This window comes from Alicyclobacillus mali NBRC 102425, assembly GCF_001570745.1.
Taxonomy (GTDB): Bacteria; Bacillota; Bacilli; order Alicyclobacillales; family Alicyclobacillaceae; genus Alicyclobacillus; species Alicyclobacillus mali.
Map to the genome: position 1 here is coordinate 113409 of NZ_BCSG01000001.1, position 57671 is coordinate 171079.

53 protein-coding genes and 1 riboswitch (2 of these 54 cut by a window edge) are annotated in these 57671 nt (G+C 63.3%); of the genes, 44 read left to right on the plus strand and 9 right to left on the minus strand.

Annotated elements, in window-relative coordinates:
* From AMA01_RS00590 to thrS, 7 genes are all read left to right on the plus strand, one after another.
* Window positions 1–7: the 3' portion of an MFS transporter gene (locus tag AMA01_RS00590; RefSeq protein WP_067845728.1), read on the plus strand. 1406 nt of this gene lie to the left of the window's left edge; 7 of the gene's 1413 nt are visible here — the last part of the coding sequence; its start codon lies off the left edge, out of view; it ends in the stop codon at window positions 5–7.
* A gap of 158 nt (window positions 8–165) precedes the next feature.
* Window positions 166–1485, plus strand: coding sequence for a xylose isomerase (gene xylA, locus AMA01_RS00595; RefSeq protein ID WP_067845731.1), 1320 nt, complete (start codon window positions 166–168; stop codon window positions 1483–1485).
* Window positions 1485–3020, plus strand: a complete 1536-nt coding sequence (gene xylB, locus AMA01_RS00600; RefSeq protein ID WP_230088327.1) for a xylulokinase — start codon at window positions 1485–1487, stop codon at window positions 3018–3020. Before xylA ends, xylB begins: the two co-directional genes overlap by 1 nt.
* A 192-nt stretch (window positions 3021–3212) precedes the next feature.
* Window positions 3213–4202, plus strand: a complete 990-nt coding sequence (locus tag AMA01_RS00605) for an aldose 1-epimerase (protein ID WP_067846098.1) — start codon at window positions 3213–3215, stop codon at window positions 4200–4202.
* Window positions 4203–4220: 18 nt separating this feature from the next.
* Window positions 4221–6038 (plus strand): M3 family metallopeptidase, encoded by a 1818-nt coding sequence (locus AMA01_RS00610; protein WP_067845737.1) that lies wholly within the window; start codon window positions 4221–4223, stop codon window positions 6036–6038.
* 83 nt (window positions 6039–6121) lie between these two features.
* Window positions 6122–7063 (plus strand): sporulation protein YtxC, encoded by a 942-nt coding sequence (gene ytxC / locus AMA01_RS00615; RefSeq protein ID WP_067846101.1) that lies wholly within the window; start codon window positions 6122–6124, stop codon window positions 7061–7063.
* Between the two features lie 354 nt (window positions 7064–7417).
* Window positions 7418–9382, plus strand: coding sequence for a threonine--tRNA ligase (thrS, locus tag AMA01_RS00620; protein ID WP_067845740.1), 1965 nt, complete (start codon window positions 7418–7420; stop codon window positions 9380–9382).
* Between the two features lie 21 nt (window positions 9383–9403).
* Here thrS and AMA01_RS00625 read toward each other — a convergent pair whose 3' ends face one another.
* Both AMA01_RS00625 and AMA01_RS00630 read right to left on the minus strand, forming a co-directional pair.
* Complete coding sequence (locus tag AMA01_RS00625) at window positions 9404–10231, minus strand: class I SAM-dependent methyltransferase (RefSeq protein WP_067845743.1); 828 nt, start codon at window positions 10229–10231, stop codon at window positions 9404–9406.
* Window positions 10232–10329: 98 nt separating this feature from the next.
* Window positions 10330–11559, minus strand: a complete 1230-nt coding sequence (locus tag AMA01_RS00630) for a YeeE/YedE family protein (protein ID WP_067845745.1) — start codon at window positions 11557–11559, stop codon at window positions 10330–10332.
* A gap of 313 nt (window positions 11560–11872) precedes the next feature.
* Here AMA01_RS00630 and infC point away from each other — a divergent pair, with 313 nt between their 5' ends.
* From infC to AMA01_RS00690, 13 genes are all read left to right on the plus strand, one after another.
* Window positions 11873–12394 (plus strand): translation initiation factor IF-3, encoded by a 522-nt coding sequence (gene infC / locus AMA01_RS00635; RefSeq protein ID WP_081442640.1) that lies wholly within the window; start codon window positions 11873–11875, stop codon window positions 12392–12394.
* Window positions 12395–12464: 70 nt separating this feature from the next.
* The gene (gene rpmI / locus AMA01_RS00640; protein WP_067845748.1) at window positions 12465–12668 is read left to right on the plus strand and encodes a 50S ribosomal protein L35; all 204 of its coding nucleotides are present in this window, start codon (window positions 12465–12467) and stop codon (window positions 12666–12668) included.
* Between the two features lie 77 nt (window positions 12669–12745).
* Entirely contained in the window at window positions 12746–13111 is a 366-nt protein-coding gene (gene rplT, locus AMA01_RS00645) for a 50S ribosomal protein L20 (RefSeq protein WP_008337696.1), read from the plus strand.
* 58 nt (window positions 13112–13169) lie between these two features.
* Window positions 13170–13958, plus strand: a complete 789-nt coding sequence (locus AMA01_RS00650; RefSeq protein WP_195868199.1) for a TrmH family RNA methyltransferase — start codon at window positions 13170–13172, stop codon at window positions 13956–13958.
* Between the two features lie 14 nt (window positions 13959–13972).
* The gene (locus AMA01_RS00655) at window positions 13973–14569 is read left to right on the plus strand and encodes a divergent PAP2 family protein (protein WP_067845754.1); all 597 of its coding nucleotides are present in this window, start codon (window positions 13973–13975) and stop codon (window positions 14567–14569) included.
* Window positions 14570–14774: 205 nt separating this feature from the next.
* A complete protein-coding gene (locus AMA01_RS14215) occupies window positions 14775–14882 on the plus strand; it encodes a spore coat associated protein CotJA (protein ID WP_307188444.1) in 108 nt (35 codons plus the stop codon).
* A 15-nt stretch (window positions 14883–14897) separates the two neighbouring features.
* Window positions 14898–15173 carry a spore coat protein CotJB gene (locus AMA01_RS00660; protein ID WP_067845757.1) on the plus strand — a complete coding sequence of 92 codons (276 nt, stop codon included), beginning with the start codon at window positions 14898–14900 and terminating at the stop codon, window positions 15171–15173.
* A 23-nt stretch (window positions 15174–15196) separates the two neighbouring features.
* Window positions 15197–15766: a manganese catalase family protein gene (locus tag AMA01_RS00665; RefSeq protein WP_067845760.1), complete on the plus strand. Its 570-nt coding sequence runs from the start codon at window positions 15197–15199 to the stop codon at window positions 15764–15766.
* A gap of 154 nt (window positions 15767–15920) precedes the next feature.
* On the plus strand, window positions 15921–17288 hold the full coding sequence (locus AMA01_RS00670; protein WP_067845763.1) for an APC family permease: 1368 nt from the start codon (window positions 15921–15923) through the stop codon (window positions 17286–17288).
* Window positions 17289–17306: 18 nt separating this feature from the next.
* Complete coding sequence (locus AMA01_RS00675; RefSeq protein WP_067845766.1) at window positions 17307–18194, plus strand: proline iminopeptidase-family hydrolase; 888 nt, start codon at window positions 17307–17309, stop codon at window positions 18192–18194.
* Between the two features lie 24 nt (window positions 18195–18218).
* Window positions 18219–18743: a GNAT family N-acetyltransferase gene (locus tag AMA01_RS00680; protein ID WP_230088325.1), complete on the plus strand. Its 525-nt coding sequence runs from the start codon at window positions 18219–18221 to the stop codon at window positions 18741–18743.
* A gap of 71 nt (window positions 18744–18814) precedes the next feature.
* Entirely contained in the window at window positions 18815–19786 is a 972-nt protein-coding gene (locus AMA01_RS00685; RefSeq protein WP_067845772.1) for a DMT family transporter, read from the plus strand.
* Between the two features lie 131 nt (window positions 19787–19917).
* Window positions 19918–20670, plus strand: coding sequence for a TrmH family RNA methyltransferase (locus AMA01_RS00690; protein ID WP_067846104.1), 753 nt, complete (start codon window positions 19918–19920; stop codon window positions 20668–20670).
* Between the two features lie 36 nt (window positions 20671–20706).
* On the opposite strand, the gene AMA01_RS00695 is transcribed toward AMA01_RS00690, so the two are convergent.
* The gene (locus tag AMA01_RS00695) at window positions 20707–21000 is read right to left on the minus strand and encodes a hypothetical protein (RefSeq protein ID WP_067845775.1); all 294 of its coding nucleotides are present in this window, start codon (window positions 20998–21000) and stop codon (window positions 20707–20709) included.
* Between the two features lie 175 nt (window positions 21001–21175).
* Here AMA01_RS00695 and AMA01_RS00700 point away from each other — a divergent pair, with 175 nt between their 5' ends.
* From AMA01_RS00700 to AMA01_RS00730, 7 genes are all read left to right on the plus strand, one after another.
* The gene (locus AMA01_RS00700; RefSeq protein WP_067845778.1) at window positions 21176–21748 is read left to right on the plus strand and encodes a CBO0543 family protein; all 573 of its coding nucleotides are present in this window, start codon (window positions 21176–21178) and stop codon (window positions 21746–21748) included.
* Window positions 21749–21840: 92 nt separating this feature from the next.
* Window positions 21841–22683: a sugar phosphate isomerase/epimerase family protein gene (locus tag AMA01_RS00705; protein WP_067845781.1), complete on the plus strand. Its 843-nt coding sequence runs from the start codon at window positions 21841–21843 to the stop codon at window positions 22681–22683.
* On the plus strand, window positions 22684–23409 hold the full coding sequence (locus AMA01_RS00710; RefSeq protein ID WP_067845784.1) for a sugar phosphate isomerase/epimerase family protein: 726 nt from the start codon (window positions 22684–22686) through the stop codon (window positions 23407–23409).
* Window positions 23410–23433: 24 nt separating this feature from the next.
* Window positions 23434–24402, plus strand: coding sequence for a sugar phosphate isomerase/epimerase family protein (locus AMA01_RS00715; RefSeq protein WP_067845787.1), 969 nt, complete (start codon window positions 23434–23436; stop codon window positions 24400–24402).
* 15 nt (window positions 24403–24417) lie between these two features.
* On the plus strand, window positions 24418–25461 hold the full coding sequence (locus tag AMA01_RS00720) for a Gfo/Idh/MocA family protein (RefSeq protein ID WP_067845791.1): 1044 nt from the start codon (window positions 24418–24420) through the stop codon (window positions 25459–25461).
* A gap of 22 nt (window positions 25462–25483) precedes the next feature.
* Window positions 25484–26647 carry a Gfo/Idh/MocA family protein gene (locus AMA01_RS00725; RefSeq protein WP_067845794.1) on the plus strand — a complete coding sequence of 388 codons (1164 nt, stop codon included), beginning with the start codon at window positions 25484–25486 and terminating at the stop codon, window positions 26645–26647.
* Window positions 26648–26702: 55 nt separating this feature from the next.
* Window positions 26703–26840, plus strand: a riboswitch (FMN riboswitch).
* Window positions 26841–27042: 202 nt separating this feature from the next.
* Entirely contained in the window at window positions 27043–28029 is a 987-nt protein-coding gene (locus AMA01_RS00730) for a DMT family transporter (RefSeq protein WP_067845797.1), read from the plus strand.
* 97 nt (window positions 28030–28126) lie between these two features.
* On the opposite strand, the gene AMA01_RS00735 is transcribed toward AMA01_RS00730, so the two are convergent.
* Entirely contained in the window at window positions 28127–28606 is a 480-nt protein-coding gene (locus tag AMA01_RS00735) for an anti-sigma factor (protein WP_230088323.1), read from the minus strand.
* A 140-nt stretch (window positions 28607–28746) separates the two neighbouring features.
* Between AMA01_RS00735 and AMA01_RS00740 the strand changes: the two genes are divergently transcribed.
* A complete protein-coding gene (locus AMA01_RS00740) occupies window positions 28747–29733 on the plus strand; it encodes a 2-hydroxyacid dehydrogenase (protein WP_067845803.1) in 987 nt (328 codons plus the stop codon).
* 2 nt (window positions 29734–29735) lie between these two features.
* Window positions 29736–30725 carry a type I phosphomannose isomerase catalytic subunit gene (locus AMA01_RS00745; protein ID WP_067845806.1) on the plus strand — a complete coding sequence of 330 codons (990 nt, stop codon included), beginning with the start codon at window positions 29736–29738 and terminating at the stop codon, window positions 30723–30725.
* Here AMA01_RS00745 and AMA01_RS00750 read toward each other — a convergent pair.
* From AMA01_RS00750 to AMA01_RS00765, 4 genes are read right to left on the minus strand one after another with little or no spacing between them, the layout of a single operon-like run.
* Window positions 30704–31891 carry a hypothetical protein gene (locus tag AMA01_RS00750; protein WP_067845809.1) on the minus strand — a complete coding sequence of 396 codons (1188 nt, stop codon included), beginning with the start codon at window positions 31889–31891 and terminating at the stop codon, window positions 30704–30706. The genes AMA01_RS00745 and AMA01_RS00750 overlap by 22 nt on opposite strands.
* Complete coding sequence (locus AMA01_RS00755) at window positions 31878–32948, minus strand: DUF58 domain-containing protein (RefSeq protein ID WP_231862766.1); 1071 nt, start codon at window positions 32946–32948, stop codon at window positions 31878–31880. The genes AMA01_RS00750 and AMA01_RS00755 overlap by 14 nt, the downstream gene beginning before the upstream one ends.
* Window positions 32948–33922, minus strand: a complete 975-nt coding sequence (locus AMA01_RS00760) for an AAA family ATPase (RefSeq protein ID WP_231862767.1) — start codon at window positions 33920–33922, stop codon at window positions 32948–32950. The genes AMA01_RS00755 and AMA01_RS00760 overlap by 1 nt, the downstream gene beginning before the upstream one ends.
* A gap of 53 nt (window positions 33923–33975) precedes the next feature.
* Window positions 33976–35157 (minus strand): hypothetical protein, encoded by a 1182-nt coding sequence (locus AMA01_RS00765; RefSeq protein WP_067845817.1) that lies wholly within the window; start codon window positions 35155–35157, stop codon window positions 33976–33978.
* A gap of 218 nt (window positions 35158–35375) precedes the next feature.
* On the opposite strand from AMA01_RS00765, the gene AMA01_RS00770 reads away from it, so the two are divergent.
* From AMA01_RS00770 to purK, 13 genes are all read left to right on the plus strand, one after another.
* A complete protein-coding gene (locus AMA01_RS00770) occupies window positions 35376–38201 on the plus strand; it encodes a 2-oxoglutarate dehydrogenase E1 component (RefSeq protein WP_067845820.1) in 2826 nt (941 codons plus the stop codon).
* A 32-nt stretch (window positions 38202–38233) separates the two neighbouring features.
* Window positions 38234–39490: a 2-oxoglutarate dehydrogenase complex dihydrolipoyllysine-residue succinyltransferase gene (gene odhB / locus AMA01_RS00775; RefSeq protein WP_067845823.1), complete on the plus strand. Its 1257-nt coding sequence runs from the start codon at window positions 38234–38236 to the stop codon at window positions 39488–39490.
* 244 nt (window positions 39491–39734) lie between these two features.
* A complete protein-coding gene (gene mqo, locus AMA01_RS00780; protein WP_067845827.1) occupies window positions 39735–41228 on the plus strand; it encodes a malate dehydrogenase (quinone) in 1494 nt (497 codons plus the stop codon).
* Window positions 41229–41359: 131 nt separating this feature from the next.
* On the plus strand, window positions 41360–42784 hold the full coding sequence (locus AMA01_RS00785) for an NAD-dependent malic enzyme (RefSeq protein ID WP_067845830.1): 1425 nt from the start codon (window positions 41360–41362) through the stop codon (window positions 42782–42784).
* 139 nt (window positions 42785–42923) lie between these two features.
* Window positions 42924–43991, plus strand: a complete 1068-nt coding sequence (locus AMA01_RS00790; RefSeq protein ID WP_231862759.1) for a helix-turn-helix domain-containing protein — start codon at window positions 42924–42926, stop codon at window positions 43989–43991.
* A gap of 86 nt (window positions 43992–44077) precedes the next feature.
* Window positions 44078–45232, plus strand: a complete 1155-nt coding sequence (locus tag AMA01_RS00795; protein ID WP_067845832.1) for an ABC transporter ATP-binding protein — start codon at window positions 44078–44080, stop codon at window positions 45230–45232.
* An 18-nt stretch (window positions 45233–45250) separates the two neighbouring features.
* Window positions 45251–45514, plus strand: a complete 264-nt coding sequence (locus tag AMA01_RS00800; RefSeq protein ID WP_067845835.1) for an HPr family phosphocarrier protein — start codon at window positions 45251–45253, stop codon at window positions 45512–45514.
* A 159-nt stretch (window positions 45515–45673) separates the two neighbouring features.
* Complete coding sequence (locus AMA01_RS00805) at window positions 45674–47440, plus strand: methyl-accepting chemotaxis protein (protein ID WP_067845838.1); 1767 nt, start codon at window positions 45674–45676, stop codon at window positions 47438–47440.
* A 121-nt stretch (window positions 47441–47561) separates the two neighbouring features.
* The gene (ppc, locus tag AMA01_RS00810; protein WP_067845841.1) at window positions 47562–50282 is read left to right on the plus strand and encodes a phosphoenolpyruvate carboxylase; all 2721 of its coding nucleotides are present in this window, start codon (window positions 47562–47564) and stop codon (window positions 50280–50282) included.
* Between the two features lie 86 nt (window positions 50283–50368).
* Window positions 50369–51328, plus strand: coding sequence for a 6-phosphofructokinase (pfkA, locus tag AMA01_RS00815; RefSeq protein WP_082743856.1), 960 nt, complete (start codon window positions 50369–50371; stop codon window positions 51326–51328).
* Window positions 51329–51382: 54 nt separating this feature from the next.
* A complete protein-coding gene (locus tag AMA01_RS00820; protein WP_067845844.1) occupies window positions 51383–52450 on the plus strand; it encodes a class I fructose-bisphosphate aldolase in 1068 nt (355 codons plus the stop codon).
* A gap of 25 nt (window positions 52451–52475) precedes the next feature.
* Complete coding sequence (purE, locus tag AMA01_RS00825) at window positions 52476–52982, plus strand: 5-(carboxyamino)imidazole ribonucleotide mutase (protein ID WP_067845846.1); 507 nt, start codon at window positions 52476–52478, stop codon at window positions 52980–52982.
* Entirely contained in the window at window positions 52960–54141 is a 1182-nt protein-coding gene (gene purK, locus AMA01_RS00830) for a 5-(carboxyamino)imidazole ribonucleotide synthase (protein WP_067845849.1), read from the plus strand. Before purE ends, purK begins: the two co-directional genes overlap by 23 nt.
* A gap of 44 nt (window positions 54142–54185) precedes the next feature.
* Here the strand turns inward: purK and AMA01_RS14170 are convergent, their stop codons facing one another.
* The gene (locus tag AMA01_RS14170) at window positions 54186–54320 is read right to left on the minus strand and encodes a hypothetical protein (RefSeq protein WP_268251795.1); all 135 of its coding nucleotides are present in this window, start codon (window positions 54318–54320) and stop codon (window positions 54186–54188) included.
* 167 nt (window positions 54321–54487) lie between these two features.
* Here AMA01_RS14170 and pheS point away from each other — a divergent pair, with 167 nt between their 5' ends.
* The gene (gene pheS, locus AMA01_RS00835) at window positions 54488–55561 is read left to right on the plus strand and encodes a phenylalanine--tRNA ligase subunit alpha (protein ID WP_067845852.1); all 1074 of its coding nucleotides are present in this window, start codon (window positions 54488–54490) and stop codon (window positions 55559–55561) included.
* A 25-nt stretch (window positions 55562–55586) separates the two neighbouring features.
* Window positions 55587–57671: the 5' portion of a phenylalanine--tRNA ligase subunit beta gene (gene pheT / locus AMA01_RS00840; RefSeq protein WP_067845855.1), read on the plus strand. 327 nt of this gene lie beyond the right edge of the window; 2085 of the gene's 2412 nt are visible here — the first part of the coding sequence; its start codon is at window positions 55587–55589; its stop codon lies off the right edge, out of view.

Consider the following 57671-nt stretch of genomic DNA (forward strand, 5'->3'; position numbering starts at 1 on the left):
GCATTGAGTGGAGTCGAAACATCACAGGCGCGGGCTTCCGCGCCTTTTTCTGTGTGCGGAGCTTTTCATGCAAGCGATGAGTGAAACCCCTTGCAAAGCGGCAAGCGGTTTGCTAGGATCAAAATAAGTTTGTTGGTCAAACAAATGTGAGCGAAGGTGATAGCTTTGACGACGTATTTTCCGGAAGTGACGCGGGTTGCATATGAAGGCAAGCGCTCTGACAATCCGCTGTCCTTCAAGCATTACAACCCCGATGAGCTGGTCTTGGGCAAGCCGATGAAGGAACATCTCCGCTTCTCGGTGGCCTACTGGCACACGTTCACGCTGTCCGGCGCGGATCCGTTCGGATTGCCGAACATGATTCGGCCATGGGACGGGGCGACGGGGATGGATCTGGCCAAGCGCCGCGTGGAGGCGGCGTTCGAGTTCATGACCAAGCTCGGCGTCGAGTACTTCTGTTTTCACGATCGCGACATCGCGCCAGAGGGCGACACGCTGCGCGAAACCAATCGCAATCTGGACGAGATCGTCGCGCTCATCAAGGAATACATGCAGTCGACGGGCATCAAGCTCCTGTGGAATACGCAGAACCTGTTCTCGAACCCGAGGTTTGCGCATGGCGCCGCGACGGCTCCGGACGCGGAGGTATTCGCGTACGCTGCCGCGCAGGTGAAGAAGAGCCTGGAAATTGCGAAGGAGCTCGGGGCAGAAAACTACGTGTTCTGGGGCGGCCGCGAGGGCTACGAGACGCTCCTCAATACGGATCTCAAGCTTGAGCTCGACAACTACGCGCGCCTCTTGCGGATGGCGGTGGACTACGCGGACGAGATCGGCTTCACCGGGCAATTCCTGATTGAGCCGAAGCCGAAGGAGCCCACGAAGCACCAGTATGATTTCGACGTTCAGTCTGGACTCGCGTTCCTCTATCATTACGGGCTCAAGGACCGCTTCAAGTTCAACATCGAGGCGAATCACGCCACGCTCGCGGGCCACACGTTCCAGCACGAGCTTCGCTTCGCCCGGATCCACGGCCTGCTTGGATCCGTCGACGCGAACCAGGGCGATCCGCTGCTCGGCTGGGACACGGACGAGTTTCCGACCAACCTGTACGAGACGACGCTCGCGATGTATGAGGTTCTCCTGAACGGCGGACTGGCGCCGGGCGGCCTCAACTTCGACGCCAAGGTTCGCCGCGCGTCGATGACGCCCATCGACCTGTTCTATGGCCACATCGCCGGAATGGACAGCTTCGCGCGCGGGCTCAAGGTGGCGGCTAAGCTGCTTCAAGACCGCGTGTTCGAGCGGGAAATTGAGGAGCGATACGAGAGCTATCGGGCCGGCATCGGGAAAGACATTGTGGAAGGGCGCGCGACTTTGCAAACCCTTGAGTCTTACGTGCTGGATAAGCGCGTGACGGCGACGCGATCCGGCCGCCAGGAGGTCCTTTTGGCGAAATTGAATCAGTATCTGCTGGAAACGGAATGATGGCGATGGCGACAGACCGCAAGGCGATCCTTGGCATCGACGTCGGAACGTCCGGCGTGAAGGTGGTCGTGATCGACCGCGAGGGCCGTACGCTCAGTCAGGCCACCGTCGGCTACGAGGTGTCACAGCCGCACCCGCTCTGGGCGGAGCAGAACCCGGAAGATTGGTGGGAGGCGACGTGCGCGGCCATCCAGCTCGCGCTCGCGCGAAGCGACCGGCGCGGCGAGGACATCGCGGGCGTCGGCCTCACGGGCCAGATGCACAGCCTGGTGCTTCTGGATGAGGCGGGGCAGGTCATCCGGCCGGCGATTCTCTGGTCGGACCAGCGCACGGAGGAGGAGTGCGAGGAGATTCATCAGACCGTCGGATTCGAGCAGACCATCGAGTGGGTGGCGAATCCGGCGCTCACGAACTTCACGGCGACGAAGCTCCTGTGGGTTCGAAAGCGCGAGCCAGAGCACTACGCGCGCATTCGCCATGTGCTTCTCCCGAAGGACTACATCCGGTACCGGCTCACGGGCGAATTTGCGTCGGACGTGTCGGACGCGTCTGGAACGCTGTGGTTTGACGTCAAGCGGCGCGGATGGTCCGACGAGATGCTGGCGGCGCTCGAAGTGCCGCGGGCCTGGCTGCCCGAGGTGTATGAATCGCCCGAGGTTTCGGGGCGCGTGAGCGAGTGGGCCTCGGGGCGGACGGGACTCCGCCCAGGTACGCCCGTCGCAGCAGGCGGCGGCGATCAAGCCGCGGGCGCGGTCGGCAACGGCATTGTCCGCAAGGGCGTTGTGTCGAGCACCATCGGCACGTCGGGCGTGGTGTTCGCACACGCGGACGAGATCGTCCGCGATGAGAAGGGGCGGTTGCACACGTTTTGCCACGCCGTACCCGGCAAGTGGCACGTGATGGCCGTGACGCAGTCTGCCGGGGGCTCGCTCCAGTGGTTCCGCAACCAGTTTGCGGACGCGGAACGCGCGGTGGCGGCGCAGACGGGGAGAGACGTGTATGATCTCCTGAGTGATGAGGCCCGGCGTATTCCCGCCGGCAGCGAGGGGCTCGTGTTTCTCCCGTACCTGATGGGCGAGCGCACGCCGCACCTCGATCCCCAGGCGAAAGGCGTCTTTTTCGGGATCACGCCGCGCCACACGCGCGCGCACTTCGTCCGCGCCATCATGGAGGGCGTGGCCTTCAGCCTGCTTGACGGGCTCTCGCTCATGCAGGATCTTCGGCTCCCGGTCGAAGAAATCCGGGTCTCCGGCGGGGGCGCCAAGAGCGAGGTTTGGCGCGAGGTTCAGGCGGGCGTGTTCGGACGTCCCGTCGCCGTGATCGAGGCGAACGAGGGGCCCGCCTTTGGCGCGGCCATCCTGGCGAGCGTCGCCGCGGGCTTTTTCGCCGACGTGGTGACCGCGGTGGACGCGTGGGTGCGCGTCGAGTCCACCACGCCCCCGGTCGTCGAGGACGAGGCCGCTTACCAGCGCGCATATCGGCTGTACCGCGCGTTGTACCCGGCCGTACGGTCCCTGTACCGGGCCGAATGCTGACGCAGGTCAGTTCGGAGCAGAATACGGTTTGGCGATCACGCCCATGGCGCCCCGGCGGTCCGGGTCCGCGTGGGCGTCGTCTTTGTTCTCGCGGGCGCGCACGAGCAGGCAAGATGGCACGCGGAGAAGAAGGATATCGGGACTTGAAAGCGTATAGCTACGAAAGGAACATCACGAGAAAGGGTGGCGAACATGCCCGCAGTCGAGACGACGTACGGCGGTGAGCGCGCGATCCGCCTGACGCACGGCCCGTATGAGGCCTATCTGTTGCCCGGATGGGGCAATCTGGTGGCGCTGCGCGACACGGCGCGCGGCTTTCGGTTTCTGCGCGAGCCGGAGGCGGAGATGGACGAGTTTCGCAAGGCGCCTGGCCGATATGGCATTCCTGTGCTGTACCCGCCGAACCGCTACCGGGACGGGGAATTCACCATCGCGGGCAGGTCGTATCACCTCCCGGTGAATGAGGAGGCCACGCACAACCACCTGCACGGCTTCTTCATGCGGATCGAGTGGCCCGTCGTCGACATGGGCGAAGACGAAGGCGGCGCGTACGTCGAGATGGCCCACGAGGTGGGAGAAGGTCATCCGGTGTACGCGCACTGGCCGCACACGTTCCGGTTTGCCATCCGCTACGAGCTGTCGGACGCGGGTCTCGTCCAGCGCGTCCACATTGACAACCGCGGCGGCGAACCGATGCCGGTGATGCTTGGCTTTCACACCGCGGTCAATGTGCCGTTCTCCGAAGCGTCGTCCGCCGACGCCTGCTCCATTCAGCTGACCATCGGCGAGCGCTGGGAACTCGACGAGCGCAAGCTGCCGACGGGGCGGTTTCAGCCTCTGAACGGGAACGAGCAGAAGATGCCCACAGGTGGAGCGGATCCGTTCTACGAGCCGATGGACAACCACTACACCGCGCGCCCGCGAGACGGGCACAACCGCATGGTCCTGACGGACGCGCGTCTCGGGCTCGAGTTCGTGTACGACGTGGATTTGCAGTATCGCCACTGGATGGTGTGGAACAACAACCGCAGCGGCACGTTTTTCTGCCCAGAGCCGCAGACGAGCATGGTCAATGCGCCAAACATGGATCTGCCCCAGGACGTGACGGGGCTCATCGTCCTCGCGCCGGGGGAATCGTTCTCGGCGCAAAGCCGCATGTACGTGGAAGAGGTCAGCCAGTGAAGGGAGCGAGAAGCGATTATGGCGCTGAGATCGCGAAGTGAAGTTCCGGATCATGAGACGTGGGATTTGACGCCCCTTTTCGCTAGCCTTGAGGCGTGGGAATCGGCGGTCCGGCGCGTGCGCCAGTTGGCGGATGAGCTTGTCGAGATGGCCTCGAAGTCATTCGGTGGCCCGGCGGACGTGGCTCGCGCGTTGGCGCTGCACGACGACATGCTGCGCATCGGCACCGACGTGGAGCGGTACGCCATGAGCAAGTTTGCGGAAGACGCCACCGACCAAGGGGCGCAGCGGCTGATGTCGATGGCGCAGCTCGCGCTGGATCGCGCCGGAGAAGCGGCAGAATCACTGGTGGCGGCGCTCTGCCGAGTCCCGGAGGACCAGCTCGCCGCCTGGCGGGTGGAAGAAACTCTGCGTCCGTACGCGCCGTATTTTGGCGAGATCGACCGCGAGCGCAGGCATCGGCTCGCTGACGAAGCGGAGAAGGTGCTTGCCGCCAACTCTTCCGCTTTTTCGCTACCTTCCGGCGTTTACGAAGCGGCGACGGGCGCGGATATGCGGTTTGAGCCGGTCCTGGACAGCGACGGGCGCGAAGTGGGCGTGACGCCATCCGCGCTTCTCATGCACATCGAGACGTCGCACGACACGGTGCTCCGCCACCGCGCATACGACAGCGTGGTGAATGGGCTGCGGCCGTATCAGCATACGCTCGCGCGCTCGCTTGGGGCGAAGATCCAAAACGACGTGGTGGCGGCGCGATTGCGCGGCTTCTCGAGCGTGTTCGAGATGTTGCAGAGCACGCGGCTCGGCGGCACGATGGCGGCCAATCAGGTGCCTCCGGAGCACTACTTCATGGTCCAGGACGTCATGATGCAGGAACTCGCGCCGCACATGCGCCGCCTGGCACAGCTGCGCCAAAAGGCGATGGGGCTGACGAAAGTCAGGTTGTGCGACACGAAGGCTCCGTTCGTGCGCCTGACGGACGCAGCACTCACGTTTGACGACGCGCGCAACCTAATCTTGGAGGCGGCTCGCCCGCTTGGGGACACATACGGCGACATCCTGCGGCGCGCGTTTGAGGAACGGTGGATTTACTGGGCGCGCAACCGCGGCAACTGGAACGGCGCGTTTTGCGGAGAGGCGAGCGCCCATCCGTACGTGTTTTCGCCGTTTGAAGGCGGCATGTACGGCGTCTTCGTCATGGCGCACGAGCTCGGCCACGCGGTTCACCTCCACCTGGCGTGTCAGAATGAGCGCCCCTCCAACCTGTCGTTCTCGAACCTGTTCATCGAGACGCCGTCCACGCTCATGGAGCACATGGTGGCCAACGCGCTCATCCAGCGTGCGGAGGACGACGCCGCCCGCGCCAAGGTGCGCATGATGCAGATGTTCACGTTCCACCACGACTTCGTCACGCACCAGACGGAGGCCGAGATTCTGCGGCGGCTCTACACCATCGCGGATCGAGGCGAGCCCCTGTCGACCGACGTCTTTCGCCGCGTGTCGCGCGAGGTGCTGACCGACTTCTGGAAGGACGCGGTCGATCTCGACGAGGGCGCGGATCTCTACTGGATGCGCCAGCCGCACTATTACATGGGTTTGTATCCGTACACCTACGCTGTGGGGCTTGCGGCGTCCACGCTCCTCGCCGATCAAATCCTCGCGGGGGATGGCGAGGTCCTCGCGCGCTGGATCGAGGTGTTGCGTGTCGGAGGCGGCAAGACGCCGCTTGAGCTGTTTGCGCACGTCGGCCTCGACATGGGCGATCCGTCGCCGTACCGGGAGGCCATTCGCAAGGTTGGCGAGATCGTCGACGAGTTGGAGCGCGCGTTCGCCTGAGCGGAATGCACCGGGCGTATAGGGCCCCCGACCCGAAGGAACAATGGATGTAAATGGAATCCATGTTCCTGGGGGCGGGAGCGTTGCTCATCTTCGAGTTGACAGCCGATATGGACGGCCTGGGGCTTGCGGGGCGTCTGACCGAATGCGGTGCGGCGAGCTATGCGGTGTCGGGCGATTGCCCGAGAGTCGTGTGCGAGTGTGGGACCGCGCTTCATGCGCGTGTCGCGCAGATCGTGTCGGGCGTCATGACCCGCGAGTGGCTTCAGGCGCGCGTGGTGCAGCGCGTGTGCCGCACGGAGCCGCTTTGGGCGGCTGAGGAAGTTCAGTTTCACGCGCTCGTCGAGATTTCTGAGGCGCGGCTCAAAAGCCGCCTGATTGCGGGCCATACATTGGAAGAATGGCAGGCTTCTCTCGCTCGCGCGCTGATGAGCCACTTCGGGCGGTCCGCCGCCATCGTGCTCGATCCCTTCGTGCGCTTCCGCCTGCATCGGGTGGTAGTGGATCTGGCGCATCGCGTGCGGGATCGCTTGGTGGCCTCGGCGCTCGAGGACGAGTACGAGGAGTCCCTGGCCATGCTGAGGTACATGTTGGACGAACATCCGCTCTGCGAAGCCGAACTGCACGTCTACGTCACGCCGGACGGCGTCTGGATCACCGATGCCGAAGGCGGGATGATCTCGGACGAGCAAATTGAACTTGTGGCGATGCAGGATGACGATGTGACGAGCGAAGATCTCGCCATGACTCTTCTCATCACCAGGTCGCCGTGGCGGATTGTCGTGCACGATGCCTATCCGGATGCGCCATGGCCGAGCTTCTCCGAGACGGTGACCCGCGTATTCGGCGATCGCGCCGTTTTGTGTTCCGGTTGTCCCACGTGTCGCCCAAATCGGTCACGCACCGGGTGTCGTGAACGGTTGGCCTTCGACCATCGGTCGTCGCGCGCGGTGCGGCGACGCCTTGCGCCAGAAGTGGAACGGACTTCGGACGCTCCGGTGGACAGCGAACTGGGAAAAGGCTGAAAGTTGGCCCGCTTGACAGCGTGCCGAACCGTTGTGTAGTTTCTTAAGAGGAAGGCGCGCCGGCGTCGGCGGGCCGTCAAATGGATCGAAGAACAGGCGATGCGGGAAGACGCGCTTTTGCGATTACATCGCGCCCAGAGAGAGGATGCCGTGGCTGAAAGCACCTCCGCGATGGCGCAAGAGACACCACTTCCCAAGCCGTTCGCGGGTCACAACGCGAACCGTGTCCGCCGCGTTAAGGCGTTGAGCCCGCGCTTTGTCGCTGATGGAGCGCGGGGAAGATGGGTGGAACCACGAGGCGAGCGCCGTCGTCCCATTGGGGCGGTGGCGTTTTTTGTATGCCCATGAACCACGATGTGGAGGGGATCTTCCGTGTCACAAGCGATCACCGTGCGGTTGAAAGACGGATCCGAGCGGCAGGTGCCGGCCGGATCGACCTATGCGGAACTCGCGCAGTCCATCAGTCCGCGGCTCGGCAAGGAGGCCGTCGTCGCCCGCGTCAACGGGGCGCTCGTCGATCTCAGCCGTGAAGTGGAGGATGGCGCGCAGGTCGAGTTACTCACCCTGCAGGATCCGGAGGGGCTGTACGTCATGCGCCACACGTGTGCACACGTCATGGCGCAGGCCGTGCAACGGCTGTTTCCGGGCACCAAGTGCGCCATCGGGCCCGTCATCGAAAACGGGTTCTACTACGACTTTGCCGATCACGACTTCCATCCTGACGATCTCCCACGCATCGAGGAAGAGATGAAGCGGATTGTCGCCGAGGATCTGCCTATCCATCGGGAGGTCGTCTCGCGCGAGGAGGCACTTCGGTTGTTCCGCGATCGCGGCGATCGGTTCAAGGTCGAGATCATCGAAGATCTCCCAGAGGATGTGACGCTCACGCTGTACCGACAGGGCGAGTTCGTCGATCTCTGCCGCGGACCACATCTGCCGTCGACCGGCCGCATCAAGGTGTTCCAACTGCAGAACTTCGCGGGCGCGTACTGGCGCGGCGATTCGAAGCGCGAAATGCTCACGCGCGTCTACGGCGTCGCCTTTGCGAAGAAGTCCGATCTCGACGAGTACAACCGCCTTCAGCAGGAGGCCCGCGAGCGGGATCACCGGCGCCTGGGCAAGGAACTCGATATCTTCACGCTGTCGCCCGAGGTGGGCCAGGGCCTGCCGCTCTGGCTGCCGAACGGGGCCAAGGTTCGCCGCATTATCGAGCGCTACATCGTCGATCTCGAGGAGTCTCTCGGCTATCAGCATGTGTACACGCCCCATCTGGCGAATGTCGAGCTGTACAAGATCTCCGGGCACTGGGAGCACTACAAGGACGACATGTACCCGCCGATGAAAATTGACAACGAGGAACTGGTCCTGCGGCCGATGAACTGCCCCCACCACATGATGGTGTACAAGCATCGCCTGCACAGCTACCGCGAGCTGCCGATTCGCATCGCGGAACTCGGCACCATGCACCGGTACGAGATGTCCGGGGCGCTCGCCGGGCTGCAGCGCGTGCGAGCCATGACCCTGAACGACGCGCACATCTTCTGCCGCCCGGATCAGATCGAGCAAGAGTTCACCGGCGTCGTCCGCCTGATCCAGCGCGTCTACAAGGACTTCGGGATCGACGACTACTATCATCGGCTGAGCTACCGCGACCCGAAGAACACGGAGAAGTACGTGCAGAACGACGAGATGTGGGAGCTCGCGCAGAGCACGCTGCGCAAGGTCATGCTCGATCTCGGCCTGGAGTTCGTCGAAGCGGAGGGCGAAGCGGCGTTCTACGGGCCGAAGCTCGACGTGCAGGTGCGCACGGCGCTCGGCAAGGACGAGACCTTGTCCACGATTCAGCTCGACTTCCACCTCCCGAACAGGTTTAACCTCGAGTACGTTGCGGAGGACGGCGAACGGCATCGGCCAGTCGTGATTCACCGGGGCGTCGTCGGCACGATGGAGCGGTTCGTGGCGTTTCTCATCGAGCAGTACAAGGGCGCATTTCCGACGTGGCTCGCGCCGACCCAGGTGGTGGTGGCTTCCGTCGCCGATGAATTCGCGGGCTACGCCGAGGAAGTCGCGGCCAAACTGCGCGAGCTAGGAATCCGCGCCGAAGCGGACGTGAGCGACAATAAAATCGGCTACAAAATCCGCCAGGCGCAGACGCACAAAATCCCGTACACCCTCGTCGTCGGCGCGCGCGAGCGCGAGGAGGGATCGGTCTCCGTCCGCAAGTACCAGGCGGGCGATCTCGGCGCGATGCCCCTCGATCAGTTCGCGCGTCAGATCCAGGACGAGATCGCGCGGAAGGCGAAACTTGTGGAGGCGTGAGTGGATCAGGCTCGGCCGCCGTCACGTCGAGGCGGCGGCCTTTACCCCGAGGCGCAGGCGGTAGGAGAACCAGACGGGCTTCTCGCCATCCCTGAAGGCGGCGCGGACGCGCGTTTCAAATACCAACATCTCCTGCTCGATGTCCGGCAGGCGGCGCCGCAGCGCGGTTTGCACCTGCCCCTGGCTGAGCGCGATGCCGATGAACGCGTCTGCGCCAAGGTGCGTTTCCACGTGGAAGACCACTTCTTTGGCGAATGAAAAGAGCCCTGAGGCGCGGATTTGGTCGAGGTGTTGCTCCTTCGGCCACTTGCGCGCCTGATCTTGTTTCGGCACGTGCCGCTCGATGGACGCCTCCGCGCACCGCAAAAGTGCGTCGTAGGCCACGTCGGTTTCTAGGCAGCAGGAGGGCGGCCAGTCGCAATCGTACACGGCGAATACGCCGCCTGGGCGAAGTACGCGTGCCACTTCGCAGAGCGTCGGCTGGGGATCCATCCAGTGAAACGACTGGGAGCAAGTGACGAGATCGGCGGATGTGTCGGAACAGGGAATGGCGGTGGATACACCCGGGAGGAAGACGACGTTGTCGGCGCCAAGGTCCTTCGCGCGGCGCTCGGCCTGTGCGCGCATGTCGTCGTTCGGCTCGACGCCGATCACGCGCCGGGCTTCGTGCCGCCAAGGGAAGGTTGAAAGGCCTGTGCCGCTGCCGAGATCGATCACAGTGTCCGGCTTGTGGCCGAGATAGGCGATGAGCAGCGCGCGCACCGTTTCCGGCGCTTCGGGCCGGTAGGTATCATAGAGGCTGGCGAAACCCGAAAACCGCTCGATGTTGTTGCGCACCACGTCGTTCACAGGCATCCCCCTCACTATCGCGTTGCTGTCATTCTACAACAAAAAGGGCGCCCCGCAGACCTCAAGGCCCAGGGCGCCGGACTTGCGAGGAGCGCGTGTCAACGATTCTGCAGGCGGCACACGGGTCGCAGACGCACCCCGAGGAGGCTGCCGAGCAGCGCGCCGAGGAACCACTCCCAACCGTGCAGGCTGAACGAAGCGACACCGGAGAAATAGGCGCCGATGTTGCAGCCAAAGGCGATGCGCGCGCCGTAGCCCATTAGGATGCCTCCGGCCAGCACGCCGACGATCATCTGCCAAGGCATGGGGCGCAGGTACCGCCTGGGCAGCGCACCCGCGAGGCTTGCGGCGAGGAGTGCCCCGAGCATAATGGCGATGTCATCCGTGGTCTCCAAGTTCTGAAGCACGCTGTGATGCAGGGCGGCTGCGTTCTGCGGCGTCTGCCAGTACGGCAGCGACTGCACAGGATAACCCACGAGGGCGCTCAGCTTCGCGGCCCACAGCGCGAACGCCGAGGTGATGCCCCAAGGTTTGCCGGAGAGCGCCAGCACGGCGAAGTTGCCCACGGCGAGGACGACGCCGCCTGCCACCCACGACCAAGGTCCTCTCACCACCCGGCTCACATTCCACGCTTGACGGGCGAAGAGCGGCTCCACGTTGCCGTTGCGCCGTCTCTCAAGCCAAAGTGCGATGACAAAGATGAACGCCATGATGGCGAAGTTCACGGCGAGCCCGCCGACAGGACCGAAGGAGTGAATGAGCGAAACTTTACCCATGCTCGGCGTGCTCATCCACCATGCATAGTGGATGGAGCCGACGAACGATCCGACGACAAATCCGACGAGCGTGAGGATGCCGCGCGCATCGCCACCGCCGGTGTGATACAGGGTGCCGGAGGCGCACCCGTCGCCAAGCTGCATGCCGATGCCAAATAGGAACGAGCCCACGAGGACCGACAGGCCCACCGGGTAGACGCTCACCTTGATGGCGTGATCGAAGGCATGGCCTCGTACCAGGAGGGGGAGGAACAAAACGTTTGCGAGCGCAAACATGATCATCTGCGCGCGCAATCCCACGGTTCTTCCGCTCACGATGACGTGGCGAAACGAGGTCGTGAATCCGAAGTGGGCGTGATAGAGCGCGACGCCGAGCACGCCCGTCACGAGAAACAAAATCGCGTGGGTCGGCGAAACGGAATTCCATAGATAGAGGAAGCCAAGCACGAAGACAATCAGTGCGGCCGCCGTCCACGCTCGTTGCGCCTGCTCGGGTTGGCGTGCGCGCGTGCGCGCTTCGAGATCGAGGATGCGGACCTCGGAACTGGCCATGGAATCACCTCCAGGGAATGACGAGATCGAGAAGTCATTTTAATATAAAACATATCGGAATACAACGCTTTTGGCGCATAGCCCTCGGCGCTTGACATTTTCCCGCCGTGTCGCTACCATGAAAACGTTCCGTAGCACACCAAAGCAGAAGCCTGCCGCTTCTCACCTGGTCGGCGCAAGCTGACGGGTCCCGAATCCAGCGTGGTTGCCGGATGGTCAAACCTAGGCTGGGCGAAGGCGAATCGAGCGCAGGCGTTGCCTGCGCTTTTTTGCGTATTGGTGTGGTGGGGCAGATCGGTGGAGGTGACACCCCATAAGCAAAGAAGGGTATCAGGTCAACGAGGGCATTCGCGCGAGAGAAGTGCGCGTCGTGGACGCGGACAATCAGCAGCTGGGCATCATGCCCCTGCGCGAAGCGCTGCGTTTGGCCGAGGAGCGCAATCTCGATTTGGTCAACGTTGCGCCCAACGCGAAGCCGCCAGTGTGCCGGATTATGGACTACGGCAAGTTCAAGTACGAGCAGAGCAAGCGCGAACGAGAGTCGCGCAAGCACCAAAAGGTGGTTCTGCTCAAGGAAGTTCGGATGACGCCCAATATCGATGAACATGATCTCAACGTCAAGCTCAAGAACGTCCTGAAATTCCTGAGCGAAGGTTCCAAGGTGAAGGTCTCCGTGCGCTTTCGCGGGCGAGAGATCACCCACCAGAACATCGGCCAGGAATTGCTTGAACGGCTGGCGAAGTCTGCGGAGGAGCACGCGATTGTCGAACGGGCGCCGAAGCTCGAAGGTCGCCACATGGTGATGATTCTGGCGCCGAAGCAGCCGAGTGCGTGAACCTCGTGACCTGGTGCGGTTGACCTGGGGTCAACGGCGGCTCGGGATTTCGAAGACAGGAGGATACACGATGGCCAAGACGAAAATGAAGACGCACAGCGGTCTGAAGAAGCGGGTCAAGCGCACGGGTACCGGCCTTCTGAAGCGCTCCAAAGCGTTTGGCTACCACAAGGCGGAGCACAAGTCGCCTGCGCGCAAGCGCCGCCTGCGCGGAACAACGCTTGTGTCGGGCAGCGACATGAAGCGGATCAAGCAACTCGTCTCGTACAAGTGATGCAGTGGTTTTTCGCGCCGCCGGGCTGAGTGGTGCGAGGCCAATGACTGGAACACCATTCGAGGAGGCTGTTGGAGATGGCTCGCGTCAAGGGTGGCGTGGTGACACGCCGTCGTCATAAAAAGATCTTGAAGTTGGCAAGGGGCTACTTCGGCTCGAAGCACACGCTGTATCGCACGGCGAAGCAGCAGGTCATGAAGTCGCTGATGTACGCGTATCGGGATCGCAAGCAGCGCAAACGCGACTTTCGCCGGTTGTGGATTCAGCGCATCAACGCTGCGGTTCGGCCTCACGGCCTGTCTTACAGCCGCTTCATGCATGGTTTGAAGCTGGCGGGCGTCGAAGTGAACCGCAAGATGCTCGCGGACCTCGCCGTGACAGACAAGGAGGCGTTCTCGCAACTCGTCACCGTTGCTCGCGAACGCCTGAACGCCAACGCGTGACAAGCACACCCGGTCGCATGACCGGGCTTTTTTGTCGATCTCGTCCTCGGAGGTTGTCATGGTGTACATCGAATCTGCCCACAATGACCGCGTCCGGGCATGGGCGCGGCTCAAGACGCGTCGAGGCCGTGATCGGATGAGCCTGTTCCTCGTGGAGGGCGAGCGCTTGGTGGGCGAATTGCTGAACAGCGAGCTTCGCCTCGAGGCGCTCCTTTGGAACGTCGCATCGGACGAGCCTCCCGCAGAACTGTGGCAGCATCCGAAAGCGGATGGTCATCGCTTTGAACTGTCACCCGAGGCGTTTGCGGCCGTGGCCGACACGGAGACACCCCAGGGCCTGATGGCGGTCGCAGGTATTCCGCAGGAGGTGGCGCAGTACGGCCATCGCATCCTCGTGCTGGATGCTGTTCAGGATCCGGGGAATGTGGGCACGCTTGTGCGAAGCGCCGAGGCTTTTGGTTTCAGTGAAATCGTGTTTGGCACAGGCACGGCGGATCCGTATGCCCCGAAGGTCGTTCGAGCGTCCATGGGCGGGCTGTTTCGCATCCGCGCCATTTCGGGAGATGCGGTGGACTATCTCAGCGCCTGGCGGGATCGTCATCCTGAAGGGCTCGTGGTGTCGACGGCGGCAGATGCGCGGGAGCGCTGTGATGAGGCGCCCATGGCCGGTGACGTTGCCGTCATCATCGGCAATGAAGCGCGCGGCGTGAGCGACGGTGTCCGCCATTTGGCGCAGCGGTGCGTCTCCATCCCGATGGCTGGTAGGGCCGAAAGCTTGAACGCCGCGATGGCTGGGACCATCCTTCTGTACGAGGCCTATCGGCAAGCTTCCAACCGCGCGATCTGAGGAGGGCTGTCGCGTTGCTGCACATCTGGTCAAGTTTGTGGGCGGCACCGCTTCTCGCAATGGTGATCGCTCAAGGGCTGAAGCCGATATTCGTCATGATCCAGCTCAAGTCTTGGGACTGGCGCCAGATCAAGAACTCCGGTGGCATGCCGAGCTCGCACACGGCTGCGGTGGTGGCGTTGGCCGTGCAGCTGTGGCTGCATCTGGGTGGCTCTGATCCGGTCGTCGCCATCGGTCTGTTCCTCGCTGCCGTGGTGATGTACGACGCAGCGGGTGTCCGCTGGCAGACGGGGCGACAGGCCGCGGTTCTGAACCGGCTGTTGCACGATCTCCGCGGTCAGCACCTGTTGATGCAGCCCGGTGAACATGCCGCGTCTTCCGAAAGGACGGATCGATTGCAGGGAGATACGCAGTCCGCGCCGGTGTTGGCCGGGCGCTCGGTCACCTCACACGAGGGCGGAACGCGCTCTGTGGAGCCGCTTCGGGTTGCCAAAGGGCCGTGGTGGCTGGTCGATTGGCCGGTGCTGAACGAGCAGGTGGGCCACAAGCCGAACGAGATCGCGGGTGGTGCCATTGTCGGGATGCTGGTGGCGTTCGCGCTGAATCACTGATACGCTCGCGTGCTTCCCGAAATTTCCCGTTTGTCCAAACGTCTGAAACCAAGTGGTGGCGCATATAGATGCTCTCGAATCGTGCTGAAGGAGGGATGGGCCGACGGTGGAAGGAACTTCACACGAGTGGCGCCCGTATGAGAATTCTCGAAGTCCGTTTGATCCATGTCCCGCTCGGGTGAAATGGTACGACGTTCCACCCGAAGTGACACATCCGGTTCAGAAGAGCGCGCGCCGGCAGTTTGCACCGCAGGAAGCACTTCGGAAGGGCACGCTGTGGCCGGAATACGACAGTCCATATCCACCGGCGTGAGGAGGACGTGATGGCGTGAGCGAGACCACAGAGTCTCTTCCCAAGGCTTACTATCAGTATCTTCAGGAGCTTCAGGCAATCGACTTCGTGCTGGTCGACTTGACACTGTATCTGGACACGCACCCGGACGACGAGCAGGCGCTCGCCCAATTCAAGCAGTTTCAGAAGCGGAAGCACAACCTCATGACCCAGTTCGAGTCCGCGTTCGGTCCTCTGCATCAGTACGGCTTGAGCCCTGCTACGGGGTCGTCTTGGGCTTGGTCTGAGACGCCTTGGCCGTGGCAGGTCTAGCTTGAAGTAGGGGGTAGGCGGCCATCTGGATCTATGAGAAAAAGCTTCAATATCCTGTGCGAGTGAGTAAGTGCGACCCCAGGCTTGCCAAGATGCTCATCGAGCAGTACGGAGGAGCCGACGGGGAGCTGTCCGCCGCACTCAGGTATCTGAACCAGCGGTACTCGATCCCAGACAAGGTGATTGGCCTGTTGACGGACATCGGCACTGAGGAATTTGCGCATCTCGAAATGATAGCGACGATGGTTTACAAGTTGACGAAGGATGCGACGCCGGAACAACTTCGCGACGCGGGGCTTGGCGATCACTACGTGAATCACGGCTACTCGCTGTTCTACCATGACGCGGCAGGAAATCCCTGGACGGCGGCGTACATTGCGTCGAAAGGCGATCCCATCGCCGATCTCTACGAGGATATTGCGGCAGAGGAAAAGGCGCGAGCCACTTATCAATGGATCATCGACAATACGGACGATCCGGACATCAGGGACAGCCTTCGGTTTTTGCGCGAGCGGGAGGTGATTCACTCGCTTCGTTTTCGCGAGGCGGTTGAGATTCTCAAGGACTACCAGGGAAGCAAAAAGGTTTTCTGAAGCGCAGCTTGACCCGATGCCACGACGCTCATGCGATTGTCCCCTTCTCCTCGGCCCTCGGCCCTTGGCTGGGGGCGCTTTGTTGTTTCATTGACGTTTCTCTCCGAATTTCGGGATAATAGCCTCGCTGACGTTATGGAGAGGAGCGTGGCACATGGATGTATCAGTGCATCGGGACCCGTCGTCTCACGGGTATCGCCAGGAATTGAAGCGCACCTTGCGATTGCGAGACCTCATTGTGTACGGCATGATATTCATGGTCCCCATCGCGCCCATGGCCATTTACGGCTACGTGGCGCAACAGAGCTTCGGCATGGTTCCCCTCGTGTATATCATCGGCATTGTGGCCATGGTCTTCACGGCGCTAAGCTATAAGCAGATGAGCGCCAAATTTCCCATCGCGGGCTCCGTGTACGCCTATGTCCAGCGTGGTCTGAACCCGCACGTCGGGTTTGTCGCCGGATGGATGATCCTCGCGGACTATCTACTCGCACCATCCCTGCTCTACGCGTTCTCGGCGGGTTGGCTTCACGGGCTCGTACCGAGCGTCCCCACCTTCGTATGGCTTCTGTTCTTCGTCCTTTTCAACACTGTCGTCAACGTCCTGGGCATCACGCTGCAGGCGAGGACGAATTTCGTACTGCTCGCAATTGAACTCGTATGTCTGCTCATCTTTTTCATAGCTTCTGTGCGGTTTATCTTCGCGACCGGACACGGAGCGGCACACCTATCGCTCCAGCCGTTCTACCAATCGAATCACTTCAACCTCAAATTTGTCGAAAATGCCGCCTCCATCGCCGTGTTAAGCTTTCTCGGGTTTGACGCCATCAGCACCCTGGCCGAGGAGACGGAACAGCCGGAGAAGACGGTCGGGAACGCCACTATCGCGTCGCTTGTCATCATCGGCCTCCTGTTCGTCCTGCAGACGTACGTGGCGGCGCTCGTCCACCCCAACTACGCGGATCTGAATCCGAACATGGCATTCTTCCAAATCGCGAAAGAGGCGGGAGGCACGTTCCTCTACGTCGTCCTCCTGTTGGTGAACGCGGTGGCGTCAGGCATTGCAAATGCACTGGCCGCGCAGTCGGCGATCTCGCGGATTTTGTATTCGATGGGCCGCGACAATCTACTGCCATTCTCCAAGTTCTTTTCACACGTGAGCCCGAGATTCCAAACGCCTGTCAACGCGACGCTTCTGGTTGCTCTGGTTTCGCTCGTCGTCGCGGGTCTCGTTCCGCAGGAGACCATCACGACGCTGGTCAACTTCGGCGCTTTGACGGCTTTTTTGCTGTTGAACGCAACCGTGTTCGTGTACTTTTACATTCGCCAGCGGGCTTTTCGGCACGTGTTCAAGTATTTGTTCTTTCCTCTCTGCGGCTTCGCCGTGATCGGATACGTGTGGCTCGGATTTGACCGGACCACGTTCATCTTCGGATTGAGCTGGATGGCGCTAGGGATCCTGATTGGAGCCGTGAAGTCGAAAGGGTATCGCGAAGTTCCGCCCGTTTTGAAGGACATGTGATGAAGCGGAGGAGAAATCATGGAAGCGCAGACGCGGATCATCACGTTATCCACGGGGCACCACGTGTGGACGCGCAGAGTCGGGACGAGCCCCATTCGCATGCTTCTGTTACACGGTGGGCCCGGCGCGAGCCACGAATACTTCGAGGTGTTCGAACCACATCTCACCAAGGCCGGGATCGAGTTGTACTTCTACGACCAACTGGGCTCGTACTTTTCCGATCAGCCTGACGATCCGTCCCTGTGGACGCTCGACCGCTTCCGCGCTGAAGTGGAAGAAGTGCGGCGTGCGCTCGGTTTGGAGGACTTCTACCTGTTGGGACAGTCTTGGGGTGGGATGCTGGCACTCGAATACGCGCTTGCCCATCCACATGTGCTCAAGGGGCTCATAGTTTCGAACATGACGGCGAGCATTCCTTCGTATGTCCGGCACATCCAGTGGTTGCGCCGACAACTCCCCAAGGAGATTCAGGAACAGCTGGAGGCACATGAGGAACAAGGAGACTACGAATCCGAGGCTTACCAAGAGCTGCTTATCGAACATCTATACAAAAAGCACCTGTGCCGCCTGGACCCGTGGCCGGATGCCGTGGTGCGGACGTTCGCGCACATGAACCAGCAGGTGTACAACACCATGCAAGGACCGAATGAATTTGTGGTAACCGGCAACTTCAAGGACTGGGACCGCTGGGCCCATCTCGGACAGGTACGCGTGCCCACGCTCGTCATCGGCGCCCGCTACGACACGATGGACCCTGCCGACATCGAGGAGATGGCTCGTCGGGTCCCGCGTGCGCGTTCAGCCATCTGCCCCGACGGCAGCCATATGTCGATGTGGGATGACAGCAATGCGTATTTCGGCGCCATCGTCGGCTTCGTGCAGGACGTAGAGGCCGGGCGCTTCTGAAACGCCTTCTTGGGGGAGATGGACATGATGACCATTCGGGCCGCCGGCCCGGCGGACCTCGAAGCCATAGGGCGTGTGCACGTGGAGGCGTGGCGCCACGCGTATCACGGCATCGTGCCGTCCTCGTTTCTTCACCGCATGGATCCAGCCGTGAGTGCTGAACGATTTCGAAGGCGCCTGTCAGATCCGAAGCAGGCTTTCTGGGTGGCGCTTGCGGGGGAGGAGATCGTCGGATTTGCGAGCGGTGGCCCGAATCGCCTGGCGGACTTCGAGGCGGATGCGGAGATATACACGCTGTACGTATGTCCTTCATGGCAAGGGCGGGGCATCGGGCGGCGTCTCGTTTGCCAACTCGCCGAGGGGTTTGCGGAGCAAGGTTATCAATCGGTCGCCGTGGTCGCCTTTCGGGACAATCCATGGCGGAGATTTTATGAACGCCTCGGCGGGATGCTCGTCGGAGAAAAGACGTTCGAAGTCGATGGCGTGGCCCTGCCGGAAATCGTGTATCGTTGGTCGGACGTCGAGGAGCTTCGCGAGCGGGCGAAATGAGGCGCGCTGCATGGCGCGATCAACGGCTGCGGGCCGCGAGGGCCGGTCGGTAGATTGAGGGGGGAACTCGGATGACTTGGCTGGCCACCTTCAGAGCTGCGCGATGGCGCCCATTGATCCTGGGGCTTATGGCTTCCCTGTTTTTTGCTGTGACGTTTGTGGCGAACGAGGCCATGAGCCGCACGGGCGGATCGTGGGCCTGGAATGCGCCGTTGCGATACTTTCTTACACTGCCAATTCTATTCACCTACGTCGCTTGGAAGGGTAGGCTGGGCGCGCTCCTTCAGTCTTTGCGGCGCAATTTCTGGCGCTGGGTAGCCTTCGGAACGATCGGATTCGGCTTGTTTTATGCTCCGCTTTGCCTCGCGAACGCGTACGGACCGGCGTGGCTCGTGGCGGGCGTCTGGCAAATCACCATCGTGTGTGGCGTATTGCTCACGCCTTGGCTGAGTGCGCGCGGGCCTGACGGGCGCCACGCCCCTATCCCCGTCCGGGAGCTCGTGACTTCGCTCGGCATTGTGGCTGGCGCCATGCTCATGGAGATGGCGGATGCTTCCCAGATGTCCTGGCGACGCGCAGCGCTTTGTGCGGCCAGCATTCTGATGGCGGCCACAGCGTATCCTGCCGGCAACCGGATGGCCATGCGCGCCTACGCCGGGGAGTTCGACGCGCTGGAGCGGATGCTCGGCATGACCCTCGGAAGCCTGCCGTTTTGGATTGTCTGGTCTTCTGTGAGCGCCGCTGCGGTCGGATGGCCCACGCCGCGGCAGATCGTCGGTGCGCTGCTTGTCGCCGTGTGTTCGGGCGTGATCGCCACGGCGCTCTTCTTTCGGGCGACGGACATGGCGCGCGAGTCGCCGAGAGAATTGGCCGCGGTGGAGGCCACGCAGGCTGGCGAAGTGGTGTTCGCGCTGGTTCTCGAACTCGCTGTGCTCCCGAACGATCGCGTCGGACTGCTTGGCGGCATCGGCGTGGCGACGGTCGTCGTCGGCCTGGTGGTTCACGGGCTGGCCATGGCGGCACGGGAGGGAGGGGAGTCCTAGCGCCGGCCCGCGCGTATGCCGAACGCTGCAATTGATTCGACAATCGGCTATGATGGGGAGACGGGTCCGAGCCCGCGACCGATGACGAGGAGCGGGAGGTGCATCCAGACGTGCATTCTGACATTCAACAGATGCTCCTGGCCGAGGGCTTGCTTTCCGAACGTGAACTTTGGCTTGCGGACTGGCTGCTCCCTGAGCGGCTGCTTCGCCTGCGCGAAGTCCTCATGCGGCGAACCTCGTATATCGCCGTCGCGATGGAAGCGGTGGACGACGGTCATAACCAGGCCGCCATTCTGCGGAGCGCCGAGGCGTTTGGCGTGCAACATGTGGCCGTGATCGAGGGACAGCAGCCGTTTCATCCTTCGAAGGGCGTGACGCAGGGCTCGCACAAGTGGCTGACCCTCCATCGCATGCCGGACATCGGCCGCGCAATTGACGCGCTGCATGCGCGCGGATTTCAAGTGTATGCGACGGACCTTGGCGACGGTGCGAAGCCTATTGACGCGGTCGATCTCGCCCGCCCGACCGCCATCCTGTTTGGCAACGAGAAGGAAGGTGTGTCGCCGGAGGCTCGGAGGCGAGCCGACGGGCGATTTTACATCCCGATGGCAGGATTTGTTCAAAGTTTCAACGTGTCGGTGGCTGCGGCCATCGCGCTGTACGAACTGACGCGGAGGGCTCGGGAAATCGCCGGCGACCGCTACGCGCTCGGCGCGGACGAGCGGCACAGGCTGTACGTGACTTGGTGCCTTCGTTCTCTTCACGGAGCCACCCGCGAAGAGGCGCGCCGCAGGCTGGAGTCGAGCGGATTCGCGCTCGAAGAGGAGCTTGTCGACGAGGACACAACGGAGGTCGGCGAAAGCGAATCGAATGGGCGCATCTGAACCCGGGCCGGGAATGGCCCGGGCGCTTTCTTGCGGTCAGAAGCCGTGGCGCGGATCGTTGATAAAGTCAATGGATCCGCACTCGGGACACACGAAGACGTGCACAGCGACGTTGCGCTCCATAGCGGTGTTGAGAAATTCTTCGTCGCGCTCGCCGAGGAACAGGTCGGTCAAGAGACCGGCGCCGCGGCTCAGGCCGCCCGTGCGCAGCGCGTGCGCTCCGTGGTACTGCATGGGAACCTGGCAGCGAACGCAGAGATGGTCGTGGTGATATTGGCCGTCTTGGCCAAGCCCTTCCGCTGCCCTGCGCAGCATATCAAAGAAACCCATGGTATACTCCCTCCCGGCGCCAGGTCTAGTCGGCGCTCGTTTCGATCTTCGCGACGCGAGGACATAATTCCTGTCAAACTGCGCAAGTTGATCGGAGCAGGCGGCGTCGCGTGCGAGAAACCGGGTGATGCCGCACGAGAAGCGCATTTCCCGTGGGAGAGGAAGAGGGCCCTTCGTGACGAGTTTCGACCTGATGGAGAGCCTGAGGCGCGAGCTGACGGACATCACGCGCGCGTACTGGTTGGAGCACAATTTGGGCACCTGGCAGTGGTGGCTCTTTGTCAGCCTCGCCATCGTGCCGTGGCTCGTGTTCGTCCGATTTGTCGATCGCGCTCGGCTGACCGAGGTGCTCCTCTACGCGCTGGTGGTGGGCCTGGTGAGCTCCGTGCTCGACATCATCGGCTCCGATCTGATGCTCTGGGGCTACAAGGTCCGCCTCCTCTGGTTTGTGTATCCCACGCTGCTCTGTACGGACATGACCATCATTCCCGTCACGTTCGCGCTCATCTATCAAGTGTGCAGCCGCTGGTGGACGTTCGCGCCGGTCGCGCTCGCCTTCAGCATCCTGTACGCCCTGATGGAATCCGTTTTCCACTGGTTCGACATCTACGTCTCATATCGCTGGAATCTACTCTACTCCATCCCCATCTATCTGGCACTCGCGTCAGCCGCCAAGTTCATGTTGGGCGCCTTGACGGCATCGGAGCGGCGCCACCGGCTGCGAAGGTCGCAGCCAGATCCGAAATAACGTGACCACATTGGTGATGGCCCTCGAGGCCACGTTGTGGTTCAATGGGATTGGACTTCGACCCCCAGGCAAAGAGGTGAGCCCAATCCCACATGGAACCGTGTCTGCATCCGACCCTCGTCGACGAAACCACGCTCGTGCCGTATCTTGACCTCGCGCTTGAAACCGGTTACCGTTACGTCGACGTCCCGTTTCACTGGTTGGAAGCCGAGGCGGAGCGGCGCGGCGACGCGGCTGTGGAAGCCATGTTTCAACAGCGGGGCCTCGTGCTCGCCAATCTCGGCCTCCCGCTCAACCTGTACGACGCCGAACCATCGTTCCTGCGCGATCTGTCGCTTCTGCCGGATCGGGCGCGTCTGTGCCTGAGGCTTGGCGCGCGCAGCGTGACTGCATTTCTGTGGCCGTCGATGGACGAGGAGCCGGTGCGCTACATTTCTCAGCTCGCGCGCCGCATCCGCCAGGTGGCCGTGGAGCTCTTGCCGCTCGGCATGCGCGTGGGCCTGGAGTACGTCGGCCCGCACCACTTGCGCCACCGGAGGTATCCGTTCGTGCAGTCGCTCGCGGACCTGAAAACGTTTTGGGAAGCCATCGGCGCGCCCAACGTCGGCGCGCTCATCGACAGCTACCACTGGTACACCGCGGGAGAGCACGAGGACCATCTCGCCCAGCTCCCGCCCGAAAAGGTGGTCTACGTGCATATCAACGACACCCAGGACGCGCCGGAGGACGCGCACGACGGCAGGCGCCTCCTGCCGGGCGATGGCCGGATTCCGCTCGTGCCTTTTTTGCGCGGGCTGTATCGCGCCGGCTACCGCGGGCCGGTGGCGGCCGAGGTGTTGCACGAAACGCCGCTTGACGGCAACGGCGAGTCGCGGGCCCGTCTCGTCAGGGAGCGCCTGGAACAGTTCATCGCGTTGGCGAAGGGAGAGAACTGAATGCCTGACATCGCGCTGCAGATGTACACGCTGCGCAAACCGCTGGAGGACGATTTCGACGGAACGCTCCGCCGCGTGGCCGAAATCGGTTTCCGCCTGATTGAGCTTCACCACTACGGGCCGTATACCGCGGTGGATTTGCGCCGCCGCCTCGACGAATTGGGGCTTCGGGCGATTTCCGCTCACGTGCCGCTGGTTCGCCTGGAGGCCGAGATGAATGGCGTCCTCGAAGAAGCGCAGGCGCTTGGCCTCGAGTACGTCGTGTGTCCGTGGCTTCCCGCCGAGCGCCGCGAAGATTACGCGGCCTTGGCCGACGTGCTCGCCCGCGCGTCGGAGCGCCTGCGCGCGGCAGGGCTTGGCTTCTCGTATCACAACCACGATTTCGAATTCGTGCCGTACGAGGGGCGGACCGCGCTCGACTGGCTACTTGCGCGCGTGCCCGATGCGGGCCTGGAACTCGACGTGTACTGGGCGCATCACGCAGGGTTCGATCCCGTCGAGATCATCCGGCGCTATCGCGGCCGCCTGGATCTTCTGCACGCGAAAGACGCCACGCCGGATGGGCACTTCGCGGCGGTAGGGACGGGCGTGCTCCCCTGGGATGCCATCTTCCAGGCGTCTGCGGAAGCAGGGGTGCGGTACGTGATCGTCGAACAGGACGTCTGTCCGGGCGATCCGTTCGAGGCCATCGCCACCTCGCTCCAGTATTTGCAGTCGCGTCTGTGACGCAACACGAAGGGAGGCTGTTGCATGAAACTCGGCATTTTCACCGTGCTCTTCAGCCAAATGCCGTTCGAAGAGATGCTCGATCACGTCGCCGCGGCAGGCGTGGACGCGGTCGAGATCGGCACAGGTGGTTACCCCGGGAACGCGCACTGCGATCGGGAGGCGCTCCTCGCCTCTGCGGAGAAGCGGTCCGCATTCCTCAACGCCATCACCTCGCGCGGGCTCGAGATCTCAGCGCTCTCGTGCCACAACAACCCGCTCCACCCGAACGCGGAGGTGCGCCAGAAGGCGGATCAGGAGCTGCGCGAGACCATCCGGTTGGCCGCGGAACTCGGCGTGAAGACGGTCGTCACGTTCTCCGGCTGCCCGGGGGAATCGGAGCGCTCGGAGAATCCCGTCTGGGTGACCTGCCCGTGGCCGGAGGAGTATTCGCGCGTGCTCGAGTGGCAGTGGAAGGAGAAGGTCCTCCCGTACTGGACGGAGATGAACCGGTTCGCGGCCGATCACGGCGTGCGCATCGCCATCGAGGCGCACCCTGGGTTCGTGGTGTACAACGGCGAGACGCTCCTGCGCCTGCGCGAGGCGTGCGGCGAGCAGATTGGCATCAACTTCGATCCGAGCCACATGTTCTGGCAGGGGATCGATCCCGTCGAGGCCGTGCACGCCCTCGCGCCTCATCGGTGCATCTTCCACGTGCACGCGAAGGACACGGGCTTCAACAAGATCAACGTGGCGCGCGACGGCGTGCTCGACACGAAGCCGTACCGCGAGGAGTTGAAGCGGGCCTGGATCTTCCGCACGGTAGGCTATGGGCACGACCAACAGACCTGGGCGGACCTTTTGAGCGCCCTGCAGATGAACGGGTACGACGGCGTCATCTCCATCGAGCACGAGGACAGCCTCATGTCCATCGAAGAGGGCTTTCAGAAGGCCGTCGCGTTTTTGCGGCCGCTCGTGATCCGCGAAAAACTTCAGCAGATGTGGTGGGCCTAAGAGGAGGACATCGAAGTGGCAGACAAGATTCGCGTGGGTATCGTCGGGGCGGGCGGCATTGCCCAGCAGGTGCATATCCCGAATTACAAGAAGTGCGGCGAACAGGTGGAAATCGTGGCCGTCTGCGATGTGGCGGTCGATCGCGCGCAGGAGGCGGCTGAGCGCTGGGGTATTCCGCACTCATTCAAGACCGTGGATGAGATGCTGGAGAAGGCAGAGCTCGACGTGGTGAGCGTCTGCACGCCCAACAAGTTCCACAAGGATGCGGCGGTGAAGGCGCTCGAGGCGGGCTGTCACGTGCTGTGCGAGAAGCCGCCGGCCATGACGGTGGAAGAGGCGCAGGCGATGGCGGAAGCGGCGAAGAAGAGCGGGAAACACCTGTCGTACGGGTTCCACTATCGGCACACGAGCGAGGTGGACTGCCTGAAGCGGTTCATCGACGCGGGAGAGCTCGGCGAGATCTACGCCGGCACGGCCATCGCGGTGCGGCGCCGCGGCATCCCGGGCTGGGGCGTTTTCACGAACAAGGAGCTGCAGGGCGGCGGGCCGCTCATCGACATCGGCTGCCACATGCTCGACACGGCCCTGTATCTGATGGGCTACCCCGAGCCGACGATGGTGTGGGGCGCCACGTATCAAAAGCTCGGCACGCGCAAGGGCGTGGGGCTCCTCGGCGACTGGGACTGGGAACACTTCACGGTGGAAGACATGGCGCGCGGGATGATTCAGTTCGCGAATGGGGCGACGCTCGTCATCGAGTCGGCGTTCGCGGCGAACGTAAAAGAGCGCGACGTCATGAATGTGAAGCTGATGGGCGATCTCGGCGGCGCCAACGCCTTTCCGCTCGAAATCTACCAGGAGAAGCACGGCGCGCTCATCGACGTCGCGCCGGCGTACTTACCGGAAGTTTCGCCCTATGAGCGCGAGATCCGCCGCTGGGTCGACGCGTGCCTGACGGGCGAGCCGCCGCTGTCCACGGCCGAGCAGGGCGTCAAGCTGCAGCGCATCTTGAACGGCCTGTACGAGTCCGCGGAGCGGGGCGAACCCGTGAAGCTGTAGGCCGCGCTGGGGAGGAATCGGGATGCGGAAACGTTCGATTCGAATTGGTATGGTGGGCTACCAATTCATGGGCAAAGCTCACAGCCACGCGTATCGAGACCTGAACTTCTTCTTCGACGATCTCCCCGTCACGCCGGTCTTGCAGGCCATCGCCGGGCGGAGCGAGGAGCCGCTCCGGCGGGCGGCCGAAGCGTACGGCTTCTCGTCGTACGAGACGGACTGGCGGCGGTTGGTGGAGCGCGACGACATCGACGTGATCGACATCGTGACGCCGAACAACGCGCACGCCGAGATCGCCATCGCCGCGGCGGAGCACGGCAAGCACGTGATCTGCGAGAAACCGCTCGCGATGACGGTGGACGAGGCGGTCAGGATGCGCAACGCGGTGCAGGCGGCGGGCGTGCATCACCTCGTGTGCCACAATTACCGGTTTGCGCCGGCTGTACAGTTCGCGAAGCGGCTGATCGACGACGGGCGCCTGGGGCGGATTTATCACGTGCGGGCGCAATATCTGCAGGACTGGATTATGGACCCGGACTTTCCGCTCGTGTGGCGCCTGCGCAAGGACGTGACGGGCTCGGGGGCGCTCGGCGACATCGCGGCGCACATTCTCGATCTCGCCCGGTTTTTGGTGGGCGAAATTCGCGACGTGGCGGCTTGCATGGAGACGTTTATCAAGGAGAGGCCCCTGGGCGAGATGGCCGGCGGGTTAGAGGCGAAGGCGGCCGGCGGCACGGGGCGGGTGGACGTGGACGACGCCGTGGCCTTCCTCGCCCGCTTCGAAAGCGGGGCGATGGGCGTGTTCGAGGCCACGCGCTTTGCGGGCGGGCATCGAAACGGCAATCAGTTCGAGGTGAACGGCGAGAAGGGCTCCCTTCGCTGGAACCTCGAGGACATGAACTGGCTCGAGGTCTACTTCCACAGCGACGAGCCGGGACTACAAGGATTTCGCCGCATCAACTGCACGGAACCCCTGCACCCGTACGCGGAGCGGTACTGGCCCGCAGGGCACATCATCGGCTACGAGCACACGTTCTTGAATCTGTTTGGTGCGTTTTTCAAAGGATTGGTCGAAAACCAGCCTGTGAAGCCCGACTTCGAGGACGGCGTTCGCAACCAGTGCGTGTTGGAGGCAATCGAGAAGGCTGCGGGATCGAGGTCGTGGGAGAACGTGGAGTACCGCTGAGCGCAGCGGCCTTGCATGGACTTACGAATTTGCAGTACAATGGATGCAAATGAACAGGAACCTTCGGGGCAGGGTGAAATTCCCGACCGGCGGTGATGGCCTTTGGCCTAAGCCCGCGACTCGCCACGTTGTGGCGACGGATTTGGTGAGACTCCAAAGCCGACGGTGAAAGTCCGGATGGGAGAAGGTTCGCGGTGGTCGCAGCGCGCAGGTGCGCCGTCATGGCTGTGAGAGACAGCCTTGCGGTGTGCGCTCGTGGCGTGCGCCGTGTCTTGTTGCGGTCCGGTAGCCCCGGGGACGAGCGTTCCTCGGGGCTTTGCGCGTTGGCGTCACCCATTTCTCCATGTGCTCCCAGGGTTCCTCCGGAGAAACGATAGAATGCGGAGGGAAGCCCTGTGAATGCCATTTCAACCGTCTCTTCTCGCTCAAGCAGCCAGGCAGCTCTTTGGTGGATTGCGTGCGGAGCCGCGCTGTGGGGGCTCGATGCGCTTTTCATCCTCGCACTGCAGCACTGGTTCACGTCCATTGAAATTGTCTGCTTCGAGCACGTGTTGCTCGCGATGTATGCGATTCCGGTGCTCATTCGAAGGCGGGGTGAGTGGTTGGCGCTCGGCCCTGCGGATTGGCTCGCCGTCCTCTTTGTCGCCTGGGGCGGTTCGGCCGTCGCCTCCATTCTGTTCAACGTCGGGCTCGCGATGGGGATCCGATCCGACGCCGTGAACGAGGTCCTGCTTTTGCAGAAAGTTCAGCCGGTGTTCGCGCTGTTGTTGGCCGCCGTCGTGCTCGGCGAGCGGGTGCGGCGCGCGTATTGGCCGTGGTTTGCGGTGGCGTTTCTCGGCGCGTACGTCCTGACCTTCGGTTTCACATGGCCCTCTTTTTCGAAGGCGAGCGCGTGGGCCGGCTTGTGTGCGCTCGGGGCCGCGTTTCTCTGGGGCGGATCGACGGTGATGGGCAAGCGCGTGATGCGCAAGGTTTCGTTTCCCACCATGACGGCCCTTCGCTTCGGTGCTGCCCTGCCCCTTCTCCTGGCGCTCACCCTGATGGGCCATCCGAATGCGGCGCGCGTAGCGACGGCGTTTCAACATGGAGCCGTGATCGGCAATCTGTTGTACCAGACGATTGTGCCGAGCCTCCTCAGCCTGCTGGTGTACTATCGCGGGCTCGACCGCGTGAAGGCTTCGTACGCCACGCTGGCGGAACTCGCGTTTCCGGCCACGGGCCTTGCGGTGAACGCGCTGTTCTTACACCAGACGGTGCATGCAGCGCAGTGGATGGGCTTCGCGCTGGTGTGGGTGGCGGTGTACGCCTTGTCGCGCATGGCGGACGGCGCGGATGGCGCTCGCAGCCGCGTGCGCGAGGCCTCAGCGAACACGGCGGCATGAGGCTGGAGGCTGCGGGCGGACGCGTTCGCGCGCAGCGGTGAAGTTCAATCACACGAAAGGCGGCGGCTCTCCGCACAGGGGAAGCCGCCGCTCGTCTTCACAAAAGGCTCTTTTTCCAATGCCACTTGTCCGTGATTTCCTCGCCCCGATGCACGATGGCCCGAGATACGTGGGAAATCCTGTGCCACGCCGCGGACCCGAGCGCTTTGGAGTAGCGGCCGTGATCACCCGCGAGGCTCACGAAGCTCATCAGGAGAAGGGCTGCGCTCAGGCTGATGGCCGTGAGCCGTCGGCGCCGCATGTATCGCTTGGCCGAGCTGGACTGGAAGTTCGCCTTCGGCCGCATCGGAAATTCGATGATCTGCGCGCTTCTCGCGGTCGCCTTCTTTGATGCCTGCTCGTCATCGGCCGGTTCCTTGGGCTGAAACATGGTGATAAGCTCGCGAAACTCTGCGACATCCCGGCGACACGCCGGGCATGTGGCAAGGTGGCGTTCGAATCGCTTCTTGACCAGTTCGTCTTTGAGTTCATTCAGCGCGTAATCGACGCAGTAGGAGCAAATGGACGGGTTGTCCAAATGGTTCTCACCCTCTTGACGGAATCCGTACCCCATCGTTTTTCAGTAAACCACGATCCCGCGCGCTTGAGAAGCCCTTTCTTCGACTCGCCGTTCAGGGTACAGTGAAACTGGGAACGGCAATCAAAGGGAGGGCGCCTATGGCACAGATTGTTTCCACGAAGCCACTCAGCGTGGCGCAGCGGGAGAAGCTGGCCCGCTTTGGCGACGTGGCCTGTCCACCGGAAGGTCGGCGATTTTCGCAGGCGGAACTGTTCGCTGCGCTTCAAGACGCCGTGGGGCTCATCACGTTCGGCACACGTGTCGATGAGACGTTGCTCGAACAGGCCCCGAGCCTCAAGGTGGCTTCCACGGCCTCGGTCGGCTATGATCATTTCGATCTCGCCGCCATGCGCAGGCGGCACATTCTCGGCGCGCACACGCCGCACGTGCTCGACGACACGGTGGCTGATCTCGGCATGGCGCTCATGCTCGCGGTCGCCCGCCGCATCGTCGAGTTGGACGGTTACGTCCGCGGAGGCGAGTGGAAAAAGGGCGACGAAGAGGCCCTCTACGGCGTCGACGTGCATCATCGGACGCTCGGCATCGTGGGGATGGGCCGCATCGGTCGCGCGCTCGCCAAACGGGCGAAGTTCGGATTCTCCATGAACATCCTGTACCACGCGCGATCGCGCCACGACGACGTGGAGCAGGCGTTCGGCGCGCGCTACGCGGACCTGCCAGATCTCCTTCACGAGTCGGATTTCGTCGTCCTGCTCACACCGCTCACGCCGGACACCGAGAACCTCATGAACGAAGAACGGTTCAGGAGGATGAAACCGAGCGCGATATTCATCAACCTCTCGCGGGGAAAGACGGTAGATGAGGACGCATTGGTTCAAGCCTTGCGCGAAGGTTGGATCCGCGGCGCTGGGCTCGACGTGTATCGCCAGGAGCCCGTTCCACCGGATCACCCTCTCCTCTCTCTGTCCAACGTCGTCTGTGTGCCGCACATCGGCTCGGCGACGCAGGCGACGAGAACCGCCATGCTCGATCTCGCCATTGACAATCTCATCGCTGTATTGGACGGGAGGACGAAGGACGCGTACATCGTGCCGGAACTGAGGGATCTTGCGGAGGAGGGATGAAGATGTGGCCCGTGAAGTGTAAGCCGGTCGCCATGGAACGCATCTGGGGCGGCGATGAATGGAAGTCGATGTTTGGGGTGAAGACGGATCGCCCCATCGGCGAATACTGGGTCATCTCGGCACATCCGAACGGCATGAGCGTCGTCGACGGCGGACCGCTCGATGGCAGAACACTGCAGGAGCTCGTCGAGAGCTATCCAGACGCCTATCTCGGCCAGCACTCGCCCCAGAAGCGGTTCCCGCTCCTCGTCAAGTTCATCGAAGCCCACGACGATCTGTCCGTCCAGGTCCATCCGGACGACGCCTACGCGCAAGCACATGAGGGGGACGCGGGCAAGACGGAGGCGTGGTACGTCCTCGAAGCCCCGCGGGACGGGCGGGTGATCCTCGGCCACTCGTTCCCCGACAGGGAGACCTACCTTCGCGCCGTGCGGGAGGGCCGGGTGCGCGATTACTTGACCTATCGGCCCATTCAAAAGGGCGATCTCGTCTTCGTGCCGTCGCGCACGCTCCACGCGTTGCTCCGGGGCACCAAGGTGCTCGAAATTCAGCAGACCTCCGACGTGACGTACCGCGTGTACGACTGGGATCGGGTTGATGCGAACGGCAAACCGCGCGACCTGCACATCGAAAAGGCGGCGGACGTGATGGCGTATGGCACAGAGCCGCCCGAGCCAACGCCTTTGGCGATGGTGGACGAGCCTGGGCTTCAAATGGTGCGGCTGGTGTCGTGTCCGTATTTCACCATCGATCGCGTCCGCGTAGTTCGACGAGCCGCCGAGATGGAACAGGGCGTGCGCGGGAATCCGGACTGCGCGATGGTGGTGGAAGGTTCCGGACACCTGCGCTGTGTCGCGGAAGGCGAGGAGGTGCGCCTGCCGGTCAAAGCTGGCGATGCGCTCGTCATTCCGGCGGATGTGCCGCGCTACGTGTGGGAGGCGGACGAGGCGCTCACGGTCATCCGCGCGTTCTATGGCTCATCAGGGCCGTAACGGATCTGCTCGTATGCGCGGAGCAGGGCTGGATCGCCGGGATCCCGCAGCTCGCCGGGGAGGCGGTCGACAAACGAGCGGATGGTCTCTGCGCGGTCGATGCTGCGCCCTGCCCGGTGCCATGTGCGCAAGCGCTGCTGCATGCGCACGCGCACGGGTTCGGAGGTGGGCACGAGCCGAAACACATCTTCCAGCCGCCGCTCCGTGATGGTGGGCCGCACGGCGACCGATGCGGAACCCGGGAGTGCCTGGGTTTGCAGGAGCCTGCGCGCCGCGAGTGCCAGCGCCACGAGCAGGGCCACGGCGACGGCCGCCGCAGCCAGCACGAGGGGCGTCGGGACGGACGTGTGCGACGGAGGCACGGGCGTCTTGGCACCAAGCGGTGGGTGGCTCACCGCGGTCTGCCTGCCTGGTACGGCGCGCGGCCGAACGACGCCAGGCAAGAGCATCATGAGCCCCGCACCCGCTGTGATGAGGACAGCCGTCGTGATCGACAGGCGGACGATGGCCTTGAGCAACCGGACAGGCGCGTCGCGAAACGCCACCGCGAGCGCGATGGGCGCGAGCCATGCGCGCCCCGCACGAGAACCGTAGGTCAACCTGTGCGCGGCCCGCGCCGTCGCGACGGCCAGGAGCATGGTGACGCACGGATAGGCGGTGGCCACCGCCTGGCCAGCGGGGGTGGGCGCGGCCAGCGGGCGCACGAAGACGAGATAGGTGATCCAGCCGATCACGACCACCACCGTCGCGGTGCGAACGAGGGTCCGGCTGGCGAGTGCGATGTCGCCGTACGTCAAAAACGGCAGACAGAACGCCGCCGCGAGTGCGGAAGCGGCGATGACCGCCAACAGCCATCCGAACCGGTGGAGCGGGAGGAACAAAACGGCCCCGCACCCGGTCCCGGCGGCGATGCCGAGGGCGACGGCCTTAAGAGCGGAGTGCCGCGCCGCGGCAGCCGCGCATGCGCTCGAGGCCCAGGCGCAAACCGTGAGCCACAGGAGCTCTCCGAACGCCCCCGAGCGGCTCCAGAAACAGCTCGCGATGGCCCACGCGGCCATCATCCCTACCGCTCCACTCATCAGCGCGCGAAAGGGGCGGGGCGCGTCCCCGAGTCGTACGTAGGAGCGCCGCCCCGATTGCATTTTGCCGCTTTCAATGCGTTGCATGGTTTGAAGCCTCCATCGCGATGGCTCGATCCTCTTCCTCCGACGAAGACATGGACATCCAGACGACGTGAATGCCGAATTGGGCCATCCGGGCTGCCTGTGCGCTCTGCCTGAGCGGGCTCAGGACAATCCAGTGCCGGGGCGACGACGAAGAGCGAACCAAGCCTTTCAGGAGCGCGTCGAGATCGCACGTCGCAATGGGCTGGGCGTGCGCGAGCAGGGATGCGACGCCTTCTGCAGAGAGCCATGCGATGGTCGCGCGCTGCCGATTTCCACAGGCGGCGTTGGTGGCAAAACAGACGCGCCCACCGCCGCGAGCGAGCCACCGCGCGATGGCGAGCGCCTGCTCGCACAGCGCGTCAAAGGCATCGGCGTGCAGCGCGCCCGACCAGTAAGGCTCGGTGGCTTGAGCGCTCAGCACGAGGGTCCAGTCTGGAGCTTGTGTGGAGAAAAATTCCTTGACCATCAGCTGACCGAGCCTGGCGGATGCGCGCCAGTGGATGTGGCGGACGGGATCGCCATATGCGTAAGGACGAACGCTGCGCAGCGCCGTTTCATCTGGGAGCGTCCGGGATTCGCGCGTCATCCAGCCGTTGGGGGACAGAGGAAATCGGTGCTTCAGGCGCGTTGCGCGGGGTCTGACCGCGAGCGATGCCCGGTTTGCGATGGCGACGTGGGTGGACATGAGACCGAGGCCCTCGCTGATGGAAACGCTCGCCTGGATGGGCGTGGCTGGGCCGCGACGCCATCCGTAGACGGTGAACGCGATGTCGGCTTGGCGGCGTGGGAGCACGGAGAGCGTCATATGGCCGAGGCGCACGGCCTCGTCGCGGTGAAATGACAACTGCGGCGGCAGCTCCAGCTCGATCTCGGCCGACGGGATGGGCATCCAGGACCGGTTGACGAGCGTGACACAGAGGCTCACTTCGTCACCGGGGTCCACTTCCGCGCGGCTCGCGGTCAGGAAGCCTTCGACGCGACCCGAGACTGCGCGATCAAACGCGCGCGGCCAGAGCCAAAGTGCCATCACGATGAGCAAGGGCAACCACAGCCACATCACGGCGAGTTCACTTCGCGTTCGTGCGGCACCGGCGTGTCGCCCAGAACGGATTCGAGCAGTCGATCCCGCTCCTCGCGGTCCGCCCACGCGATGTCAAAGACGAGTCGATGGCGCATCACGGGCAAAAACGCCTCCTGAATGTCGTCCGGTGTGACAAAGTGGCGCCCTGCGAGAAGGGCGAGCGCTTGCGCGAGCCGGACGAGCCACACGGCAGAGCGGGGGCTTGCGCCAAGGGAGATCTGGTCGTGATGGCGCGTGCGCCGGGCGAGCGATACGGCGTAGCGCAACACGTCGTCGTGCACGAAGATGTTCTGCGCCAGGCGCTGAAGTTGGACGAGGCGCTCGGCGTCGAGAACCGGATCCGGGGGCTGGACGTCAGGCGCCTCGGCGATCACGCGCTTGACCATGTCCATCTCGAGGGATTCTGGCAAATAACCGAGCGAAACCTGTACGAGAAATCGGTCGAGTTCCGCCTCGGGAAGGGGGAAGACGCCCTGAGATTCCACGGGATTCGCGGTAGCCAGCACGAAGAACGGCCTCGGCAGGGGTCGTTCTTCACCGTCGACGGTCACCGCGCGTTCGGCCATCGCTTGCAAAAGCGCAGCCTGCGTTCGAGGGGTGGCCCGGTTGATTTCGTCGAACAACAGCACCTGCGTGAAGATGGGGCCCGGGTGGAATCGGAACGCTTCTTCACGCGGATGGTACACCGTGGTGCCGATAACGTCGGCGGGGAGGAGATCCGGCGTGCCCTGCACCCGGGCGAACGAAAGCCCGAGCGCTGCGGCGAGCGAAGAGGCGAGCCGCGTTTTGCCCGTGCCGGGCACGTCTTCGAGGAGCGCGTGGCCTCCGGAGAGGCACGCGGCGACAAGCAACCTGACGGCGTTCTCCAAGCCCACGACGCGATGGCTCACCGCGCGGATGACGGCGTCGAGGTCCGGCTTGGCCATGGCCACCATTTCGGATGTCAACATCTCGGGCAAGTCGTTCCTCCCCTTCCGCGGTTCTTCAACTGGCGCAGTCGCATTTACTGGAAGAACCATCCATGACTGAACAGGCCCGCCCCTAAAACCCCGACGGTGGCGAACGCCGCAAACACCATCCAGTAGAGCGCGGAGTTGGGGCGCCGTGCGAAGCTTCGCGCGATGCCAGCCGTCGCGGGATACGCGACGGAGGCGAATCGGAGCGTGCTCTCGAGCGGGTTGTGCGGCATGTTCGCGCACAGGTCGATGGCGGCGAGGCACCACATCCACAGGCCGCTTTCCATACTATCCATCATTCTGCCATCTCGCGGTGCCAAAAGAAAGCGATCCCGCCAAATGGCCAACCCGCCCTGCACGCAGAGGAGGCCGATCACAAACACTGTGACGAACCCCACCGACGTGAACGCGCCTTCGGCGATGGCGTCCCGCACGTTGACAAACGGCCAGGTCCAGTGGCGGTGCCAGCTCGATTCGGCGGCCAAGAGTGCGAAAGGCGTCCCAAACCGGTGCCACATGTAGAGCGCGTAGGCGGCGGGCGTGATGCAGAAAGATGCGGTGAAGCCCAGTGCCGCGAGAAAGCGGCGGGATCTGACCAATCTGAGGGCAAACAGAATGGCGAACGCGCCGAGATCGTGAAAGGACGGCGCGAGGAAGGCGCCGACGCAGGCTGCGGCCAGGCGCCGCCTGTCCCCAGGGCGCTCGAGGCCCCAGAGGATGAGGAGAAACGCCGTCAGCGTGTACGTCTCGGTGTAGAGCGAACTGAAGATGATGGCGCAAGGGTTGGCCGCGAGCAGCATGGCCGCCGGAAAACCTGCACCTTTCCACTCCTCCTCCGCAATCGCGTAAGCGAGGGCGAGGTCGAGCAGAAACAGCGCATTGGTGAGCACCCACGCCCCGCCGATGCCGAGCGCGTGAACGAGAATGGGCAGCCCGGGCAGGAAGGCGGCCGCCTTGTCATACGGGACAAAGGGCACGGAATTGCCTGTGGGGACGAACGTATTCTGGACGTCGAGTGGGAAGACGTAGCCGTAGCGGGCGATGTCCACAAACCACTGGCTGTCCCATTGCAGGAAGTTGTCGAGCCACGAGCCGGTGATGGAGAGCCGGGCTGGCGCGTTGCCGATGGGGCCAAGGACGCCGATAAGGACGAGGATCCAATGTGTGGCCCATGCGGTGAGGACAGGGCGGGCCATTGGGGCACGAGCGAGTCGGTCTTGAACGTTCAATGAAACTTCGCTCCCGTCTGTGTGCTTTGCGCGCGAAGTTTTGCGCGTGAATTCCGACTGTGGTATACATAGAAATCGGAAAAGGATAGGGTTTGTCCTACCCGTCTATTCATTCTCTGACACCAGGCCGGAATTCCTGCTTGGGATCCCCGGGTGTCCCAAGGCGCCCCCAAGCGGGTGCTCCGTCATGCCCAGTGCGCGTGGAAGAGGGGTTCACAATGGCGAACGAACAACCTGGATCAGTGCAGACGTTCTGGCATCAGTTCTCAGGGCCGAACCTGGCCTATCTGCTCGAGCAGTATGAGCAGTATCTCGCGGATCCCAACGCCGTGCCGGAGGACGTGCGCGGTCTCTTCGCGCAATACGGAGATCCGGCTCAGGCGGTATCTGCTTCACCGATAGAGACACAACCGGTGTTCGGACCTCAGGTTTCCGCTCTGTCGCCTCGCACGCTGGAGGCAGCGGCGAAGGCTCACCAGCTTGCTCAAGCCATCCGCGCCAATGGCCATCTCGCGGCGGATACGGATCCGCTCTTTGCTCCCGAAGGCTCTCCCGAGTTGGAAACTTCGACGTACGGCCTCGTGGAAGCTGACCTCACCTCGCTGCCTGCCTCGGTGGTGGGGGGCCCCGTGGCGCAGACGGCGCCACACGCCCTTGCGGCCATCGAAGCCCTGCGGAAGGCGTACTGTGGCGATCTCGGCTTCGAGTTCGCTCATCTTTCGCGCCCCGAGGAGCGCGCGTGGTTCGAGGATCAGATTGAGAACCGCCGATTCCACCAGCCGCTCACGTTGGACGAGGCGAAGGCGCTTTATGAGCTGCTCGCGCGCGCCCAGCTGTTCGAGCGTTTCATGCACAAGCGGTTTGTCGGCCAGAAGCGATTCTCCGTGGAAGGCGTCGACGCCCTTGTTCCCATGGTGGATGCGCTTGCGAAGATGGCGGTGGATGCCGGTTTCGACCACGTGTTCATCGGCATGGCGCACCGCGGCCGACTGAACATCCTCGCGCACGTGCTCAAGAAGCCATACGAGCGCATTTTCTCCGAATTTCACGCAGGCAACGGCGTGGCTTCCGACGAGGAACTCGCCGAATACATGCTCGGCTGGGGCGGCGACGTGAAATATCACATGGGGTGGACCCGCACCTTCGAGGCGCAGAGCGGCCGGAAGGCCCGGTACGTCCTGTCCAACAATCCGAGCCATCTCGAATTCGTCGATCCCGTCGTCGAAGGCATGACGCGCGCGGCGCAGGACGACCGCACGCGGCCCGGCCAGCCCATCCAGGACGTTCATAAGGCATTCCCCATCCTGGTACACGGCGACGCCGCGTTCACAGGCGAGGGCGTGGTGGCCGAGACGCTCAACTTTTCCAAGATCCCCGGCTATTACACGGGCGGAACGGTGCACATCATCGCGAACAACCACCTCGGCTTCACGGCTGACCCAGAGCAGGGCCGCTCGACGCGGTACGCCAGTGACATCGCCAAGGGGTATGATCTGCCTGTCGTCCACGTTTCGGCGGATCATCCTGAAGCTTGCCTGCGCGCCATCCGCCTTGCCTTCCTGTACCGGGAGGCGTTCCAGAAGGATATCGTGATCGATCTGGTCGGCTACCGCCGCTGGGGCCACAACGAATCGGACGATCCCGCCATGACGCAACCCGTGATGTACGCGAAGATCGCCTCCCATCCGACCGTGATGGAGATCTATGCGAACGAGCTCGTCTCGCGAGGCGCGTTCACCGCGGCAGACCTGCAGAACGTGGATCAGGCCATCGACGAGGAACTGCTCCAGGCCTACAAGAAGTACCCAGAGATCCACACGTCTGCGGCCGTCACCGATTTCTCGGAGCCTACCGAGGACGCGGAACCCGCTTCCTTGGATGACCTGAAGGAGATCAACCGGGCCCTCCTGGAGACCCCGCCCGACTTCACCGTGTATCCGAAGCTGAAGCGCATCCTGGAGCGGCGCAGGGACGCACTCGACGGAGGGGACATCGACTGGGCGCACGCCGAGGCCCTCGCGTTCGGAACCATCCTGCGATCCGGCACGCCCATCCGCATGTCCGGTCAGGACTCGGAACGCGGGACGTTCGGCCAGCGCCACCTGGTGCTCCACGACGCCAATACCAACGCCCGCTATGCGCCGCTTCAGCACCTGCCAGGTGCCAAGGCGAGCTTTGTGGTCTACAACAGCCCGCTCTCCGAGACGGCCGTGATCGGCTTCGAGTACGGCTATTCGGTCGAGGCGAAGGATGCGCTTGTGCTGTGGGAAGCGCAGTACGGCGACTTCGCGAACGTCGGTCAGCCGCTCTTCGACAATTTCATCGCGGCTGCGCGGTCGAAGTGGGGCGAGACCTCCGGGCTGGTACTGCTTTTGCCGCACGGGTTCGAGGGCCAGGCGCACGAGCACTCGAGTGGGCGCGTGGAGCGATTCCTGCAGCTCGCCGCCCGCAACAACATCGTCGTCGCGAACGTGACGACTTCCGCGCAGTATTTCCACCTGCTGCGGCGCCAAGCGGCTCGGCTCGCCAATCCGCGTCCGCTCGTCATCATGACGCCGAAGAGCCTGCTCCGGAATCCGCTCGCGGCCTCGAAGCCGGAAGATCTGACCAATGGCCGGTTCCAGCCGGTTTTGCACTTCCCCAAGACAGGGGAGAGCGCGCAAGGGGTGCGCCGCCTGATTCTCTCGAGCGGGAAGGTGGGCGTCGATCTCGCCGCGGAGATGTCGAAGCGGGGCGAGGAGGCGTGCCAGCACGTCGCTGCGGCGCGTGTGGAGCAGCTGTATCCGTTCCCGGCGGATCGCCTGAAGGACGTGGTGGCCTCCTATCCCAATCTGCAAGAGGTGGTCTGGCTCCAGGAGGAGCCGGAGAATCAGGGGCCGTGGAACTTCATGCGGCCGAGGTTGCAGGAACTTCTTCCGGCGTCGGTGAAACTCCGTTATATCGGTCGTCCCGAGCAGGGATTTGTGGCGGAAGGATCGCCGGACGTGCACAATCGCGTGCAGGCTGAAATGTTGGCACAGGCGTTGGCAAACGATATCCACTAAGGGCGCATGCCGAATACGGGGAGGAAGCCATCGTGGCAGAGGTCAAGGTTCCATCGCTAGGCGAGTCGATTGTGGAAGCGACGATTGGGCAGTGGCTCAAGCGCGAAGGGGATGCGGTTGAGTCCGGCGAGGCCATCGCGGAACTCGAGACGGACAAGGTCAACGTCGAGGTCATTGCGGAGGAGTCAGGCGTACTGACGCAGATCCTGAAGCAGGTCGGCGATACGGTCGCGATCGGCGATGTGATTGCCGTGATCGCGGAGGGCCAGGCGCCGGCCGCGTCGTCCGAATCAGGATCGTCCACGCAGGCGGCGGAGCAGAAGCCGGCTGCGCCCAGCGCTCCTCAGGCGCAGGCGCAAGCGCCCGCGGCGCCTGCCGCGCCGCAGGGATCGGCACAGCAGGTATCGGTGCCGGGCGATCTCCTGGTGCGCCCGACGCCGTCCTTGCGGCGGGCCGCGGCCGCGCAAGGCATTGATCTACGCCAGGTGCAGGCGGGTGCGCTGGGTCTCGGCGCCCAACCCCAGGCTCCGGCAGCGCCTCAGTCGGGTGCCGCGCCGGCACCTCAGCCTGCGGCGCCTGCCGCTCAGCGACCGGATGAGGAGCGGATCCGCATGTCCCGCAGGCGCGCGACCATCGCAAAGCGCCTCGTGGAGGTCCAGCACACCGCGGCCATGCTCACCACGTTCAACGAGGTGGACATGAGCCGGGTCATGGAGATCCGCAAGCGGCGCAAGGACGCCTTCCGGGAGAAGCACGGCGTGGGCCTCGGCTTCATGTCGTTCTTCACCAAGGCGGTCGTCGGCGCGCTGAAGCAGTTCCCGCTCCTGAACGCGGAAATTCAGGGCGAGGACATGATTGTGAAGCACCATTACGATATCGGCATCGCGGTGGCGACGGAGGGCGGCCTTGTCGTGCCGGTGGTCCGCAATGCGGATCGCCTGACGTTCGCCGAGATCGAGCAGCAAATTGCCGATCTCGCCGCGCGCGCTCGCGCGAACAAGCTGTCGCTTGAGGAACTGCAGGGTGGGACCTTCACCATCACGAACGGCGGCACGTTTGGCTCGCTGTTCTCGACGCCGATTCTGAACGCGCCCCAGGTTGGCATCCTTGGGATGCACAACATCGTGGAGCGCCCGGTGGCGGTGGATGGGCAGGTGGAGATCCGCCCGATGATGTACGTCGCGCTTTCGTACGATCACCGCATTGTGGACGGCGCGGAGGCCGTGAGCTTTTTGGTGACCGTGAAGCGGCTGATCGAGGATCCGGAGTCCCTGTTGCTGGAAGGTTGACATTCCGAACTGGACGGCGGGGGCGGCACAGGCCGCGCCCCGCCGTTTCTGTGCCGTCCCTCTCATCGCGCGAATTCGCGATTCGCACGCCGATGTTTTATACTCTAGAGGGGTTGTCGAAATCCGTTGAACGGTGCGGAAACCGCTTGATTTCGGCACGCACGGGGTGCGGCGCCGAAGGCGGACAGTTTGTTTGGCGCGGCGCACGCCTGTGCGTCCGCATCTGCATAAGGATGGGATCGACATGGACGGAAAGACGAGATCGGATGTCGCTCTGATTGGCGGCGGCATCATGAGTGCCACGCTTGGGACCTTGTTTCGGCAACTCGCGCCCGATTGGACCATCAGCGTGTTCGAACGCCTGGACGAGGTCGCGGTGGAAAGTTCGAACGAGTGGAACAACGCGGGCACTGGCCATTCGGCCCTCTGTGAACTGAACTACACCGTGGAAAAGCCGGACGGGAGCATCGATATCTCGAAAGCCATTCAGGTGAACGAGCAGTTCCTGGTCTCTCGCCAATTTTGGTCGTTCCTCGTGCAACAGGGGATTATCGAGAATCCGCGGGATTTCATCGTGCCGGTCCCGCACATGAGCTTCGTTCAAGGTGAAACCAACGTCTCGTTTCTGAAAAAGCGTCACCAGCTCTTATCTCAGCATCCGTTGTTCCAGGGGATGGAGTACTCGGAGGATCCCGAGCGCCTGCGCGAGTGGATTCCGCTCATGATGCGGGACCGAAGGCTGGATCGCCCGATTGCGGCCACGTGGATCGGGGCCGGTACGGACGTCAACTTCGGCGCGCTCACGCGCATGCTGTTCCAATATCTGCAGCGCGAAGGCGTGGACGTCCAGTGCGGTAAAGAGGTGCAGGATGTGAAGCGCACGCGCGACGGCATGTGGCAGTTGCGTGTTCGCGACGTGAAGACCGGCGCCACTTACGAGCACGTGTCGAGGTTCGTCTTCGTCGGAGCCGGGGGCTGGAGTCTACTGCTTCTGCAGAAATCGGGAATTGACGAGGGCAAGGGCATCGGCGGCTTCCCGGTGAGCGGGCTGTTCATGGTGTGTGAGAATCCGGAAATTGTGCGAGAGCACCGGGCGAAGGTGTACGGCAAGGCGCCCGTGGGTGCGCCCCCGATGTCGGTGCCGCACCTGGACTCCCGCGTCATCGGGGGACGGGAGTATGTTCTGTTCGGACCATTTGCAGGGTTCTCGCCGCGTTTCTTGAAGACGGGCTCCATGCTCGATCTGATCAAGTCCGTAAAAGTACACAACCTGTCGACATTGCTCGCTGCCGGCGCGAAAAACGCCTCGCTGACGCTTTACCTCATCCGGCAACTCATGCTGACAAAAAAGCAGCGCATGGACGAGCTGCGCGAGTTCGTGCCCACCGCGCGCGATGAGGACTGGCGGCTCGTCGTCGCGGGCCAGCGCGTCCAGGTCATTAAGCGGCAGCCTCGCGGCGAGCTTCAGTTCGGCACCGAGGTGGTGAGCGCCAAGGACGGATCCATCGCCGCGCTGCTCGGCGCGTCGCCAGGCGCGTCGGTCGTGGTGTCCATCATGCTGGAGGTCATCCGCAAGTGTTTCCCGGACCGTCTGCCCGAGTGGGAACAGAAGATCCGCGAGATGATCCCGTCGTACGGCGTCACGCTGCGCGACAGGCCAGATCTGATGCGCTCCATCCAGGCCGAGACAGCCGAGGTGTTGGGCCTGCATCGCCTGGAGGCTCGGACGGACGCGTGACGGGATCGACAAGGACGCGCCGACATCAGGCGCGTCCTTGTCGATCCCGGCGTCGTTTCGCTCGTTGTCTTGAAATTAGGCGTCTGTTACACTAGGCGTATCCAGCCGAGACGGCGAAGAGGAGGTCGCGCATGGAGTTTCAGCGGAGTGGCATCAGTCTGATTTATCGGCTCGAAATCGCCAATAAAGGCAACACGTTCGCGAAGGTGGCGAGTCTGGTCGGCAATGCTGGCGGCGACATCGCCGCGGTGGACGTGATTCGCGTGACGCAGGACGTGGTGGTGCGAGACGTGACCATCAACGTGGCGAATCGCGATCACGGGCGCCAGATCGCCGATTTGCTCGACGGCGAGCCGGGAATCCACGTGGTGGCGGTCTCCGACCGGACCTTCCTGGTACACCTGGGCGGGAAATTGGAAGTGGCGCCAAAAATCCAGGTGAAAAACCGCGAAGACCTTTCGAGGGTCTACACGCCGCATGTGGCGCGCGTGTGCGAAGCGATTCACGAGGATCCGTCCAAGGCGTTCCAGCTGACCATCAAGCGCAACACGGTCGCGGTGGTTTCGGACGGCACGGCGGTCTTGGGCCTCGGGGACATCGGTCCGTACGCCGCCATGCCCGTGATGGAAGGCAAGGCGATGCTGTTCAAGCAGTTCGCTGGCGTGGACGCGTTCCCCATCTGCCTGGATACGAAGGACCCGGACGAGATCGTCGAGACGGTGAAGCGCATCGCGCCGGCGTTCGGTGGCATTAACCTGGAGGATATCTCGTCTCCGCGGTGCTTCTACATCGAGGAGCGGCTGAAGCAAGAGCTCGACATCCCGGTCTTCCACGACGATCAGCACGGGACGGCGGTCGTCATGCTGGCCGGCCTGATGAACGCGGCTAAGCTCATCGGGAAGAAGCTCGAGGACATGAAGGTCGTGATCGTCGGCATCGGCGCTGCGGGCGTGGCCTGCACCAAGATGCTTTTGTCCGCCGGGGTGAAGAACATCATTGGTGTCACCCTTGAGGGCATCCTGCACCGCGGCAAACAGTACGACAACGAAATTTGGAACTGGTACAAGGAGCACACGAATCCGGACAACATCACAGGCACGCTCGACGACGCCATCGTGGGCGCGGACGTGTTCATCGGCGTGTCGGGTCCTGGCGTGCTGACGGTTGATCACATCAAGAAGATGGCGGCAGATCCGATTGTCTTCGCGATGGCGAATCCGACGCCGGAAATCGAGCCGGAGCTCGCGGCACCATATGTGCGCGTGCTTGCGACCGGCCGATCCGACTATCCCAACCAGATTAACAATCTCCTCTGCTTCCCAGGCATTTTCAAGGGTGCGCTCGCGGCGCGCGCGTCGACCATCAACGAGGAGATGAAGCTTGCGGCAGCGCAGGCCATCGCGTCCATCATCCGCGAGAACGAGTTGCGCGAGGACTACATTATTCCGTCTGTCTTTAACCAAGCGGTTGTTCAGCGTGTCGCGGACGCGGTCGCCGAGGCCGCTCGGCGCACGGGCGTCGCGCGGCGCGAAGTGATGCCGAAGGACAATTACTGATCAGGCTGTATCGAAGGGAATCCGGGCGGCGAGCGGGGCGATGTGCTCCGCTCGCCGCGTTTTGTGGCGTGTCTGCCGAAACCGATCCGTGTTAGAATCGATGAAAAATGTTGACGGTCGACAGGGAGCCGAAATCGACATGGAGTTCCAAGCAGAGTTGGTGATGCGGTTCTTCGGGGCTGTGGCGAAGCCGTGTGAGTGGGTTCCGTGGACGCGGGCACTCCCGAATGCGCCTATCGGCGATTGGGTGGAGGGGCCCGAGGGCAGATGTTCTCTGCGCGTGCAGGACGGCCTCGGCGTCGACGTCACGCCGCTCACGCTGGCCGAGCGGGCATTTTTGAGGTGGGCGTTATCCGCCGCGGCAGCGCCGGAGGAATTTGAGCCATTGGCGGCGCTTGGAACATGCTCGACAGAGGACTTGCTCCGAGCCGTGGTGGGTCGAGACGGTGGAGACCTAATTCGCAAGGCAGCAACTTCATTGGCGGTTCCCGTGTGTCCTGCCCATCTCGTGGCCATTGAGTGGTCGACGGGTGTTGGCGGTGAGGTGGAGCATCGCGAAAGCGCCGATATGGTGAAAAACGTAATGGAGGCGTACGTAGAGGTCGACGCGTGGCTGGTGTCCAGGCAACTCCCTCTGGCCGTCGCTTCCATCTCGCGAACCTCTCTGCGCCGAGCGTGGCTATCTCTTGGACACGAGGAGATGGACGTCCGCGGGCTGTCCGCTCTCTCGGGCCAGGTCGCGAGCGCGTTGCGCAGTGAGGCGATGATCGACGCCCGCGTGGCCGTGTCGGGCGTGATTCGAACGCCGCAGGAAGTAACGGCCGGTGTCGCCATGCTTGAGCTCGCGCGCCGCGAGGCGGCGCGGCGAAACGGGGATGCGGCGGTGTTTGGGGACGACCCTGTGCGAATGGCTCTGCTATGGCTCGACGAGCCCGCGAGAGACGCCCTGCTGCGATCCGTCGCGGCCTTTTCCGAGGTCTCCGCGGAGGGTTGGCCGGAGGGTTGGGGGGAGATCGCCGAGGCCATGGTGCGTTCGAACCTGAACATCAGCGAAGCGGCGCGATCGCTTTACATGCATCGAAACACCTTGCTCGCGCGCATCGAGAAACTGCGGGACGCCTCGGGGCTCGACGTGCGGCGAGGTGCCGACGCGCTTGCCCTGTTCGCGGCGGGGGCTTTGCTGCAAGGTCAATCTGCACCCGAATGAGCGCCGGGTCTGTACAAGTTGCACATGGCCCTGTTGAAAGCGTTTTGCTACGCTCGGTATGAGCATTCTGACAGGGAGTTGATAGCGTGGCTCGCGTGCTGCTTGAGCACATCTACAAGACCTATCCCGGCCAGACAGAGCCGACGGTGAAGGACTTCAACCTCGACATTCAGGACAAGGAATTCACCGTGTTTGTCGGCCCCTCCGGTTGCGGCAAGACGACGACACTCCGCATGATCGCTGGACTCGAGGACATCACAGACGGAAACCTCTATATCGGCGATCGCCTCGTGAATGACGTTCCGCCCAAGGATCGGGATATCGCCATGGTGTTCCAAAACTACGCGCTCTATCCCCATATGACGGTGTATCAGAACATGGCGTTTGGCCTGAAGCTGCGCAAGGTGCCGAAGGCCGAGATCGACCGTCGTGTGCAGGAGGCTGCGAAGATCCTCGACATCGCGCACCTGCTCGATCGGAAGCCGAAGGCGCTCTCCGGTGGCCAGCGCCAGCGCGTGGCATTGGGGCGCGCGATTGTGCGTGAGCCGCAGGTGTTCTTGATGGATGAGCCGCTGTCGAACCTGGATGCGAAGCTGCGCGTACAGATGCGCGCGGAGATCCGGAAGCTCCATCAGCGCTTGCAAACGACCGTCATTTACGTTACACATGATCAGACGGAAGCCATGACGATGGGCGATCGCATTGTGGTCATGCGCGACGGGATCATTCAGCAGGCGGATACGCCGCAGGTCGTGTACTCGCAGCCCAAGAACATGTTCGTCGCGGGCTTCATCGGATCGCCTGCGATGAACTTCATTCGCGGCGAGATCGTGCAGGACGGCGATGCGTTCTACTTCCGCGCGCCTTCCATTTCCCTGCGCCTGCCCGAGGGCCGTTACAGTGTGCTGAAGGCGTCGGGAGCCATCGGCAAGCCGGTTGTTCTCGGCGTGAGGCCGGAAGACCTGCACGATGAGGAAGTCTTCATGACGACGTATCCCGACTCCGTTCTGCAGATGCAGGTGGAAGTCGTGGAGCACATGGGCTCGGAGGTGTATCTGCACACGAGCATCGGATCCAACACGGTGGTCGCGCGCGTGAACCCGCGCCACGTCTACCAAGTCGGAAGCTCGGTCAAGTTGGCGATTGACTTGAACAAGATCCACATTTTCGACGCGGAGACGGAGGAGTCCATCGGCTTCGCCGCAGGTCCTGCGGGTGAACGTCAAGAAGCTTTGGTGTGAAGTCGAGGTGTTGATGCCATGGTGGAAAAGGTCCTGACTGTCAACCTTCCTCAGGGGCTCGCGGCGCGGCCAGCGGCGGAGTTTGTCAAGCGAGCATCGTCTTTTTCCAGCCAGATTCGCGTTGGGAAAAACGGACATTTCGTGGACGCGAAGAGCGTTCTCGGCGTGATGTCCATGGCCATCGCCCGCGGGGAATCGATCACCCTGCAGGCCGAGGGCAGCGATGCGGAGAGCGCGGTCGAGGCGCTCGCGGAGTTGCTTTCGCGCGACACATTTGAATGAACGTGTCGAATTCGTCAAGACCCGGCGTCGTGCGGCGTCGGGTTTTGACGTAACTGGGCGAGCAGGAAATTGGGCGGCCATCCCGAATACGTGGAGAGGGCTCGACGTACGCCGGGAAGATCCGGTGGCGTCGGCGAATCGTTGGGTTGGAGGTCCGCCATGTCCAGCTATGACGACATGCCAGCGCGCGGGGAGACGCGCCTTCACAAACTCGGCCAGCGGTTCGTGGACCTGCTGCCGACGCTGAACATCCGCCAGAAGTTCCTCGTCAACACAGGCCTCGTGACCATTCTTCTCGTGGCTCTCGGCGTCGTGAACGGCGTTCTCGTGAGCCAGTTGCATCAGTCCGTGAACAAGCTCGAACAGGCGGATACGGTGCTGAACCTCATCCGCCAGTTTGACGACGACATCGCGACGGCCGACAACGACGCGGCGCTGTACGTCCTCACGCCGAACGGCGGCAACGCGCAGTTCAACCTGCAGGACTATCAGGACGATCTCGGCCGTGTCCAGCAGGATCTGAGCGCCTTGCAGCGCGAGCCGGTCAATGCGACCGACAAGGCCATCCTCGATCTGTTCCAGTCGGAGTGGCAGCAAATCCTGGATCAAAATGAGACCGCTTTCCACCTGGCGTCGACGAGCTTGTCCGATGCCCAGCAAATGTTCACCAATAACACGCTGCAGCCGCTCGTTCAGAGCTTGTCGCAGTTCACGCAGGACGAGGAAGCGGTCAAAAACGCGGCGAACGCAAATGTCAATCGCCTGCTCGTCCAGACCTTTGTCTGGAGCACCGTGGTGGCGCTCGTGGCCATCGCGATTGGGCTCGTCGGCAGCGCAACGCTTGCCATCACCTTATCGGGCCCCATTGTCCGGCTGCGCCAGATGGCGCTCAAGGTCTCGCAGGGAGACCTGCGCGTTCGGCCAGTCGAGGTGCGTACGCGCGACGAGCTGGAGGATCTGGCACGTGTCCTGAACGATCTCGTCGGCAACCTGAGGACCCTCATCGGCGCCATCGCGGGGGCTTCCGAACACGTGGCGACGAGTGCCGAGGAACTGTCGGCGAGTTCGGACGAACTGATGCGCGCCACGGCCGAGATCGCGCGCGCCATCGAGCACGTGGCGGCCGGCGCCGAGGAGCAGATGAAGCAGATTGAGGACACGTCGAACGCCGTCGCACAGGTGCAGGGGGAGATTGGCAAGGTATCGCGCCTCGCGGAAGGGTTGCACGACACGGCGGACCGAACCGAGGGCGAAGCGGAGTCGGGGACTCAGATTATGGACGAGATGGCACGGCAGATGGAGGCCATCCGCAGGCGCGCTTCGGATGCGGCGGACGTCATGCGAAAGACGGCGGAGGCCTCGGAAAGCGTTCGGCAGATTGTCGCGGCCATCATGCACATCGCGGACGAGACCAATCTCCTGGCGTTGAATGCCGCCATCGAGGCCGCGCGCGCTGGAGAAAATGGGCGAGGGTTCGCCGTGGTTGCGGACGAGGTGAGGAGCCTGTCCAAGGCGTCCGCGGATGCCGCCCGTGAGATTCACGGCATTGTCGATCGCGTTGTCCGCGCCATGAGCGAGGTTGCCCAGTCTATTCAGGCGGTCTCCGCGGAGGTGGACGCCGGCGCGACGGTTGCGGACGAGACCAAACGGACCTTCGCGCGGATCAGGACCTCCATGGCGGAGGTGGCTTCGCGCGTCGAAGAGGTCGCGGATGCCACCAAGACCATCGTGGCCCAGGCGGGTCACATGTCGAGCGATATGGCCGTCGTGGTCCAATTGGCGCAACAGGCGGCGCACGAGTCTGAGGGCGTCGTCGCCGCTTCTCAACAACAGGCGAGTTCCATGCAGGAAATTGCCTCTACGGCTGCCTCGCTCAGCGCGAGAGCACAGGATCTGCAGGCGCTCATCGGACGTTTTCGCATCTAGGGCGAAGTTTCTCAGTTTTGGGACGAGCATTCGTTGCGCGAAGCTTCGGGCCGTTGTAACCTGATACGGAGATCCTAGAGAAAATCGACACTTGGAGTGGAGAGGACAGGAGGGTATCTCGTTGGCGAACGACGCACCCTTGCACCGGGACATACGCGTTCTCGGGGATTTGCTGGGAGAGGTGTTAGTTGAGCAGTGCGGCCAGCGCGTGTTCGATCACGTCGAATCCATTCGCCTCGCTGCCAAGGCCTTTCGCGCGGAACCGTCGCCCGAAACGCGCGCGGCGCTGCAGGCGGCCGTGTCCGCCGTGGAGCCCGAGCACCGGAACGACGTGATTCACGCGTTTTCGGTCTACTTTCAGCTGGTCAACCTGGCGGAGCAGAACCACAGGCTCCGCCGCCATCGCGACTACGACCGCTCGCAACAGGTGCTGCGCGGTTCCTTTCGCGAGACAATGCGCACCCTGGCACACCGTGGCATGACCGCCGACGACATCGAGGCCCTGCTTCGAGAGGTCGGAATGGAACTCGTGCTCACCGCGCACCCCACCGAGGCCCTGCGCCGCACCGTGCTCGACAAACACACGAAAATAGCCACCTTCCTCGAGGAAATGGACGATCCGCGCAAGACGCCGAGAGAGCTCGACGTGTTGCGCGAGCAGATTCGAACCGAGATTGTCGCGTTGTGGCAGACGCGCTCCGTGCGCAAGCAGCGCATCACCGTGTTGGATGAGGTCCGAAATGGACTCTACTTTCTCGACCAGATCCTGTTTGACGTCCTTCCTCGCGTACACCAAAAGCTGGAGCAGGCCGTGGAAGAACAGTTTGGCCGTCAGCTGCTCGAACTGCCCCCGCTGATCCGGTTTGGATCGTGGATGGGAGGAGATCGCGACGGCAATCCGAATGTCACGGCCGACATCACTTGGCAGACCCTCGTCCTCCACTGCGATCTCGCTTTGAACAAATATGAGCAAAAGTTGCGAGAACTCGGGCGGGATTTGAGCGTGTCCGTGGACCGGGCGGGCGCGGACGGGGACCTGCTTGCGGCGCTCGACGGCGACAACGACGAGCCATACCGGGCGCTTATCAACCGGATGATCGAGCGGCTCGCCAACACCCGCCGTCGGTTGCACGGAGAGCGGGTGGACGGCCCAGATTACGCGTCGCCCGAAGCGATGATGGAGGACGTGGAGCGGATGGCGAGATCGCTCGCACATCACCGGGGCGGGCGCATGGTGGATGCGTGGCTCCGACCGTTCCTTTTGCAGCTGCGCATCTTCGGTTTCCACATGGTGACGCTCGACATCCGTCAACATTCCGGCGTGCACGAGCAGGCCGTGGCCGAGCTCTTGCAGACGGCGGGACTCGTCGACGACTACACCTCGCTTGGCGAAGAGGAACGCGTGCGCGTCCTGTCCGAGTGCCTCGCGTCTCCGCGACCCATTCGCAATCCGTATCACGTATACTCCGAGCTGACCAACGAGGCGCTGGCGGTGTTCGACTGCGTGCGGCGCGGGCACGAGACCTTTGGGCCTCGTTGCGTGCAGGACTACCTCATTTCCATGACGCAGGGGGCGAGCGATCTGCTTGAGGTGCTGCTCCTGGCCAAGGAGTCCGGCTTGTTCGGCTGGCCGGATGGGCCGAAGGCCCCGCCGAAAAGCGATCTGAACGTCGTCCCGCTGTTTGAGACCATTGAGGACCTGCAATCCGCGGCGGGGATCATGCGCTCGCTGTTCGAAAATCCAGTGTACAGGCGCCATCTGCAGATGCGCGGATCGCAGCAGGAGATCATGCTTGGCTACTCAGACAGCAACAAGGACGGCGGCTATCTGACGGCCAACTGGTCGTTGTACGCGGCGCAAAAGGACCTCATTCGCCTGGCGGAATCATACGGCGTGCGCATCAAGTTCTTTCACGGCCGCGGGGGCGCGCTGGGACGAGGTGGCGGTCCGGTGGAGCAGAGCATTCTCGCCCAGCCCACGGAAGCGCTCAGGGGGCACGTGAAAATCACTGAGCAGGGCGAGGTCATCTCGCAGCGGTATGGCCATCCGGGCATCGCGGAACGCTCCCTTGAGTCTTCGGCGGCGGCTGTGCTGGTGGGCGCGACGCGAGAGGACACCGAGGAGTGGACGAAGCGCCATCCGAGATGGTTTGCGCTGATGGACCGAGCCTCGGAAATCAGCTTTCGCGCCTACCGAAAGCTGGTCTTCGAGCATCCCGCGTTCCTCGACTACTTCCACCGGGCGACGCCCATTGACGAGATCGGCAAGATGAACATTGGGTCGAGGCCATCGAGGCGCTCGCAGTCGGCGCGCATCGAGGATCTGCGGGCCATCCCGTGGGTGTTCTCGTGGACGCAAAGCCGCCATCTGCTGCCCGCCTGGTACGGTTTCGGCAGCGCCATGGAGGCGGTCAGGCAGGAGGATCCCGGAGCGCTCGAAGACCTGCGCCGCATGTACGAAGTGTGGCCGTTCTTTCGGACGCTGGTCGACAATCTGCAGATGGCGCTCGCCAAGGCGGACATGCTCGTCGCACGGGAATATGCACAGTTGGCCGGGGAGGCGGGAGAAGCCATCTTCCCGCTCGTCGAAGAGGAATACGCGCGGACGGAGCGCGCCGTGCTCGCCATCACCGGCTATGAGCAGTTGCTCGACAACCGGCCGGTGATCCGGGAGTCCATTTCGCTTCGAAACCCGTACGTCGATCCGCTGTCGTTCTTTCAGGTGCGGCTGTTGGCCGATCTGCGCACGGACAACCTCGCATCCGAAGAACGAGAGGCCGAGTTGGCCGATGCGCTGCAGACCATCAACGGCATCGCCGCGGGACTGCGCAACACCGGTTGAGCCATGGGGCCCCACGCAAGCGCAGTTCATTGCGCAAATCGCGATCGTCGTCTACCATGAAGGTGTCCTCGTTGGGGGTGTTGGCCATTCAAAAGATAGGCGTTTTGACGAGCGGGGGCGACGCGCCTGGCATGAACGCGGCCATTCGCGCCGTGGTTCGCACGGCCATCTACCACGGCCTGGAGGTCGTCGGCATTCGCAGGGGATACGCGGGCCTGCTGGACGGAGACTTTCGTCCCATGCCCATCGAATCCGTCGGCGACATCATTCAGCGCGGCGGTACCTGTTTGTTCACGGCGCGTTGCAAGGAGTTCATGACGGAAGAGGGACAGAGGCGCGGGTATGAGCGCCTCGTCGAGGCCGGGATCGAGGGCCTCGTCGTGCTCGGAGGAGACGGTTCGTTTCGAGGCGCCAAGCGCCTGAGCGAACTTGGCATTCCGACTGTCGGTGTGCCCTGCACCATTGACAACGACATCGGCGCGTGCGACGCGAATATCGGCTTCGACACGGCGGTGCAGACGGTGATTCAGGCCATCGACAAGATTCGCGACACCGCCACGTCGCACGAGCGGACGTATGTCATCGAGGTGATGGGCCGGCATGCCGGGCACATCGCTCTGGCGGCTGGGCTCGCGGGCGGCGCGGAGAGTGTGCTGATCCCCGAGGTGCCGTTCAGCCTCGAGGATGTGGTGGCAAAGCTTCAGCGCGGTGTCTCCCGCGGCAAAAAGCATTCCATCATCGTCGTCGCGGAAGGTGCGGCGCGCGCGGTGGACGTCGGGCAGTACATCGAGGAGCAGACCGGGTTCGACACGCGCGTGACCGTACTGGGGCACGTGCAGCGGGGCGGCGCGCCGTCGGCGTCGGACCGGGTCCTTGCGAGTCGGCTGGGCGCTTTCGCAGTCGAACTCCTCCTCAAAGGCGAGACCGCGGTGATGGCCGCCACGCAGAACGGAGCGCTCGTGGCGGTGCCGTTTGACGAGGTGTTCGGGGCCGTGCGCCAGCCTGCGCAGGAGCTCTGCGAGCTGGCAGAGATTCTATCCAACTAACAAGCGGGACAGCTCCGGTTTGGAGCGCCCGACCAACTCCAGGGGGTCGATTGCGTGATCGAGCAAATTCGCGAGTATCTGGGCAATGAGGCGGACTACCTGCTGAATCACGAGTGCAGGACGATTCCGAAGGAGCGGCTGACACCGCCTTCTCCGACGACGGTGGACGACGTATTCCTGTATTCCAACCGGAACAACCAGGTTCTGCGCTCCATGCAGTGGTTGCTCTCCTCCGGACGGCTCGCCGGCACGGGGTATGTCTCCATCCTGCCGGTGGATCAGGGAATCGAGCATTCTGCCGGGGCGTCCTTCGCCAAAAATCCGGACTACTTCGATCCGGAGAATATCGTCAAGCTCGCCGTCGAAGGCGGCTGCAATGCGGTGACGTCGACGCTCGGCGTCCTCGCCTTGACCAGCAGGAAGTACGCGCATAAAATTCCCTACATTGTGAAACTCAATCACAATGAGCTTTTGACCTATCCGAACAAGTACGACCAGATCATGTTTGCGTCTGTCAAGCAGGCGTGGGATCTCGGCGCCGCGGGCGTTGGCGCCACCATTTACTTCGGTTCGCCTGAATCCACGCGCCAGATCCAGGAGGTCAGCGAGGCGTTCCGGCTGGCGCACGAGCTCGGCATGTTCACCGTGCTCTGGTGTTATCTCCGCAACCCCTCGTTTGTCAAAGACGGCGTCGACTACCACACGGCGGCCGACCTGACCGGGCAGGCGAATCACCTGGGCGTGACCATCGAGGCGGATATTGTGAAGCAGAAGCTCCCGGAGGTCAACGGTGGGTACCAGGCGCTCAACATGGGCCAGTCGAGCTACGGCAAGATCGACAAGCGCGTGTACACCGAACTCACGAGCGACCATCCCATCGATCTCGCCCGCTATCAGGTGGCGAACGGCTTCATGGGCAAGATTGGGCTCATCAGCTCCGGCGGCGCGTCGGGAGAGAACGACTTCGCCGAGGCGGTCCGCACGGCCGTCATTAACAAGCGGGCGGGCGGCATGGGGCTCATCTCTGGCCGCAAGGCGTTCCAGCGCCCGATGGCGGAGGGCGTGAAGCTGTTGAATCTCATTCAGGACGTGTATCTGTGCAAGGACGTCACCCTTGCCTGATGCAGCGAGCGCGAGGAGGATGGTTATGACGCAGCCGCGCGTCGGCGTGATCATGGGCAGCCAGAGCGACTGGGAGACGATGCGCCACGCGTGCGCCGTGTTGGACGAGCTCGAGATTCCGCACGAGCGCAGGGTGGTCTCGGCGCACAGGACGCCGGATTTCATGTTCGAATACGCGGCTTCCGCGCGGGATCGCGGCATTCGGGTCATCATCGCCGGGGCGGGTGGCGCCGCCCACCTGCCCGGCATGGTGGCGTCCAAGACGACCCTGCCTGTGATCGGCGTGCCCGTGCAGACGTCGGCGCTCGGCGGCCTTGACTCGCTCCTGTCCATCGTGCAGATGCCCGGCGGCGTGCCGGTGGCCACCATGGCCATCGGCCGCGCGGGGGCGGTCAACGCGGGGCTCATGGCGGCGCGCATTCTCGCGGTGACGGACACCGAGATCGCCGCTCGATTGGAAGCGCGGCAACAGTCCATCCGCGACCAGGTGCTTCAAGGGGGCGATCCGGGTGCAGACGCGATCGAACGCTGACGCCGTCCTGCCGCCTGCCACCATCGGCATTCTCGGCGGCGGCCAGTTGGGCCGCATGATGGCCCTCGCCGGTCGGCAGATGGGATACCGGTTTCGCGTGCTGGATCCCACGCCGGACGCGCCGGCGGCCCAGGTCGCGGACGGTCAGGTGGTCGCGGCCTACGACGACGTGGACGCCGCGCGGAGGCTCGCGTCGCAGTGCCATCTCGTCACGTACGAGTTTGAAAATGTGAGCGCCGCGGTCGCCGCCGCGCTGGCTGAGACCTGCGACGTGCCCCAGGGCAGCGAGCTGTTGTCCATTTGTCAGCACCGGGTGCGGGAGAAGTCCACGCTGGCCGAGCGCGGCCTTCCGGTCACACCATTTCTGCCGATTTCGTCCTTGCGCGATCTCGACGAGGCATTCGAGCGGTTTGACGGGCGGATGGTGGTCAAAACGTGTCGGGGAGGTTACGACGGGAAGGGCCAGTGGATGGTCCGTTCGCGGGAGCAGCTCGAAACGTATGCGCGGGATTGGACTCGAGCTATCGACCACCACCGAGCCGCGGGTTTTGACGACCATCCGCTGATTGCGGAGGCGTACGTGCCGTTCGAGGGCGAGCTGTCCGTCATCGTCGCGCGCAACCGGCGCGGCGAGGTGCGGGCGTTTCCGCCGGCCGAGAACATTCACAAGCGACACATCCTGCACATGTCCATCGTGCCTGCGCGGTATGCGGAGGACGTGATCGCGCGCGCAGAGGAGGTCGCCCGGCAGGTGGCGGAGTCGCTCGGCGTTGTCGGCCTGATTGCGGTGGAGATGTTTGTGACCGGCGAAAGGGAGATCCTGATCAACGAACTCGCGCCGCGGCCGCACAACTCGGGCCACTACACACTTGACACGTGCGCGACAAGCCAGTTTGAGCAGCACGTCCGCGCCATCTGCAATTTGCCGCTTGGCGATGTCAAGCTGTATTCGCCCGTGGTCATGGTCAATGTCCTCGGCCAGCATGTGGAGCCTCTGCTCGCGCGCATGCGCGATTTTCCGCCGCAGGTGAAGGTGCACCTGTACGGCAAGGCGGAGGCCAAGCGAGATCGAAAAATGGGCCACGTGAATATTGTGGTGGATGAGGTGAGCCGCGCGCTTCGGTGGGTCGAAACGTGCGGCGTATGGACAGATACATGAAGAAGCGCCAGGGGCACGAGGCGATTTCCCTGGCGCAACAGGCATCAGTATACGACAGCCGGAGCCGTGTTGGTGGTGGTTGCCACGGCGCCGTAAGCGGGAACGAGCAGGAAGAACAGCACGAAGATGATCAGAAACACCACTGCCCACTGCGTGTAACCGCCGAAAATCCCGTACATGCGCATGCGCCTCCTTTGGTCGTTGGCGGCTGCCCGATGGCGGGCGGCCGGTCAATGCTACGATATGGCTTCCCTGAATGAGCCACCACGGCGTTTACCCAGATGGCGCGGAGCAATTCGTCGGACAGGCGAGTTGCTTCTTTCGTGTTGTGAGGTCAGGCCGGCTCATGGAGCGGCGTGAGGAGGATGACGGGTTGAGCGATACCTGGAGACACGAGTTGGAGACCATCCGCAATGAGGCCATGGCGTCCCTCGCCAACACCTCGGATTCGAAGGCGCTGAACGATTGGCGCATCGAGGTCCTCGGGAAGAAGAGCGCGCTCAGTCAAATGTCGAAAGCGATGGGGAGCCTCGCGCCCGAGGATCGGCGCGCGCTCGGCGAGGCGCTGAACCGCGTGCGCCAGGAACTCGAACAGGCGTGGCGATCGCGGCAGGCCGAAATGGAGGCGAAGGAGAAGGCCCTTCGGCTCGAGCGCGAGCGGATTGACGTCACGCTGCCGGGCCGGGAGGTGCCGCTCGGCGCGATGCACCCCATTTCGCGCGTGATCGAGGAGATCGAGGACATCTTTATGAGCCTCGGGTTCTCGGTCGTGGAAGGTCCCGAGGTGGAGACCGACCACTACAACTTTGAACTGCTCAACATTCCGAAGGATCACCCGGCGCGCGACATGCAGGACACATTCTATCTGACGGAGGAATGGCTGCTTCGCACGCACACGTCCCCGATGCAGGTCCGGACGATGGAGCGCATGCGGGGGCGGACGCCGATTCGCGTCATCGTGCCGGGCCGCGTGTATCGCCGCGACGAGGACGACGCGACGCACTCCCACCAGTTCACGCAGATCGAGGGCCTCGTGGTGGACGAGGGGATCCGCATGTCGGATCTCAAGGGGACCCTCGAGGCGTTCGCCAAAGCGCTGTTTGGCCCGTCTCAGCGCGTTCGACTGCGTCCGAGCTACTTCCCGTTCACCGAGCCAAGCTGCGAGGTCGATCTCGTCTGCGTCTCGTGCGGAGGTGCCGGATGCCGAACGTGCAAGGGGACCGGCTGGATCGAAATCCTCGGCGCAGGCATGGTGCACCCGCGGGTGCTCGACATGTCGGGTTACGACAGCGCGCGCTACACCGGTTTCGCCTTTGGCCTCGGCGCCGAGCGCATCGCGATGCTGCGCTACGGCATTTCCGACATCCGCATGCTGTACCAGAACGACCTGCGCTTCTTACGACAGTTCCGTCACGCCTGACGCGTGCCGATAAGGGAGTGGCAATGTGAGAGCATCGTACAAATGGCTGGCCGAATATCTCGATCTCGCGGGTCTATCGCCAGCTGACCTCGCGGATCGCCTGACGAGCGCGGGCCTTGCCGTGGACGCGGTCGATCCCTTGAATCGCGGCGTGGAGGGGGTCGTGATCGGCAAAGTCCTCGACGTGCGTCCGCACCCGCAGGCGGATCGGCTCAAGGTGTGCCAGGTGGACGTGGGTGGCCGACAGCTCGAAATTGTCTGCGGAGCGCCGAATGTCGCGCCGGGGCTCGTGGTGCCGGTCGCACTGCCCGGGGCGAAGCTGCCGGGCGGCGTGGAAATCCGAATTGCGGAGTTTCGCGGCGTGTCATCGCACGGCATGCTGTGTTCGGCGGACGAGCTCGGACTCGAGACTCGGTACCTGCCCAAACGGGATGCGGAGGGGCTGTTCGTCCTTCCCGCGGACCTGCCGCTCGGCGCGGACGTCGTCCCGCATCTTCACCTGGACGACGTCGTGTTCGATCTCGACCTCACGCCCAACCGGAGCGACTGCCTTTCCATCCGCGGCCTGGTGCACGAGCTGTCCGCCATCCTGCGGCGGCCTCATCGGTTTCCCGCGTCGGTTGCGGCCCCGGAAGCTGACGGCGAATCTCCGCTTCAGGTGCGCCTCGAGACGCCGAGGTGCCCGCGGTACGAGGCCCAGCTTCTCGACGGCGCCGAAATCCGGGAGACGCCGCTCTGGATGAAGATGCGGCTGTTGGCCATGGGGGTCCGCTCCATCGATCTCGTCGTCGACGTGACGAACTACGTGATGCTGGAGTGGGGCCAGCCTCTGCATGCCTTTGACGCGGACGCCATCGCTCAGGGCACCATTGTCGTGCGACAGGCCCGGGAGGGCGAACGGCTCGTGACGCTCGACGGTCAGGAGCGCGCCCTAACGCCCGATATGATGGTCATTGCCGATCCCGAGAAGGCCATTGGGCTCGCGGGCGTGATGGGCGGCGAAAACAGCGAAATTGGCCCATCCACGCGCCGCATTGCGCTCGAATCCGCCCGTTTCGACGGCGCCTCCATTCGGAGAACGGGTCAGGCTCTCTCGCTTCGATCGGAAGCCCAGCAGCGCTTTGAAAAGGGCGTCGATCCGGCCGCCGTCTCGAGCGCGTTGCACCGTGCCACTGAGCTCCTGGTTCAATTGGCGGGATCGCGCCCCGTCGGCGCGCCGCGCCGCGTCCCGCCGCAGGCCGACGTGTCAAAGCCGACGGTCATCTCCTTCTCGCCGCATGCGTGTGCTCGGTTTCTCGGCGTCGACGTGCCCGAGGGAGAGATGCGCGCGTGCTTCGAGGCTCTCGGCTTTGGCGTCGAGCACGGAGAGGGCGCGTGGCGCGTGGAAGTGCCGACGCGGCGCCCGGACATCCAGGCGCCGGCCGATTTGTACGAGGAAGTGGCTCGGCTCTACGGGTATCACCACATTCCCGCCACGTCCATGCGCTTGCCGGTGGAAGCGCCGGAGTCGTCCGGTCACCTCATGATCGTGCGCAAGGTGAGGCGCGCGCTCGTCGATTGGGGGCTTTGCGAAGTGCGGACCTACGCCCTCACGTCGCCCGAGGCCGAAGCGCCAATTGCGCCAAGCGGCGTGCCTGTGGCGCTCCTGCGGCCCATGTCCGACGATCGCCGGGTGCTTCGCCGCCACCTGCTGCCGAGCCTCGCCGAGGTGGCGAGACACAACCTGGCGCACCAAGTTCCTGGTGGCGCCATCTTTGAGGTCGGAAAGATGTTCCTCGCGTCGTCCTGGCCGCAGCAGGCATTGCCGGAAGAGCAGCAGGTCCTCGGCATGCTGTGGTTCGGTGAGACGGAGGGCAATCCCTTCGAGCGCCCGCGCCCTTATGACTTTTACGACGCCAAGGGCGTATGCGACGCGCTTCTTGCGCGCCTCGGGATCCGAGCGGCGTATCAGGCGAGCCAGCACGTCTACCTCCATCCCGGTCGCCAGGCGTCCATCGAAGTGAACGGGGCGCCCGTGGGGTTCCTGGGCGAGTTGCACCCCGACGTGGGCGAGGCGTACGACGTGAAACGCGCTGTCTACGCCCAGTTCGATCTCGACCGCCTGTTCTCG

What these genes read in the sequence shown, in the direction of transcription:
- xylB (WP_230088327.1), top strand. Translation starts at nt 1,485, where the DNA reads ATGGCGATGGCGACAGACCGCAAGGCGATCCTTGGCATCGACGTCGGA.
- AMA01_RS00605 (WP_067846098.1), top strand. Translation starts at nt 3,213, where the DNA reads ATGCCCGCAGTCGAGACGACGTACGGCGGTGAGCGCGCGATCCGCCTG.
- AMA01_RS00610 (WP_067845737.1), top strand. Translation starts at nt 4,221, where the DNA reads ATGGCGCTGAGATCGCGAAGTGAAGTTCCGGATCATGAGACGTGGGAT.
- thrS (WP_067845740.1), top strand. Translation starts at nt 7,418, where the DNA reads ATGTGGAGGGGATCTTCCGTGTCACAAGCGATCACCGTGCGGTTGAAA.
- AMA01_RS00630 (WP_067845745.1), bottom strand. Translation starts at nt 11,559, where the DNA reads ATGGCCAGTTCCGAGGTCCGCATCCTCGATCTCGAAGCGCGCACGCGC.
- rpmI (WP_067845748.1), top strand. Translation starts at nt 12,465, where the DNA reads ATGGCCAAGACGAAAATGAAGACGCACAGCGGTCTGAAGAAGCGGGTC.
- rplT (WP_008337696.1), top strand. Translation starts at nt 12,746, where the DNA reads ATGGCTCGCGTCAAGGGTGGCGTGGTGACACGCCGTCGTCATAAAAAG.
- AMA01_RS00650 (WP_195868199.1), top strand. Translation starts at nt 13,170, where the DNA reads ATGGTGTACATCGAATCTGCCCACAATGACCGCGTCCGGGCATGGGCG.
- AMA01_RS00670 (WP_067845763.1), top strand. Translation starts at nt 15,921, where the DNA reads ATGGATGTATCAGTGCATCGGGACCCGTCGTCTCACGGGTATCGCCAG.
- AMA01_RS00675 (WP_067845766.1), top strand. Translation starts at nt 17,307, where the DNA reads ATGGAAGCGCAGACGCGGATCATCACGTTATCCACGGGGCACCACGTG.
- AMA01_RS00680 (WP_230088325.1), top strand. Translation starts at nt 18,219, where the DNA reads ATGATGACCATTCGGGCCGCCGGCCCGGCGGACCTCGAAGCCATAGGG.
- AMA01_RS00685 (WP_067845772.1), top strand. Translation starts at nt 18,815, where the DNA reads ATGACTTGGCTGGCCACCTTCAGAGCTGCGCGATGGCGCCCATTGATC.
- AMA01_RS00690 (WP_067846104.1), top strand. Translation starts at nt 19,918, where the DNA reads ATGCTCCTGGCCGAGGGCTTGCTTTCCGAACGTGAACTTTGGCTTGCG.
- AMA01_RS00695 (WP_067845775.1), bottom strand. Translation starts at nt 21,000, where the DNA reads ATGGGTTTCTTTGATATGCTGCGCAGGGCAGCGGAAGGGCTTGGCCAA.
- AMA01_RS00705 (WP_067845781.1), top strand. Translation starts at nt 21,841, where the DNA reads ATGGAACCGTGTCTGCATCCGACCCTCGTCGACGAAACCACGCTCGTG.
- AMA01_RS00710 (WP_067845784.1), top strand. Translation starts at nt 22,684, where the DNA reads ATGCCTGACATCGCGCTGCAGATGTACACGCTGCGCAAACCGCTGGAG.
- AMA01_RS00715 (WP_067845787.1), top strand. Translation starts at nt 23,434, where the DNA reads ATGAAACTCGGCATTTTCACCGTGCTCTTCAGCCAAATGCCGTTCGAA.
- AMA01_RS00725 (WP_067845794.1), top strand. Translation starts at nt 25,484, where the DNA reads ATGCGGAAACGTTCGATTCGAATTGGTATGGTGGGCTACCAATTCATG.
- AMA01_RS00740 (WP_067845803.1), top strand. Translation starts at nt 28,747, where the DNA reads ATGGCACAGATTGTTTCCACGAAGCCACTCAGCGTGGCGCAGCGGGAG.
- AMA01_RS00745 (WP_067845806.1), top strand. Translation starts at nt 29,736, where the DNA reads ATGTGGCCCGTGAAGTGTAAGCCGGTCGCCATGGAACGCATCTGGGGC.
- AMA01_RS00750 (WP_067845809.1), bottom strand. Translation starts at nt 31,891, where the DNA reads ATGCAACGCATTGAAAGCGGCAAAATGCAATCGGGGCGGCGCTCCTAC.
- AMA01_RS00755 (WP_231862766.1), bottom strand. Translation starts at nt 32,948, where the DNA reads ATGTGGCTGTGGTTGCCCTTGCTCATCGTGATGGCACTTTGGCTCTGG.
- AMA01_RS00760 (WP_231862767.1), bottom strand. Translation starts at nt 33,922, where the DNA reads ATGTTGACATCCGAAATGGTGGCCATGGCCAAGCCGGACCTCGACGCC.
- AMA01_RS00770 (WP_067845820.1), top strand. Translation starts at nt 35,376, where the DNA reads ATGGCGAACGAACAACCTGGATCAGTGCAGACGTTCTGGCATCAGTTC.
- mqo (WP_067845827.1), top strand. Translation starts at nt 39,735, where the DNA reads ATGGACGGAAAGACGAGATCGGATGTCGCTCTGATTGGCGGCGGCATC.
- AMA01_RS00785 (WP_067845830.1), top strand. Translation starts at nt 41,360, where the DNA reads ATGGAGTTTCAGCGGAGTGGCATCAGTCTGATTTATCGGCTCGAAATC.
- AMA01_RS00790 (WP_231862759.1), top strand. Translation starts at nt 42,924, where the DNA reads ATGGAGTTCCAAGCAGAGTTGGTGATGCGGTTCTTCGGGGCTGTGGCG.
- AMA01_RS00800 (WP_067845835.1), top strand. Translation starts at nt 45,251, where the DNA reads ATGGTGGAAAAGGTCCTGACTGTCAACCTTCCTCAGGGGCTCGCGGCG.
- AMA01_RS00805 (WP_067845838.1), top strand. Translation starts at nt 45,674, where the DNA reads ATGTCCAGCTATGACGACATGCCAGCGCGCGGGGAGACGCGCCTTCAC.
- purE (WP_067845846.1), top strand. Translation starts at nt 52,476, where the DNA reads ATGACGCAGCCGCGCGTCGGCGTGATCATGGGCAGCCAGAGCGACTGG.
- AMA01_RS14170 (WP_268251795.1), bottom strand. Translation starts at nt 54,320, where the DNA reads ATGTACGGGATTTTCGGCGGTTACACGCAGTGGGCAGTGGTGTTTCTG.
- pheS (WP_067845852.1), top strand. Translation starts at nt 54,488, where the DNA reads ATGGAGCGGCGTGAGGAGGATGACGGGTTGAGCGATACCTGGAGACAC.